Source organism: Pseudomonas sp. 05N433 (assembly GCF_056396925.1).
Genome location: NZ_JBFTML010000033.1, coordinates 1 through 57,612, shown reverse-complemented (window position 1 = coordinate 57,612; position 57,612 = coordinate 1). Strand labels below are relative to the sequence as shown.

Below are 57,612 nucleotides of genomic sequence, written 5' to 3'. Positions count from 1 at the left end.
GGAGCAAGCTCCCTCGCCACAGGGGATTGTGTTTGGCACGCTTAAATTTCCCCGCACAACAAACGTTCTAGCTTGGATAAAGCCTGCTTCATGGCTGACACAGGTAGGGCAATGACGATTTCTCGACGATGGTTCATGGCAGGCCTGGCGCTGACTGGCGCTGCCGTGCCTGCGGCTTATTATGGGCATCGCGAATGGACGAAGCCGGACCCGACGATTACCCCCGGCGAGGCGACGGTCGACCTCGCGGACACCGCGGGTCAGCAGTTGGCCAACTCGCTGCGAGGCATCTGGGATATCCGCTTCGAAGGTTCGCAAGCGGGCCTCGACGGTTTACCGCAGCACGGGCTGGAGCTGTTTCTCGACATCGCTCAGCGCGGCCGTGGCCTGCGTGGCTGCCTCGATACCGCGCAGCAGTTACGCAGCGCAGCCGAGCCGCGTTACCGGGTGATCGGCGACCTGGTGTCGCCTGACGCCAGCCAGCTGTACTGGCGCCTGATCGATCGGCAATCGGCCAACGGCGCGCCGGCTTATGAGCTGGCGGTCACGTTCGATGAGGTCTGGGCCGATTTCGGCAATGCCGGCAGTGGCACCCTCAGCGGGCGGATCCTGCGCCTGGATCGCCCGCTCGGTTTGCTGGAACTGGACAATCGTTTTGTCGCGCGCAAACGGCTGTTTCCCGAAGCCCGTGAGCGTGTGGGGTTGAATCCGCCGTTGCTGGCGTGGCTGATTTCCCCCGAGCACCGTTTGTTCCACCAGCTCTGGCACGCCTCGCGGGACAAATGGCACAAACTCTCCAAGGACCAACAGGACGCCTTGCGCGGCATCGGCTGGCAGCCGGGCCCGCGAGGCAATGAGCGCGATGCCCGGGGGCCGCGCAAAGACCGTAATGGTTCGGGAGTCGACTTTTTCTTCATGCACCGGCACATGCTCGGCACGGCGCGTTCGATGCAGGACCTGCCGTCCTGGTCGAGCTTCCCGATGCCGCAGCCGGAGCTTGAACGCGACCGTCAGGGCTTCGCCCGCTATTTCGACAATCACGATGGCACGGCGCTGCCGCCCACCTGGCTGGCCGCCGAAGACACCGAGTACACCCAGTGGGTCAGCGACATCAAGACTGCCGAGACCTACCACAGCAATTTTCAGGTATGGGAGTCCCGTTACCGCGACCCGCGTTACCTGTCGAAGCTGACCCTGGGGCAGTTCGGTTCGGAGGTGGAACTGGGGCTGCACGACTGGCTGCACATGCGCTGGGCCTCGGTGCCACGGGATCCCTCCAACGGTCAGCCGGTGCCTTTTGCCCGGGATCCGGCGGACTTTTCCGCGCGTTGGTATGCGCCGGAAAACGACTTCCTCGGTGACCCGTTTTCATCCCACGTGAACCCGGTGTTCTGGCATTTCCACGGCTGGATCGACGATCGCCTGGAAGACTGGTTCCGCGCCCACGAGCGTTTCCATCCGGGTGAGCTCAGTCGGCTTGAGGTCAATGGCGTGCCTTGGTTCGCCCCGGGGCGCTGGGTTGAAGTCGATGATCCGTGGCTCGGCCCGAGCACCCACGGTTGCAGCACTACGCCGGGATTGCAGGTCGGCAAGTCGGTGGAAATGGACCCGGAAACCATGAAGCTGGCGCTGCGCATTACCTTCGGTACGGATGAAAAGAAACTCGCGGATTTGTTCCGGCGAGTGCCGCAACGGCCGTGGTATGCGCGGAATCTGAAGGTCAAGCCGCTGAGTTCGTAAGCCAGGCACTTGTGGCAAGGGAGCAAGCTCCCTCGCCACACAGTTTTTGGTGACGGATAACCTCGATCAAAGCACCTGCCACCCCCCACCCAACGCCTTGTACAACGCAATGCTCGCCTGCAACCGCGACAACCGCAGTTGCACATTCGAGTCCTGCGCCGCATACAGCGTGCGCTGCGTTTCCAGCACCGTCAGCCAATCCTCGGCGCCAGCCTGATAGCGGCTTTGCGCAATGTTGAACGCGGCCTGGGCCTGGTTCAGTTCTTCGCGTTGCCACTGCCGCTGTTCATCCAGGCCGCGAATGCTGTTGAGGGCTTTTTCGACGTCGGCAAACGCATTGATGATCGCGCCTCGGTAGGCTTCCAGCAGTTCTTGTTGGCGGGCCGTGGCCTTGTCGCGCTCGGCACCGAGGCGGCCGTTGTTGAAGATCGGTGCGACCAGCCCGGCGGTGAGGTTGTAGAACGGGCTGCGCAGAATGTCGCTGGCCGTGTTGGCGCCCGAGCCGATGTCGGCGCTGAGGGTCACGGCGGGCAACATGGCTGCGCGTGCGACCGTGACGTTGGCCTGGGCGGCGGCCAGTTGCGCTTCGGCGCGGGCGATGTCCGGGCGGCGGCTGAGCAGTTCGCTGGGCAATCCGGCATCGATGGCAGGCCATTGCAGTTGATCGAAGGATTCGTGGCTGGGCGGAAGTTGCTGAACCGGTCGGCCCAGCAAGGCGGCGAGGTTGATCCGGGCGTCCTCGGCTTGCTGGCGAATCAGCGGCAGTTGCCGTTGTTGCGCCGCCACCAGGCTTTTTTGTTGGGCCAGTTCCAGCGCGGTGGTCGAGCCTGAGTTGAAACGGGTCTGCACCAGTTTCAAAACGTTCTGTGCATTGGCCAGGTTCAGCTCGGCAATGCGACTTTGTTCATCCAGCGACAAGGCTTGCGCGTAGCTGCTGGCCACGCCGCTGAGCAAGGTCAATTCAACCGTGGCCTGATCGAACTCGCTGGCGCGCAGCCCGAATTGCGCACTGTCCCGGGACGCACGTTTGCCGCCCCAGAAGTCGATTTCGTAACTGGCGCTGAGGTTGGCGTCAAAGTAGTCCACGGCCTTATTGCTGCTGTCGGCATCGAGTTGGCTGTAGCCGTTGCCGCGCAACAGTTTTTGGCGGTTGGCGTTCATGCCGGCCTTGATCTCCGGCAGCTGCGAGCCGCCGGCAATCACTGTGTCGGCCCGGGCCTGATGCACCCGAGCGATGGCGGCGGCGAGGTCATAACTGCCGACGCGGGCCTGTTCGATCAGGCGATCAAGCTGCGGGCTGCCGAACTGCGTCCACCATTGTCGACTCGTCCGGGAGGCACTTTCATCGTGTGGTGATTGCCAGGCCGGCGGTGGTTGAATGCCGCTGTCCGGGCGCGCAGCCGGGTGGCTGCAGGCGCCGAGTAACAGGCAAAGGGTCAACAGGCTCAGTTGCGGTTTCATAGATCGATCATTCACTGGTAAGGGCCGTGACCGGGTCGAGTCGGGCAGCTTTGCGGGCCGGCATGAAGCCGAAGACAACGCCGGTGATCAGTGCGCAGGCGAAGGCGCCGATGACGGCCGCCAGGGAAAAGGCCACCGCGACTTTGCTGAGCACCAATACGCCGCCGACGATCAGCGCCAGGGCGATGCCGGCGATCCCGCCGACCACCGAGAGCATCACGGCTTCAGTGAGGAACTGGCGCAATATGTCGCGCTGACGAGCGCCGGTGGCCATGCGGATACCGATCTCCCGGGTCCGTTCGCGCACGGTCATGAGCATGATGTTCATCACGCCGATGCCGCCCACCAGCAGCGAGATCGCCGCAATCGAACCGAGCATCAGCGACAGCGTATTTTGCGTGCGCGCCTCGGCCTGAATCATCGCGGCGTTGTTGGTCAGTTCGAAATCGTGTTTGCCGTCGTGCAGGCGCAGCATCAACTGCTCGATGGCCTTTTCGGTCTCTTTGACCTTGCGCGCGTCGGCCGCGGCAATGGCCACGTATTCGGGGTTGTGGGTGCCGAACAGCCGGACACTGGCGGCCGAGTAGGGCACGGCAATCCGATTGTCGCTGTCGGAATCGCCGGAACTGGCGCCTTTTTCCGCGAGCACGCCGACGACCTGAAAGGGCACGTTTTCGATCAGGATGTATTGGCCGATGGGGTTGGTGACGTCCTTGAGCAATTTGCTGCGCACCTTGTGGCCGATCACCGCGACCGCCGCGGCGTTGCGTTCATCGGCCTCGGTGAAGTAACTGCCCTCGACCACCGGCCAGTTGAAGATCGCCGGAAAGTTGGTGTCGTTGCCGCCGACGTAGCTCAGGTGGTCGAGGTTGCCGAAGCGCACCCCGGCTTCGGCGCCGTTGACCGGCATGATTCGCATGACTTGCGGCAGGCTGGCCAGCGCGGCGACGTCATCCAGGGTCACGATGCCGGGCGGCGTGCGTGGATTGGGAGCGGAGCCGCTGAGGTAAATGATGTTCGAGCCGAACGCGCCCATCTGCGCCATGACCTGACGCTTGCTGCCTTCGCCGACCGCCAGCATCACCACCACCGAGGCGACGCCGATGATGATCCCCAGCAGCGTCAGGGCGGTGCGGAAGCGGTTGATCCACATCACCCGCCAGGCCGCGTGTATCGCATCCACCAATTCGCCTTTCCAGGCACCGGTGGCCTCGCTGCCTTCGCTCAGCCGCTTGCGCAAATCCACCGCTTGCAGCGCACCGGGATTGGCCGAGGCCTGCACGGCGGGGTTGTCGCGGGCGCTGTCGCTGATGATCAGGCCGTCACGGATTTCGATCACGCGTTTGGCCCGGGCCGCCACGTCGCGGTCGTGGGTGATGAGGATCACCACATGGCCCTGGCTCGCCAGTTCGTCGAGCAGCGCCATGACCTCGGCGCCGCTGTGGCTGTCGAGGGCGCCGGTGGGTTCGTCGGCGAGGATGATGTGGCCGCCATTCATTAATGCGCGAGCGATGGACACCCGTTGCTGCTGGCCGCCGGAGAGCTGGTGCGGACGGTTGCCGGTGCGTGCTGCCAGGCCGAGACGGTCGAGCAGGGCGGCGGCACGGGCGTGGCGTTCGGCCGCTGGGGTGCCGGCGTAGATTGCCGGCATCTCGACGTTTTCCTGGGCCGAACCGGACGGAATCAGGTGATATCCCTGAAACACGAAACCGAATGCCTCGCGGCGCAGCCAGGCCAGCTCATCGCTGTCGAGTGCCGCGACATTTTCGCCGGCGAACCGATACTCGCCGGACGTTGGCCGGTCGAGGCAGCCGAGGATGTTCATCAGCGTCGATTTGCCGGAGCCGGAAGCGCCGACGATCGCCACGAACTCCCCGGCGTGGATCGACAGGTCGATGCCGCGCAACACATGAACTTCAGGCGCGTCGCCGCCACCGTAGGATTTACGAATGTCCTGCAGGTCGATCAGAGGCGTTTGCATTCAACCTCCACTGCCGTCGGCGGGGCCGATCAACAGGTGATCGCCTTCGGCCAGTCCGTCGAGGATCTGCACCTTCAAGCGATCGCTGATGCCGGTGCGCACGGTCCGTTGCTCGATGCTGCCGTTCTGGGCGACCACCCGAGCCGTTTGACTGTCGGTCTGCGGGCCGCCCTGCAAGGCGGCGACCGGCGCGGTAAGGACGTTTTTTGCCTGGTTGGAAACGAAGAACACTTGGGCGGTCATTTCCGCCATCAGCGCGTTGTCGGCGTTGTCGACGTCCAGCAGCACCGTGTACAGCACCACGCGGGCCGTCCCGCTTTTACTGGAACTGGCCGGACTGCCGCCGCCCTGGCTGGTCTGATCCAGCGGTTTGGGCGGTATCGGCAAAATCTGCCGCACCGTGCTGCTCCAGCGCCGGTTACCGCCGCTGAGCGTGGTGAACCAGGCGCTCATGCCGGGTTTGACGTGGCCGATGTCAGCCTCCGAGACCTCGGCCCAGACCGTCATCGGCGACAGTTTGGCGATGCGCAGGATCAGCGGCGTTTGTTGCTGGGCGTTGAGTGTCTGGCCTTCGCGGGCATCGAGGGCCACAACCGTTCCGCTCATCGGTGCGTAAATGCGCGTATAGCCGAGTTCGGCCTGATCGCTGCGCAGGTTGGCCTGAGCCTGGCGGATCTGCGCCTCGAACATGTCGATGCGCGCTTGCGTGGTGCGCAGTTCGGCCTGGGCCGTTTGCACATCTTCGTCCCGTGTCGCGCCGCCGGCGGCGAGGTGCTGTTGACGCTGATATTTCTGCCGGGCCAGGTCGTGTTGTGCCCGTTGCTCCTGCAGCTGCGCCTTGAGGTTGTCGATGGAAAAACGCCCGGCGTCGAGTTTGGCCTGTTGGGTGGAGGGATCGATTTCCACCAGCAACTGGCCTTCCTTGACCACGTCACCGACTTCCACATGGATCTTGTGGATCTGCCCGGAGGCCTGGGCGCCGACATCGACATACCGCCTCGGTTGCAGGGTTCCCAATGCCGTGACGCTGCTTTCAATGTCGCCGCGCGCGACCTGGACCGTGGCGAACCGGTCACGACCCGCAGGCAAAACCTGCCAGGCCGCGATGGCGATAACGGGGATCAGACAAAGAGCAACAAGCAGGGCGCGTCGGGTGTGACGGGGACGTTTCATGCAGGGTTCCGGCCAAAAGGATTCGGCCCGTCATTCAACTTGCGCGCAAAACCTGGCGACAGCTGAACGCTGTCGGAGGACCGACAGCCACGGGGAGCTGTCCTGTAGACGAGGGAAGGGGCGGGGAATTTAAGCGTTGAGGCTTTGAGTGACAGACAAAGTCAAAGGTATAGGACAGCACTATTTAGCAGGCAAATAGAAACAGCGCTTTAAATCTATATGAGAATTACTATAAATTACACACTCGAAATCGCCATCATCGTGCCACTGCCTACTTGGGCGGTGGCAGATCTGGCTCAAGGATAGAAACCGCACCCCCATGCGGCCGGGAGTCATGTTGGAAAACTACTATCGCGAGCTGGTGTGTTTCCTGAACGCCAAGCTAGGCAACCGCCAGGTGGCCGAAGATGTGGTGCATGACGCGTATCTGCGGGTACTGGAGCGTTCCAGCGACACGCCGATCGAACAACCCCGGGCGTTCCTTTATCGCACCGCGCTCAACCTGGTGATCGACGACCACCGACGCAATGCCTTGCGTCAGGTCGAGTCCCTGGACGTGCTCGACAGCGAAGAGCGCTACTTCATCCCTTCGCCTCACAACAGCCTCGATCACGGTCAGCGCCTGGACATGCTCCAGCGCGCACTGGCGGAGTTGCCACGGCTGTGTCGCGAGAGCTTTCTGCTGCGAAAGATCGAAGGCCTGTCACACCCGCAAATCGCCGAGCACCTGGGGATTTCCAAGGCGCTGGTGGAAAAACACATCGTCAATGCCATGAAGCATTGCCGGGTGCGTATGCGCCAGTGGGACGTCGCTTAAATCAGTCCTCGTTAAATTTTTTTTCATGGTCCTCGTTCCTATTCAACAGACGATCTGCTGCCGCCAAAGGCCGGTCAGGTCACCCAGGCTTTATCCCCGCAGCTGCGGGGTTTATCCAGAGGACACTGGAAATGACACAGGCAATTGCATCGCCCATCGTTCACGACCTGATCGGCGTTGGTTTCGGCCCTTCGAACCTGGCCCTGGCCATCGCCCTGCAAGAGCGCGGGCCGAGCCAGGGCGAGCTGGATGTGCTGTTTCTCGACAAGCAGGCGGACTACCGCTGGCACGGCAACACCCTGGTCACCCAGAGCGAACTGCAGATTTCTTTTCTCAAGGACCTGGTGACGCTGCGCAACCCGACCAGCCCGTATTCCTTCGTCAACTACCTCAAGCACCATGGTCGTCTGGTGGACTTCATCAACCTCGGCACCTTCTATCCGTGCCGCATGGAGTACAACGACTACCTGCGCTGGGTCGCCGGGCAATTCACCGGGCAGAGTCGCTACGGCGAGGAAGTGCTGACCATCGAGCCGGTGCTGCATAACCATCAGGTCGAGGCGTTGCGAGTGATCTCGCGTGATACCCAGGGTTTGCAGCATGTGCGTACCACCCGTTCGGTGGTGGTCAGCGCCGGCGGTACACCGCGCATTCCCGAAGCGTTCAAGGCACTGAAGGATGACGGTCGGGTGTTCCACCATTCCCAGTATCTGGAGCGCATGGCCAGGCAACCGTGCGTGAACAACCAACCGATGAACATCGCGATCATCGGCGGCGGGCAGAGCGCGGCGGAGGCCTTCATCGACCTCAACGACAGCTTCCCGTCGGTGCAGGTGGACATGATCCTGCGCGGCTCGGCCTTGAAACCGGCCGATGACAGCCCCTTCGTCAACGAAGTGTTCTCGCCGGAGTTCACCGACCTGGTGTTCCAGCAGGCCAGCAGTGAACGCGAGCGTCTGGTCAACGAGTACCACAACACCAACTATTCGGTGGTGGACATCGACCTGATCGAACGCATCTACGGGATCTTCTACCGGCAGAAAGTCTCGGGCGTTGCGCGCCATGCGTTCCGCACCCTGACTACCGTCGAAAAAGCCACCGCGACCGAGCGCGGTATCGAGCTGGCGATGCGCAACAACGCCACTGGCGAAGTCACGGTTCACCGCTACGACGCCGTGGTGCTGGCCACCGGTTACGAGCGGCAGATGCACCGCAAACTGTTGGCGCCGCTGGAACAATACCTGGGCGATTTCGAAGTCGATCGCAATTACAGGCTGATCACCGACGAGCGTTGCAAGGCCGGCATCTACATGCAGGGTTTCTGCCAGGCCAGCCACGGCTTGAGCGACACCTTGCTGTCGATCCTGCCGATCCGCGCCGATGAAATTGCCGGCTCGTTGTATGACCATGGCAAATCCCGTGGCCGATCGGTGAGGGACGTGTTGTTGGCGACTGCCAGCTGAGATTTTGTGGCGAGGGGGCTTGTCGGAACGCCGCACCGCCCCCTCGCCACAGGTTTGCGATCAACCTGAACCCTTCCTGAAGAACCCCGAGATTCCCCCTGCAACACCCCTGCGCAGCGTTTACTCTCTAGATATCGCGGCGTAAGCTTCACGCGTTTTCATCAATTAGCGGAGACCCACAGTGGGTACTTGTTCGAGTGACAGTTGTCGGCCGGTCTCGGTAACCGGCATTTTCCCGGCAAGATAACGCGCAGCCTTTTTGTGCCGTTGTCTCGCCGTAAAGCGAGCAGCGGCATCCCGATCGTGGCCGGTTTTGGCCCGACTCCCGACGTCCTCTCATCGACGCTGAACAGCGTGTGATGTTCGACCCCGTGTCGTCATCGCAGCGCCTCGACACGCCTGCTCGACGGTTTCCCGGCTGACCCTGGGGGGGCACTGCCATGAACCTGACCTGGCTGAAAGAATTCTTCGCCGGATTCCTGCGAAACCGTCACATCGCCCGGCACTTCCGTCGACTGGCGCTGCTGGAAAGCTTCACCGACACCACGGTCAGCCGTGAAGTCCCGCCGACGCTCGCGCAAACCCTGGTCGCCGCTGCCAACAGCGACACCGGCCAATTGCTGGATAACCTCGGCAGCCACACCGACGGCCTGAGTGAAGCCGAAGCCGATGCCCTGCGCGAGCAATATGGCCTCAATGAAGTCGAGCACGAGCAACCGCTGCCGTGGTGGACGCACCTGTGGCACTGCTACAAAAACCCGTTCAACCTGCTGCTGACCTTGCTGGCGGTGATCTCCTGGCTGACCGAAGACATGAAAGCCGCCATCGTGATTTTCTCGATGGTGGTGCTCTCGACCTTGCTGCGTTTCTGGCAGGAAACCAAATCCAACCAGGCCGCCGACGCGCTCAAGGCGATGGTCAGCAACACCGCCACGGTGATGCGTCGGGAGGTGGCGAACAACGGTGCGCAACGCCTCGAATTGCCGATCAAGCAACTGGTGCCGGGTGACCTGATCGTGCTCTCGGCCGGTGACATGATTCCTGCCGATTGCCGAGTGCTCAACGCCAAGGACCTGTTCGTCAGCCAGGCCGCGATGACCGGTGAATCGATGCCGGTGGAAAAATTCCCACGTCAGCAGGACAACCACACCCACAACCCGCTGGACCTCGACAACATCCTGTTCATGGGCACCAACGTGGTGTCCGGCACGGCCATGGCGCTGATTCTCACCACTGGCAACAACACCTATTTCGGCGCGCTGGCGCAGCGGGTCGGTGCCACCGATCGTGCGCCGACTTCGTTTCAGACCGGAGTCAACAAGGTCAGCTGGTTGCTGATCCGCTTCATGTTCGTCATGGCGCYGCTGGTGTTGTTCATCAACGGTTTCACCAAGGGTGACTGGACCGAAGCGTTGCTGTTCGCGCTGTCGATCGCCGTGGGCCTGACCCCGGAAATGCTGCCGATGATTGTCACCTCGACCCTGGCAAAAGGCGCGGTGTTCCTGTCGCGCAAAAAAGTCATCGTCAAACGCCTCGATGCGATCCAGAACTTCGGCGCCATGGACGTGCTCTGCACCGACAAGACCGGCACCCTGACCCAGGACAAAATCTTCCTCGCGCGCAACGTCGATGTCTGGGGCAACGATTCCGATGACGTGCTGGAAATGGCCTACCTCAACAGCTACTACCAGACCGGCCTGAAAAACCTGCTGGACGTGGCCGTGCTGGAACACGTGGAGATCCACCGTGAACTGAAAGTCGGCACGGCGTTTCGCAAGGTCGACGAGATTCCGTTCGACTTCACCCGTCGGCGCATGTCGGTGGTGGTGGCCGAGCGTGATCAGCCGCATCTGCTGATCTGCAAAGGCGCGGTGGAGGAAGTGCTGGCGGTGTGCACCCGGGTGCGCCATGGCGATGCCGACGAGGCGCTGAGCGATGAATTGCTGGCGCGGATTCGCCAAGTCACCGCCACCTTCAATGCCGAAGGCCTGCGGGTGGTGGCGGTGGCGGCGCGRCCAATGATCGAGGGGCGCGACACTTACAGCCTGGCCGATGAACAGGCGCTGACGCTGATCGGTTATGTGGCTTTCCTCGATCCACCGAAGGAAAGCACCGCGCCGGCGCTCAAGGCCCTGGCCGCGCACGGTGTGGCGGTGAAAGTGCTGACTGGCGACAACGAACTGGTGACCGCGAAAATCTGCCGTGAAGTCGGGCTGGAACAGCAAGGCCTGCTGATGGGCAACGACATCGAGCGCATGAGCGACGCCGAGCTGGCGGTGGCGGTCGAGACCACCAACGTCTTCGCCAAACTCACGCCGTCGCACAAGGAACGCATCGTCCGCCTGCTCAAGGGCAACGGTCACGTGGTCGGTTTCATGGGCGACGGCATCAACGATGCGCCAGCCCTGCGCACTGCTGACATCGGCATTTCGGTGGACAGCGCGGTGGACATCGCCAAGGAAGCGGCGGACATCATTCTTCTGGAAAAAAGCCTGATGGTGCTGGAGGAGGGCGTGCTGGAAGGGCGGCGGACCTTCGCCAACATGCTCAAGTACATCAAAATGACCGCCAGCTCGAACTTCGGAAACGTGTTCTCGGTGCTGGTGGCCAGTGCGTTCATTCCGTTCCTGCCCATGCTGCCGATGCACCTGCTGGTGCAGAACCTGCTCTATGACATTTCGCAGATCGCCATCCCGTTCGATAACGTCGATGAAGACATGCTGAAACAGCCCCAACGCTGGCAGCCAGCGGACGTCGGACGCTTCATGCTGTTTTTCGGCCCGATCAGTTCGATCTTCGACATCAGCACCTTTGCCTTGATGTGGTACGTGTTCGATGCCAACACCCCGGACCACCAGACCCTGTTCCAGTCCGGCTGGTTCGTGGTCGGGCTGCTGACCCAGACGCTGATCGTGCACATGATCCGCACGCCGAAGGTCCCGTTCCTGCAAAGCCGCGCCGCCACCCCGCTGCTGGTGATGACGGGCATTATCATGGCCGTGGGGATTTTCCTGCCGATGGGGCCGCTGGCGCATTACTTCAAACTGCAGGCGCTGCCGTCGCTGTATTTTGTGTTCCTGCCGGTGATTCTGCTGGCGTACATGGCACTGACCCAGGCGGTGAAAGGCTTCTACATTCGGCGGTTTGGCTGGCAGTAAGGCTGCCAAAAGTAGGAGCTGTCGCAAGCTGCGTCAGCTCCTACGAAGGCCGCGATCTTTTGATCTTTAAGTCGGACAGAACCCTCGATTTTTAGGAAAGGTCCTACAGAACGCTTCTCGGGTCTTCCGTAGCCTTGCCGCCTCACTCATCAGCCATCGACCTGAGGCCCGCGATGATCAACAAAGCCTTGCGCATCCTGATCGCCGACCAACAGCATTTTCACCGGATGAAAACCGAGCGGTTGTTCAACCAGCTCGGTTATTACCGAGTGGCGCCGGTGCAAAGTCTTGCCGACATGCTGAATCTGGTCGAGTACGGATGCGAGCCGTTCGACCTGGTGATCATCAATGCCTCTCTGGTGGCAGGGGCATTGGATCTGTCCGGGTTCTTGCGCGATAACCGCCAGGTTCACCACGCCTTGATCTACGAAGACCACGCGGCGCTGCCGGATTTAGCCGCCATTCGACGGCTGATGGAGCTCATCGATCCGCCTGCGTGTGAAGCTGCATCGCCACTGGATCAGGAGCGGAGTCGACAACGGATGGGTTGAGTCCAGGGTTACCGTTCGTCGGTACTATCATTTCTGATAGGTACATTTCTCCTGCTTTCCGTGCAAAAGTCATTGCGCAGCCGCTGCGTCTATCCCGGCGGTTACCGGCGGGCAATCGTTGAGTTTTTGCAAAGGAATTGCCATGAAGAAAGCGCTGATTGTGGACGATCATCCGGTGGTACGTGCCGCAGTCACACTTGTACTCGAGCGGGAAGGCTTCAAACTCATTTTTGAGGCGTCCAGTGTTGGCGAGGCCTTATCGATACTTCGTGAGCATGCAGTCGATCTGGTGATACTGGATCTGGTTATGCCCGGTGGCGATGGGCTGGAGCTGCTGGACCGGATCAGGGCCAATGGTTGGCTATGTCTGGTACTGGTTTTCACTTCCCTGGATCCGCTTTTTTTTCAAGAGCGTTGCATGCGCGCCCGGGCCATGGCTTATGTCGCCAAGACCCGCTCCTTGCAACAATTGCAAAAAGCCGTGCACGCCGTCATGGCCGGTTACACCTTTTTCGCGCGGTTGCCTGCGGGATCGCAGGACCCCCGGCAACGCAGCGAAAAAGAGATGATCGATAAACTTTCCAACCGCGAACTGACAATCCTGCGGTATTTGGCCCAGGGTATGAGTAACAAGGCCATCGCCGAGCTTACGCACCTGAGTCACAAAACCGTCAGCACCTACAAGACCCGCTTGATCGAAAAACTGGGCGTGAACGCTGCGGTACACCTGCGCGATTTCGCCAAGCGCAATCATCTGATCTGAATGAACCCGACCGTGCGCATCTTCCTGTGGGTGTTGATCCTATGTCTTGCATCGCAGGCCCTGGTCGCGGTAGCCGACGAGCCTAAGTCATTGCGCCTGCTGGGGCGCTCCACGGTGGATGGCTATGCCGTCCAGCTGGGCATGGATGACCGCAATTGGGTGGTCAGCAAACGGGTGTTGCGCGTCGGAGTAACGGGGCCGGACTACCCGCCCTTCGAATTGACGCGCAATCACGATGAGCTGGAGGGCATTACCGCCGATTACGTCGAGCTGCTTGCGCAACTGCTGCACGTCAACGTCGAGGTGCTGCGCTACGGCACACGCGAGTCGGCGATGGAGGCACTCAAACGCAAAGACCTGGATCTGCTGGGAACCTCCAACAGCTTCGAGGCCGCCGATCCCGAACTGAATCGAACCAGCGCCTATGCCGAAGATCAGCCGATGCTGGTCACCAGACTGGACGAGCGCATGCCCGAGGATCTGGCGGGTAAACGCATCGCCATGGTCGCCGACTATCTGCCGGAGCAGACCGTCAAAGCCTTCTATCCCAAGGCTGATCTGCAACGTTACCCATCGGCGCTCGATGCACTCGGAGCCGTGGCATACAGGCAGGCTGATGTGTATCTCGGGGACCTTATCAGTGCCAATTACCTGATCAACAACAACTACCACAATAACGTTCAGTTGATGGGGCCATCCGGCCTTGACGCCAACCCGTTCGGTTTCGCATTGGTGCGGGACAATACGCGCCTGAAAAACATCGTCGACCAGGCACTGGCGGCGATCCCGATGGAGCAACGCTCTGCCATCGAGCAACGATGGAGTGCCGGCCGCGCCAATCGACTGGGTCTGCAGCGGGTGAGTCTGAGCGCCAGTGAACAGCACTGGCGGGATCAGCATCCGACGGTGAGGGTCGGAGTGGTCGGGGACTTTGCGCCTTTGACTTTCTATGACGCCGAAAGGCGATTCAGCGGGTTGACCGCGCAATTGTTGACGCTGATCAGCCAGCGTAGCGGTTTGAACTTTGACGTGCAGCGGGGCCAATCCCTGGACGAGCAGATCCAGCGACTCAAGGCTGGCGAGATCGACATATTGCCGGCGCTCATCCCCACGACTGAAGGTGTGGCCGGGCTGCGTTTTACCAGCCCTTACGTCACCAATCCATACACGCTGGTCAGTGCAGTCACCCCCGGCAGCCCGAGAACGCTGGACGATCTGGCCGGCAAACGCCTGGCGATTTATCACAGTCATCCCATGCGCGCATTCATTCTTGCCAGGGCACCGCAGGTGCGGATGCTGGATGTGCAAAGCCCGGCCCAAGGCCTGGAAATGGTCATGAAGGGGGAAGCCGATGCCGCGCTCAGTTCGTTGTTCATGACCCGCTACCTGATTGCCCGGTATTACAGCGGGCGTCTGCGCATCAGCAGTACCGTGGGCGATGAACCGGCACGCATCGCTCTGGCGACCGGAAGTGATGCGCTGGAGCTGCACTCGATTCTGAACAAGGCATTGCTGAGCATCTCGCCCCAGGAGATGGACGATCTGGTGGCCCGCTGGAGCAATGACGTGGTGGTGGATGACAGCTATTGGTTGCGTCATCGCCAAGGCATTGTTCAAGCGTTTGCCGTGGCGGGAGCCTTGCTGTTGCTCGCCTTGGGCTGGATCGCCTGGCAGCGTCGGCAGATCCGCCAGCGCCAGCAATGGTTGCGGCAATTGCAGGACGCCAAGGCTGAGGCGGAGGATGCCAATGGCGCCAAAACCACTTTTCTGGCGACCATGAGTCACGAGCTACGCACACCGTTGTACGCCCTGATCGGCATGCTCGAACTGGCCTTGAAGCGTGCGGACGAGGGCGTCACCGACCGTAGCGCCATTGAGGTGGCGTCCAGTGCCGCACAACAATTGCTGGCGCTGATCGGCGACATCCTGGATATCGCGCGTATCGAGTCAGGGCATTTATCCCTGACCCCTGAGCGCGCCAATCTGCGGGGGCTGGTGGAGTCGGTGTGTCGGGTTTTCGAAGGCTTGGCACGGCAGAAAGCGCTGGCGTGGCGAATCGATCTGGACGAACACAGTGACTGTGATGTGTTGATCGATCCCACACGCTTCAAACAGGTGCTGTCCAATCTGCTGAGCAACGCCATCAAGTTCACCCATGAGGGTGAAGTGAGCCTGACGCTGCGAGTGGCGGCCGTCATGTCAGGACATCTGGCGGTCAGCGTGCAGATTGAAGACACCGGCATAGGCATCAGCACCGTCGACCGACAACGGTTGTTCAGCCCGTTCATCCAGGCCGATAACGGCCGACAGTCAGCCCGAAGCGGCTCTGGCCTGGGGTTAGTGATCAGCCGCACGCTGTGCGAAATGATGGGCGGGCGGTTGCAACTCGACAGCGTCCTTGGACAAGGCTCGCAGGTCGACATCAATCTTGAGCTGATCGCATTGCCGTCGTTGCCTTCCATTGAGGCCGTGGAGAGCGGATTGCAGGCGCCAACGCGGCCACTGACGATTCTGGTGGTTGACGATCACCCGCCTAATCGACTGTTGCTTTCACGGCAACTGAGCCACCTTGGGCATCATGTTCTGGAGGCCGAAGAGGGCGCACGGGCGCTTAAGCTGTGGCGTAAACATGAGTTCGATCTGGTGGTTACCGACTGCAATATGCCCAGGCTCAGCGGTTATGAACTGGCGGGTGCAATCCGCGATGAAGAGTGTGCCAAGGGATTGCCAGCTACATTGATTCTGGGCTGTACCGCCAATGCGCAGCCCGAGGAGAAGGCCCGATGCCTGGAGGCGGGCATGGACGACTGCCTGTTCAAACCGATCCTGCTGGCGGATCTGAACACTTGGTTGGCCTCCAGGTTTTTGAACCAGACGCCAGAACTTGTCGCAGAGCCCTCAACGCCGGAGATTGACCTCAGTGGCCTGGAGCAATACGTCGGTGCGGACCGCACGTTGATTGATCGTCTGGTGCGCGAACTGACGGTGACCAACCGGGTGGATCGGGATGATCTGCTCCAGGCGCACGCCAATGGCAATCACTGTGTGCTGCGCGACCTGGCGCACCGCATCAAGGGCGGTGCGCGCATGGTCCGGGCACAGCGCTTGGTTGAGCATTGCGAGCAACTGGAGCGTGTCATCGATGTGGGGGATTCAGTGCTGCTCGACGAAGCCGTCGATCAATTGCAGCGCACGATGTCATCGCTGGATGAACGCTTGAGCCTAGATTTAAGTCAGGGCTGAAACTCAATCCCACCGCGGCGCAATGCCGTTGGGGCTGGTCAGTCGCTGGCCGCGATCCAGGCCCGCGATCAGCGCCATGTCGGCGTCGCTCAGGGTCAGCGTGCAGGCGTGCAAATTGCTTTGCAGGTTGGTGCGTTTGGTGGAAGAGGGGATCACCGCGTACCCCAGTTGCATGGCCCAGGCCAGGGTGACTTGGGCCGGTGTCGCCTGCAGGCGATCGGCGATCTGCTGGATGAGCGGATCTTTCAGCACTTCGCCATAGGCCAGGGTCATATAAGAGGTGATCTGGATGCCCTGGCTTTGCGCAAATTCGACGACCTTGCGGTTTTGCAGGTACGGGTGCAGTTCGATCTGGTTGGTGGCGATGTTCTCGGCGCCGACCGCAGCAATGGCTTGCTTCATCAGGTCGACCGTGAAGTTGGACACGCCGATCCGACGGGTCAGGCCCAGTCGTTTGGCCTCGAGCAGCGCCCCCATGAACTCTTCGACCGGCACCTGATCTTCCGGTGACGGCCAGTGGATCAGGGTCAGGTCCAGATAGTCGGTTTGCAGCTTATCCAGGCTTTCTTTGAGGCTGTCGATCAACCGGTCTTTGGCAAAGTTGGCGACCCAGATTTTGCTGGTGATGAACAACTCTTCACGGGCAATGCCGCTGGCGGCGATGGCCTGGCCGACTTCGGCTTCGTTTTCGTAGATTTGCGCGGTGTCGATGACCCGGTAGCCCAGTTCAAGACCGGTGCTCACCGAATCGATGACCACTTGGCCTTGCAGGCGAAACGTACCAAGACCGAATGCGGGAATAGACATCAAAGACTCCAGGGGTTGCAGTGGGAATGGGCGGGAGTATCCCCGGCTGCACCCTTGAGAAAAACCGCTGGTTTGGCAAAGCACTGTTTACCGCAAGTCATGAATGGGTTGTTGGAAGATCAAAAAATCTTCCTCCATCGTTCTCCAGATAGAACGATGAGGCTGATTTTTGCAGTCTAGTGCGCCAAAGGTCATGGTTTTAAGCTTTATCCATCGCGTCACACAACAGATTCAGAGGCCAAGATGAAAAACATCATCGGTATCTACACCAGTCCACGACCTCATTGGGTCGGCGACGGTTTTCCGGTTCGCACGCTGTTTTCCTACGACAACCTGGGCAAACACATCAGCCCGTTCCTGCTGCTGGATCACGCAGGTCCCGCCGAATTCACTCCGACCACCGAGCGTCGTGGCGTGGGTCAGCATCCGCACCGCGGGTTCGAAACCGTGACGATCGTCTACAAGGGCGAGCTGGAACACCGTGACTCCACCGGCAGCGGCGGCAAGATCGGCCCCGGCGATGTGCAATGGATGACCGCAGCCTCGGGGATCATTCATGAGGAGTTTCACTCCGAAGGTTTCGCCAAAACCGGCGGCACCCTGGAAATGGTGCAGCTGTGGGTCAACTTGCCGGCCAGGGACAAGATGGCCGAGCCCGGTTACCAGACGATTCTCGACGGCGACATTGCGCGTATCCCGCTGAAAAACAATGCCGGCAGCCTGCGCTTGATCGCCGGTGAGTTCGACGGCCACAAAGGCCCGGCGCGGACCTTCACGCCGATCGACGTGTGGGATGTGCGCTTGAACGCCGGCAAGTTGCTGACCCTGGATCTGCATGAAGGACGCAACACCGCACTGGTGGTGCTGCGCGGTACGGTTCAGGTCAATGGTCAGGAACTGGTGCGTGACGGGCAGTTGGCGTTGTTCGAACGCAACGGTGATCAGCTCAGCCTCGAAGCCGACAACGATGCAGTCGTGCTGCTGCTCAGCGGCGAGCCGATCGACGAGCCCATCGTCGGCCACGGCCCGTTTGTAATGAACACCGAGCAGGAAATTCATCAGGCCTTCAGCGACTTCCAGTCGGGCCGGTTCGGCCGGATGAGCGGTTGAATACGACGCAGTAGTGGGTTGCTCTGCAACCTGGTATCTCCCACATTGGTTTTGTGGTGTTTTGCAGATCGCAGGCTTCGCCAGCTCCTACAATCTGTGAGATCTTCACGCCATTGGCCATTGTTGGAGTTGCTTGATGCTGTCACTGCTCACCAATCACCCGTTGCTTAGCGCGCTGATCCTGATCCTGATCGATCTGGTGTTGTGGCGTTTGATCACGGCCAGTAGCAGCAACTGGAAACTGGCCGCGCGGGTGGTGATTTTCGCGTTGTTCAGCGTGCTGCTGTTCAACGAAGGCTTGAACCCCATGGCGCCGGCGCCCTGGGCCGACAATGTGCCGTTGCACCTGGCGGCAACCGGTTTGCAGATTGGCTGGTGGCTATACGCAGCGCGCACCCTGACAGTATTGCTCGGCGCGGTGATGATGCAACGGGTCGGGCACACCGGGCGCTTGTTGCAGGACCTGCTCGGCGCGGTGATTTTCCTGATCGCGGTCATTGCTGCCCTGGCGTACGTGCTCGAATTGCCGGTCAAGGGCGTGCTGGCGACATCCGGCGCGTTGGCGATCGTCGTCGGCCTGGCCTTGCAAAGTACCCTCAGCGACGTGTTTTCCGGGATCGTCCTGAACACCACCAAACCCTATCAACTGGGTGACTGGATCTCCATCGATGGCACCGAAGGTCGGGTCACCGACATCGATTGGCGCGCCACACGCCTACAAACCTCCCAAGGCAGCATGGCGGTGATCCCCAACTCCCTGGCGGCCAAGGCCAAGATCATCAATTTCAGCCGGCCCAGCGATATTTTCGGCGTCTCGATCAGTTTGCAAGTGAGCCCCCACGCGCGTCCGCAAACGGTGATCGATGCCTTGGAGCGGGCTATGCAAGGGTGCCGCTTTCTGTTGGACAAACCGGCACCGTGCGTGGCGTTGAAAAGCTCCGGCAGCACCGGCGTGGAGTATGAAATCAGCGGCTTCGTGGTCTCCATGGATCAGAAACGCATGGTGCGCAATCTGCTGTTCGACCTGGCGTTCCGGCACTTGCAGGCATCCGGCGTCATCCTGTTGTCGAACGTCGAGCCCAACGCTCCTGCGGCCTTGTCACGGCAACGGGCGTTGCTGGACGGCTCGAACATCTTCTCGACCCTGCGTCAGGAAGAGAAAGAAACCTTCAGCCAGAACATGAAGCTGCAAACCTTCCGCGCCGGAGAAATGATTCTGCCGGCGGGGGAGGTCAGCGATCATCTGTTCATCATTGAATCCGGCGTCGTGTCGGTGGAGCTGAGCCGCGGCGGGGTCAAGATCGAAAGCGGGCGCATGGGGCCGGGAGAGGTGATCGGCGAGGGCGGGATTTTGTCCGATATGGCGATGCCGGCGGATTTTAAAGCCAAGACGACCTGCAGCTTGTACCGGATCGAAAGGGAATACCTCCAACCGTGCCTGGATGCGCGGCATGACATCGGTGAAGCGATGAAGACGTTGCTGGATTTCCGCTTGAACAAGGCTCAGGCGCTGATTCAGGAAACACCCAAGGTGGTGGAGAAAAAAGGGTTTTTGCAGTGGTTGCGCAATCGTAGTCACCAATAGGTTGGTTGCCTGTTCCGGCGCCTTCGCGAGCAGGCGTCGGCGTCGGCACTGTCACTGAAATTCTTCTGGTCTATTGGCATCCTCAACTTCCCAATAATTGGCTATTTGTTCAACCTCAGGTCCGCATTAACGTAGCGCCAACACCCATTGTGATTGGAGCTCGCCATGCAAACCCGTATCGATTTCTACACTGCCTCCCCAGACGCCTTCAAAGCCATGATGGCCCTGGAAACCGCTGTCTCGAAACTGCCCCTGGAAAAGTCGCTGATCGAACTGGTCAAGCTGCGCGCCTCGCAGATCAACGGCTGCGCCTTCTGCATCGACATGCACACTGCCGATGCCATGAAGGACGGGGAAACGCCACGCCGGCTGTTCGCCGTGACCGCCTGGCGCGAGGCACCGTTTTTCACCAATCGCGAGCGCGCCGCACTGGCCTGGACCGAGTCCATGACCCAAGTGAGCCTGACCCACGCGCCGGACGAAGACTATGCGCTGCTCAGCGCCGAGTTCAGCCCCAAGGAAATGGTCGACCTGACGGTGGCGATTTCCACCATCAACAGCTGGAACCGCCTGGCTGTGGGTTTCCGCAAGATGCCTCAGGAGTAACAATCAGGCTCAATGAGCATCGGCACTCGGCGCGGCTGGTGGTTGTACCTTGCGCATCAGGGGCACCATCGCCGTGGCGAGAATGAAGCAGACCATGATCATCAGGAACGCGTCGCCGTAGGTTTGCGTCTGCGCTTCGCGATACGTCAGCAGCCACAGCTGACGCAGGCTGGCGGTGACGCCGATGTCACCGCTCTGGCCGAGGGCGGCGAAGTTATGGCCGACCTGGGACAGCCACTGATTGAGTGCTTCGTTGGTGCTGTTGAGGTTCTCCGCCAACCGGGTGAAGTGCAGGTTGGTGCGGTCATTGAGGATGGTCGCGCACGCGGCGATCCCCATCGCGCCGCCAAGGTTACGCATCAGGTTAAATAACCCCGAAGCATGTTTGAGCCGCGACGGTGCCAACCCGCCAAGGGTCAGGGTCACCGCCGGCGGCACCGCCAGTTGTTGCGCGATCCCGCGCAAGGCTTGCGGCAGTATCAATTCCCTGGCGCCCCAGTCGTGGGTGATCGGGCTGAAGTCCCACATCGACAGGGCGAACAGCCCAAGGCCGGTCATCATGATCCAGCGCAGGTCGATGCGATTGGCCAGAAAGGCGTACAGCGGAATCGCCATAATCTGGAACACCCCGGTGGAAAACACTGCCAGGCCAATGTCCAGCGCGCTGTAGCCGCGTACCCGGCCGAGAAACAGCGGCGTCAGGTAAATCGTCGCGAACAGGCCGATCCCGGTGACGAACGAAAAGAAACAACCGAGGGCGAAGTTGCGGTCTTTCAAGGCGCGCAGATCGACGATCGGGTTGGCCACGTACAAGGTTCGACCGATGAAGGCCAATCCGGCCAGGCCGCTGATCCACGCAGTGGTCAGAATCGTGCTGTCGCTGAACCAGTTCCAGCGCGGGCCTTCTTCGAGGGTGTATTCCAGGCAACCGAGAAACACCGCCATGAACAGCATGCTCAGGTAGTCGGCGCCTTTGAGCAGCGACAATTCCGGCTGGTCGATTTTCACCAGCATCGGCACTGCCACCGCGACGAAAATCCCCGGCACCAGGTTGATGTAGAACAGCCAGTGCCAGGACGAAATGTCAGTGATCCAGCCACCGATGACCGGCCCCAGCGTCGGCGCCAGCGAGGCCACTGCGCCGATGGTTGCGGCGGCGATCACCCGTTGCTTGCCGGTGAAGAAAAAGAAGGCGGTGGTGAACACCAGCGGAATCATCGAGCCACCGAGAAACCCTTGCAGGGCGCGGAAGGCGATCATGCTCTGGATGTTCCAGGCCACACCGCAGAGCAGGCTGGCCAGGGTGAAGCCAATCGCCGAGGCGCAGAACAGCCAACGGGTCGAGAACACCCGGGACAACCAGCCCGACAGCGGAATCACGATGATTTCGGCGATCAGGTAACTGGTCTGCACCCAGGCGGTTTCGTCGGTGCCCGCCGAGAGCCCGCCGCCGATGTCACGCAGCGACGCCGAGACGATCTGGATATCCAGCAGCGCAATGAACATGCCGATGCACATCGTGGCGAAGGCGAACACCTTGGTCGCCGTCGCCATGTTGGCTGCGTTGAACGGTTGCGCGGGGGCGGCGAGGGCGCGGCTCATGGCGCGCTGGCCACGGTTGGGGTTTGCGCTTCAGGCTCGGCGCGGGTGTCCACTTCGGCAGTCACCGACAGGCCTGGACGCAGATGACCGAGTACGCCATCCGCCGGGTCGAGCAGGATCCGCACCGGCACCCGCTGGACGATTTTGGTGAAGTTACCGGTGGCGTTTTCCGGTGGCAGCACGCTGAACTGCGAACCGCTGGCCGRCGCGAGGCTGTCCAGATGCCCGTGGAACTCACGCCCCTTGAGCACGTCGGCATGCACGATCACACGTTGTCCCGGCGTCATCCGCGCTAGCTGATCTTCTTTAAAATTGGCATCGACCCACAACCCGCTGGCCGGCACCAACGACAACAGTTGCGAACCGGCCTGGGCATAAGCGCCGACCCGCGCCCGACGATTGCCGATCACGCCATCGACGGGGGCTTTCAACTCGGTGTAGCCGACGTTCAACTGCGCCAGATCACGCTCGGCCCGCGCCTGTATCAACGCCGCGCGGGCTTGTTGTTTCTGGGTTTCGATCACGTTCAACTGGCGTTGCGCGGCGAGCAATTCGGCCTGGGCCCGGGCACTCTGCGCCTGGGCCGTCTTGAAGGTAGCGTCGGCCCGTTGCGCGCTTTCCACCGAGACGGCATTGCTGCCCACCAGGCGTTTGTAGCGGGCATTGTCGTCCCGCGAGCGCGCGGTTTCGGCGCCTGCGGCATCGATACCGGCGCGGGCCTGGCCGATCACCGCGTGTTGCAGTTGTTCGGTGGCGTCGAGGTTGGCGAGCAATGCTTCTTCAGCGGCCACCGCGCCTTCAGCCTTGGCCAGGTTGGCGCGGTAGTCACGGGCGTCGATCCGGATCAGCACATCGCCGGCCTTGACCTTCTGGTTGTCGGTCACCAACACTTCTTCGATATAGCCGGCGACTTTCGGGCCGATCACCGTGACGTCGCCACCAATGTAGGCATCGTCGGTTTCTTCGATGAAGCGCCCGGCAGTCCACCAATGGTTCGCGTACAGCCCGATGAACACCAGGGCTGCGATGGCTGCCGTCAGCAGCACCAGCCGTTTCAGCAGGGGAGGCTTGGGTGGGTTCACTGCGACAGCAAGGTCGGGTTCAAGGCTGGGCATGCTGGTCATGGAGAAATACCTGTGGGAAACGAGGCGTTATTATGAGTGTAATATGACGCATGTAATATTTTGTGGCAACGGGTTTTGGCTACCGGTCGTCTGGTACTCCCAAGTGGAATCCATTGCCTCCGGTTAATAGGAAGCATTACTATTCGCACCTCATCCCTACAGCACGCCGCAATGACCCCCAAGCTGCCCCGCAGACCTGGCTTTTTCGAGCATTACGAAGAGTTGATCGGCACCTGGACCCGTCGTCTGAGAAATCGTCAGCAGGCCGAGGACCTGGCCCATGACACCTTCGTGCGGGTGCTCGAGTCCGATTCGGCGGCGGTGCAGCAACCTCGGGCGTATTTGCACCAGACCGCGCGCAACATAGCGGTGGACGGTTATCGGCGTGAGGATCGGCGGGGCGCCATGGAGTCGGAGGCGATCGATCACAGTGTGTCGTCGTCCGGCGACCCGGAGCATTTCATGCACGCGATCCAGTTGGCGGATTCCATCGAGCGGGCGCTCTCCGAGTTGCCGCTCAACTGCCGCAAGGTGTTCGTCTGGCAGAAGATCGAAGGCCTGACCCAGGCCGAAATCGCCGAGCGCCTGGGGCTGTCCAGGAACATGGTGGAAAAGTATATGATCCGCACCCTGCGGCATCTGCGTGATCGTCTGGACGGGGCACAGCCATGATGGATACTCGTGATTGTGCGTGCGGGCAAACAACGGTTCGCGACGACGCGGCGCGGTGGTTTGTGCGTTTGCAGGAACCTGCCGCCAGCGCCGAAGAGCAGCGCCGCTTCGAGAGCTGGCTGGACGAACACCCTCAGCATCGCAACGAATATCAGATACTCCAGAACCTGTGGGTGGCGGCCGATCGATTGCCGGCCAAGCGTCTGCACGCCTTGTGTGAAACCCCGGCGGTGCRCAGTAAACGTCGTCCGCTGGTGCGTTACGCGGTGGCCGCCAGCGTGTTGGCGGTGGCGCTCGGCCTGGGGCTGTTCAGCGGCTTGAACCCTCCGGCGACCTACACGGCTGAATATTCCACGGCCCTTGGCGAGCGTCGTCATGTGGCGTTGCCGGACGGTTCGGTGATTGATCTGAACAGCCGCAGCCGGGTGCAGGTGCGCTATGAAAAGGACCGTCGCGGCATCGAGTTGACGCAAGGCGAGGCGATGTTCAGCGTCGAGCACGACAGCAGTCGACCGTTCGTGGTCGAGGCGGGCAGCGGCAGGGTCACGGTCACCGGCACCCGGTTCGATGTGCGCCGCGACAGCGCCGAAACCCGGGTCGCGGTGGAGCAGGGCACGGTCAGGGTTCAAGGGGGTGGCGATGATTTCGTCAGCCTCACCGCCGGCTTCGGCACTCGCATCAATGCCCAGGGCAAGGTGGCCACCGCCTATATGGTCAACCCTGCGGAACTGACCGCATGGCGCAGCGGCAAACTGGTGTTCAACAACGCCAGCCTCAGCGAAGTGGCCGAAGAAGTGTCGCGTTATCGGGAGAAACCGCTGACAGTCGGCAGCGCCAACGTGGGCAACCTGCGCCTGACCAGCGTGTTCAAATCCGACAACACCGATGCGCTGCTCAAGGCCTTGCCGAGCATTCTGCGGGTGGCCATCCGCACCCTCGATGACGGCAGCCAGGAAATAATCTCCCGATAGATTCAGGTTTTTTTCGAGTTCTTCGTCTTCTTGTCCAACTGCAACTGGTTTGCATTAACAGACGCGCACTCTTGCGATCCACAGGACAACGTTCGACGTGAAGAAAACCACCGCTAAAAATAACAAATCATCCTGGCTGCCCCTCGCGCTCGCCCTGTCGGTCAGCTCGGCGCTGCCTCAGGCATTCGCCGCCGACGCCATTCATATTCAGGCTCAGCCACTGGGCCAGGCCTTGAGTCAGCTGGGCCAGCAAACCTCGTTGCAGGTTTTTTTCAGCCCGGAACTGGTGGCTGGCAAACAGGCACCGGCAGTCGATGGCAACCTCTCGCCGGAACAGGCCTTGCGCCAATTGCTGCAAGGCAGCGGTCTGCAATACCAGATCGATGAGGGTTCGGTCACGCTGATGCCGGCACCGACTTCCGCCTCAAATGGCCCGCTGGAACTGGGCGTGACCGACATCAAGGTGGTGGGTGACTGGCTCGGTGACGCCGATGCCGCCGTGGTGCAAAACCATCCCGGCGCGCGCACGGTTATTCGCCGTGAAGCGATGGTCGAGCAGGGCGCCATGAATGTCGGCGACGTATTGCGGCGTGTTCCCGGCGTGCAAGTGCAGGACGCCAACGGCACTGGCGGCAGCGACATCTCCCTGAACGTCGGTGTGCGCGGCCTGACTTCGCGCCTGTCGCCACGCTCCACCGTACTGATCGACGGTGTGCCGGCTGCCTTCGCCCCTTACGGCCAGCCACAGCTGTCGATGGYGCCGATTTCCTCCGGCAACCTCGACAGCATCGACGTGGTGCGCGGCGCCGGTTCCGTGCGTTACGGGCCGCAGAACGTCGGTGGCGTGATCAACTTCGTCACCCGCGCGATCCCGGAGAAAGCCACCGGTGAAATCGGCACCACCCTGGAAACCACCCAGCGCGGTGGCTGGAAACACATCGACACCGCGTTTCTCGGCGGCACCGCCGAAAACGGCATGGGCGTGGCGCTGTTGTATTCCGGGGTGAACGGCAACGGTTATCGCAAAAGCAACAACGGCAATGACATCGACGACGTGATCCTCAAGACTCACTGGGCGCCCACCGATCAGGACGATTTCAGCCTCAATTTCCATTACTACGACGCCAGCGCCGACATGCCCGGTGGCCTGACGCAGAAGCAGTACGACGCCGATCCGTTCCAGTCCGACCGCGACCACGACAATTTCAGCGGCCGCCGCAAGGACGTGTCGTTCAAATGGGCGCGGCAGATCGACGACCGGACCCAAGCCGAAGTGCTGACCTACTATTCCGACAGCTTCCGTGGCAGCACCATCGCCGCGCGTGACCAGAAAACCCTCAACTCCTACCCGCGCACGTACTACACCTTCGGCATCGAACCGCGGGTGTCCCATGTGTTCGACCTGGGCCCGACCACGCAGGAAGCCAGCGTCGGTTATCGCTACCTGAAAGAAGGCATGCACGAAGAGTCGAGCCGTCTGGCGCTGGTGAACAATCAGCCGGTGGTCAGCAAAACGTCCGATGGCCATGTGTTCCAGGACCGCACCGGTGGCACCGAGGCCCACGCCGTTTACATCGATGACAAGATCGACGTCGGCAACTGGACCGTGACCCCCGGCATCCGTTTTGAAAGCATCAGCACCGAATGGCACGACAGGCCGGTGCTCGACACCGCCGGCAAACCGGTGCAGGAAAAACGCCGCAGCATCGACAGCAACGAGCCGCTGCCGGCCCTGAGCGTGATGTATCACCTGTCCGAGGCCTGGAAGCTGTTCGCCAACTACGAAACCTCGTTCGGCAGCCTGCAATATTTCCAGCTCGGCCAGGGTGGCTCGGGTGACAACACCGCCAATGGCTTGAGCCCGGAAAAAGCCAAGACCTACGAGCTCGGTACGCGCTACAACGATGACGTGTGGGGCGGGGAAGTGACGCTGTTCTACATCGACTTCGATGACGAACTGCAATACATCAGCAACGACGTGGGCTGGACCAACCTCGGCGCGACCAAGCACCAGGGCCTTGAAGCGTCGGTGCATTACGACCTGTCGGCGCTCAACCCGATGCTCGATGGCCTGACCGCCAACGCCGGTTTCACCTACACCCGCGCCACGTATGAAGGCGAGATCCCGGGCTTCAAGGGCCGTGATCTGCCGTTCTACTCGCGTCAGGTGGCCACCGCCGGGCTGCGTTACGACATCAACCGCTGGACCTACAACCTCGATGCCTTTGCCCAGTCCAGGCAGCGTTCACCGGGGACCGGAGTGAATGCCGATGGCAGCTTCAGCGGCAACTACATCACCGAAGGTTCCGCAGACGGGCAGTACGGTGACATTCCGGGTTACGTGACCTGGAACGTGCGCGGTGGTTATGACTTCGGTTCGCAGTTGTCGAACCTGAAAGTCGGCGCCGGGGTGAAAAACATCTTCGACAAGCAGTATTTCACCCGTTCCAGCGACAACAACTCGGGGATGTACGTCGGCGCGCCACGCACGTTCTTTGTGCAGGCCAGCGTCGGATTCTGATGAGTGACTGGTCGGCAATTCCGGGTTGCCGATCAGCTTCYGATAGGTGTCGACACAGGCTTACGGGGCGGCGTCTGGCAGTCGGAAGTCGATGACAGGCGAAGGATTGCCTGCCATGTCCACGGTCTTGAGGCAGATTTTTTTCTCGCCGTCGCTCGTGTCCACTTCAAAATCCAGCAGTGGTGGCCTGACCTGCTTGTATCCCTCAGCTTGTTGGCAATCAATCGTGGCCGATGTACCGATCTTGTATTGATGCCCTGCTACATCCAGATCGGGCGTGACCTGAGAAGGCGCTACAGAATAGACGCCCTCTCCTCTATTCGTGATGTTGAATACTGGCGCCATTTGAGCGGGTTCTGCCAATACCCACCGCCAAAAAATCCTGGCGTTTCGCGCATCCCATTTTCCGGGTGGTCCCGCCTGATGGTTTTGCCCCATCACGCACAAGAAATACAGCCCTGGTCCTTGGCGCAGTTCATAGCGTAACTCGCTCTCGCCGCCTGAGTCAGTGGTACGCACCTCACTGTAATCCCTGATATCTGCACAATTTTCGGCAGTGCGCGTGTACTTGAAGCGAAAGAAGGGTTGGTTGCTCGAAAAACGATGCTCCCACAACAACGGCAGGTAGTTCCCTTGTTCATCTCGGGGCTGTTTGAGGAAGTGATCGCCATACTTCGAGCCGAATTCCGACACGGGCCCCAGTACACAGGGCTCGCGGTCCCCAACGAAGCGCCCCCCTCTAAAACAGGTATCCAGGCCATTGGCGGGCGTCGCGTAATTGGTGTCTTGCGCTTTATTGGGCATGCCTTCGATGACTTCGCAAGGTGCGCTGATACTGCATCGCGATCGCCCGCTGTCGCGCGTGGTGGTGCCAATCACCGCGACGATTTCGTTGGTGTAGCGATTCAGGAGTGGAGAGCCAGAGATTCCATTGATGACCCCCAGGCATCGATTGCTGATTTGATCCACCCAAACCCACCCGGCTTCGAGAATTCCTGCGCGGTGTTCCTGCGGACATGCCGAAYGCTGGATAAAATCATCGACAGCGGCGCCAACCACCAGCGTATCGGTGCCTTCGGTCAGGGCATGGCTCGCAACTTTCAAGGGCTGGATGCCATCGTTCATCACTTGGCCGAGGGTGCGATCGAGTACCAGCAGCGCAATGTCCTGGCCACGCAGGGTGCTCCAGGCGATTCTGGTGATGGGATAGTTTTTTTGTTGTGGCGTCGTGTCCCGGAAAAAATTGAAGGTAGCCTGTCCGGACGCAGGCTCGTTCACGATAAATCGACCGACATTACCTTTTGCACAATGACCTGAGGTGAGCACATACGCTGGGCCGCTGCGATCATCGTTTGCTCCACGGGTATCGATCAGGCTGCCGCTGCAGATCCGGCCTTCATCAACCTTGACCCTGGCGATGGACTGCCAATGGTTGTATCGCCCGTCGGCATTGGACAAGAGACGTGCCGGTGCGAAATTTTCAATACCTTCGCCCCAGTCATGTTGGGCAAGCGGCGATTTGCTGCAACCGTTCGCGCCCATCAGTAGCAACAAAACCAGCAGAACCTTGAGGTTGAACGTGTTCATGAGGAGCTCACCCGCCTGGGATATTCAACTCATGGTCGATGCGCAGCCAAAACGTGTCTACTGTCAGAACTGATAGTAAAGCGGCGAAAAATACGACCTCCTGTCGTTTTTCGTGCTGCTGAGCGTTAGACCTTTAGCACTTTCCCTCCAATCGCCACCGCCACCAGCAGCACCGCCATTAGTCCGAACGCGAAGCTCAGGCTGCTGCCATGAGCCACAAAACCGATCACCGCCGGTCCCGCCAGAATCCCGGCATAACCCAGGGTCGTGATGGCCGGCACCGCGATGCTTTGCGGCATCACCGTCTGCTTGCCCACGGCGGTGTACAGCACTGGCACGATGTTCGAACAACCGGCACCGAGCAGCGCATAACCGAGCAGCGCGGCTTGCCATCCCGGTGCGAAGGTCGCCAGAAACAATCCTGCCGCAGCCATCAGTCCGCCGAACAGAATCACCCGCGTGGCGCCCAGGTGCCGGACAATCGCGTCACCGGTCAATCGCCCGGCGGTCATGGTCAGCGCAAATGCCGCATAACCCAGCCCGGCATACGCGGTGTCGATCCCGCGTTCCTGCGCCAGGAACACCGCGCTCCAGTCGAGTGCCGCGCCTTCAGCCAGGAACACGATGAAGCACATCCCGCCGATAAACAGCACGATGCCATGGGGCACGGCAAATGCCGGGCCGGAGCTTTCACTGCCGTAAGGCAACAGGTGCGGCGCGGCTTTAAGCAATGCCAGCACCAGCACCACGATCACCACGCACATCGCCCCCAGCGGCGAAAAACCCAGACCGAGCAGGCCGCTGACACCCGCCGCGCCGACGATCCCGCCGAGGCTGAACAGCCCATGAAAACCCGACATCATGGTCTTGCCGCTGGCCCGCTCGACGATCACCGCTTGCAGGTTCACCGTCGAATCCACCGTGCCCAGGCCGGCGCCGAACATGAACAATGCCGCGATCAACGCCGGAATCGAGGATACCGTCGCCAACAGTGGCAGCGCCGCGCAGATCAACAAGGTGCCGCCGCTCAACACCCGACGGCAGCCGAAACGCGTCGCCAGAATCCCGGCCATGGGCATCGCCAGAATCGAACCCACCCCCAGACACAACAGCAACAGCCCGAGGGTGCCTTCATCCAGCCCGGCCCGCGCCTTGGCGTAAGGCACCAGCGGCGCCCAGGCCGCGATGCCGAAACCGGCGATGAAGAAGGCGATGCGCGTGGACATCTGTTCCAGACGTCCGGGGACGAAGGTGGCTTGGGTGTTGAGGTTGGTCATATCGATCCTTGGCAAAAAACGTCGCGTCCCAAAGGACAGTGAACAACCGCAAAGGGTTCGATCACCACGTTCAGGCGGGGGCAGCAGTCACGCAGAGTGACATCCTTGCACAGCCAGCCGTTGTTTCGCGATATTGTCGACGCATCAATTGTTCATAGGGGGGGCGCCATGACGCGGATGTACGATGCTCGAGGCAATATCTACGCGGTGGTGGCGCCTGACGCCCTGCGCGATAGCGGTATCGAGCTGCCTGAACAGGCCAGCCAGGCGGCGCAAACCCGTGAGGCCTGGGCGTTGTCGGCCATCGAGGCATTCTGCGGCTGGGCTCCCGGGACACAACCGCCCGGCAGCAAGGCGCATCGTTGCGATGGCTTGCTGGTGGGGCCGTTTCAATCTTCGCCGCCGTTTGACCTGCTGATCGTCAACACCGACGGCAGCCTGGCCGAGCGCAGTGGCAATGGCCTGACGATTTTTTCCCAGGCCCTGAGTGAACAAGGGCTGATGCCGAGGGAGGAGGCTTGCCTGCTCAGGGTTCATCACGACAAGCGCGATGCGCTCTCGCCAGTGGCGACTTCGGTGAACCCCGCCGAAATCGATGGCGTGCAAGGGTTCTGGCTGGACTTGGGGCAGCCTTCGTTCGGGCCTGAAGCGGTGGGTGCGCAAGGGGTCGAAGCCGTCGTGTTGGACGGGCGTGATGTCAGTCACGTGCGGCCATTGTCGACGCTCGACCCAGCCTGGAACCGCAGCCAGTTCGTGCGCATCGGTAACCCCCATTGTGTGACGTTAGTGACAGGCGCCGATGCGTTGCCGAGCAACGCACAAATGCGCGAGCCGGAGTTGTCTGGAGGGTTGACCCGCATCGCTTACGCCACGCCGACCGGGGCGGGGCAGCCGTGTGCGGCCGGGGTGAACCTGCAATGGGCGATGCTTGAATCCGAAGGGCGAATCGTTGCGCGGGTGTTCGAGCGTGGCGAAGGGCCGACCGCGTCGTCGGGTACCAGCGCCAGTGCGGTGGCGTGCGCGGCGTGGCGAGTGGGTTGGGTGGCGGCGGGGGAAGTGCAAGTGGTCATGCCCGGCGGCACGGCGCCGATTCTGCTGGAAGAACGGGAGGGCGAATTGAGTCGGGTCAGGTTGTTTGGGACGGCGCGGTTGATGGGGTGATTTTGAGACCGTCATCGCGAGCCTGCTCGCGATGACGCCCGAACGGTCAGCGAAGATTCAGAGCCGATCCGCCCACTCAACCACCGGCATCTGTCGCTTCATCAACACCTTGCCCCCGCGAATCGAATACAGCGGCAGACCCTGGCTGCGGATCACCTCGTAATCGCTGTCCGCCGACAGAATCAGCAGATTCGCCGGCCGGCCCCGTTCCAGACCATAGCGATCGCCCAGGTTCATCGCCTTGGCACTGTTGTCCGTGACCAGGTCCAGCGCACTCTGCAAATTGCGATAACCGAGCATGTGGCAGATGTGCAAACCGGCCTCGAGCACCCGCAGGATGTTGCCATTGCCCAGCGGATACCACGGGTCGACGATCGAGTCCTGACCGAAACACACGTTCATCCCCGCTTCGAGCAACTCATTCACGCGAGTCACGCCACGGCGTTTCGGGAAGTTGTCGAAGCGGCCTTGCAGGTGAATGCTTTCGGTGGGGCAAGAAACAAAACTGATCCCCGAGTGCCCGAGCAAGCGAAACAGTTTCGCGCAGTAAGCGTTGTCGTAGGAGCCCATCGCCGTGGTGTGGCTGGCGGTGACGCGCGAACCCATGTCGCGGCTGCGGGCCTCTTCGGCCAGCACTTCAAGGAAGCGTGAGTGCGGGTCGTCGGTTTCGTCGCAATGCACGTCCACCAGACAGCCCGTGCGTTCGGCCAGGTCCATCAGGAACTTCACCGAGCTTACGCCCTGGTCCCGGGTGTATTCGAAATGCGGAATGCCGCCGACCACATCGGCGCCCAGGCGGATCGCTTCTTCCATCAGCTCGCGCCCGTTGCGGTACGACTCGATGCCTTCCTGGGGGAACGCGACGATTTGCAAGTCGATAAGGTGGTGGCTTTCCTCGCGGACTTCGAGCATCGCCTTGAGCGCGATCAGTTCCGGGTCGGTGACATCGACGTGGGTGCGCACGTGCTGAATGCCGTGGGCGGCGAGGGTCTGGATGGTTTTTTTGGCGCGGGTCTTGGTGTCTTCCTGAGTGATGGTGGCCTTGCGCTCGCCCCAGCACTCGATACCTTCGAACAGCGTACCGCTCATGTTCCAGCGCGGTTCGCCGGCAGTCAGGGTGGCATCGAGGTGAATGTGCGGTTCGACGAAGGGCGGCACCACCAGATTACCGCCGGCGTCCAGGTCATCCGGCCCCAGTGACGGGGCTTCGGTTTGCCGGGCGATGCTGTGAATCAGGCCGTTTTCCAGGTGCAAYTCATGCAGGCCTTCTTGGTTGCGCAGGCGGGCGTTGATGATATGCATCAGGCGAGTCCTTTTAGAGATCTTGTAGTGGTGCTTCGGCGGTACGGGCACCCAGTACGCCGGTCAATAACACATACGTTAGCGCGGCAGTGGCAATCCCTACCAGCGGCGCGATCCACGGCGAGCTGAATGCTGCGACGGTGCCGACCGCATAAGCGCTCAGGCCAGGCCAGTTGAACGCCGGCAACCGGGCATCGGCCAGGCGTGGATATTGCCCACGGTAACGGAAGAAAAAGTCCGCCATGATCACCCCGCCAATCGGCGGAATCACCGTGCCCAGCAGAATCAGGTAAGGCACCAGCATGTCGTACATGCCCAGCAGCGCCAGCAGCGTGCCGATCACCGCGCCGGCCAGGGTCACGGTTTTGCGCCGGCCGGTGCGCAACAGATTGCAGCCGGCGACGGCGAAGTTGTAGATCGTGTTGTCCTGGGTGCTCCAGATGTTGAGCAGCAACATCGCCATCGCGGCCATGGCGAAGCCTTGCAGCAACAGCACTTCGACTACGTCCGGTTGCTGATAGACGATCGCGCCATAGGCACCGATCAACACCATCAGGCCGTTGCCGATGAAAAAGCCGATCAGGCTCGCCAGCACCGCGACTCGCGCCGAACGGGAGAAACGTGTCCAGTTGGTCGCCTGGGTCGCGCCACTGACGAAGGTGCCGAACACCAGGGTAATCGCGGTCGACCAGTCCAGTGTTGCCGTCGGCACCACGGCGAGCAAACCCTCGAGCCCGCCGACCTTCACCGTCGCGACCCACATCGACAGCGTCAGCAGCAACATCATGGCGGGTACGGCGATGTACGACAGAATCTCCAGCCCGCGATAGCCGATGTACGCCGTGGCGCAAAAGCCCAGGCCGAACAGCACCATCAGCCCCAGAACGGTGCTTTCGCTCAGTTCGAAATATTTGCCGAGTACGACGGCTGCGGTCGCGGTGCCCCAGGCGTACCAGCCGATCTGGGTGAAGCCGAGGATCAGGTCGCTGAGCTTGCTGCCCACTTCGCCGAAGCAGAAACGGCCCATCAGTACCGAATTGAGGCCGCTTTTGAAGGCGATGTAGCCAAGCCCGGCTGCGTAGATTCCCAACAGCAGATTGCCGGCGATGATCACCGCCAGCATCTCGCTGAAACTGAACGCCACCCCCAGCTTGCCGCCGGCAAACATGGTCGCCGTGAAGAAGGTAAAACCCAGCAGCACCATGGCTGTGGAGGCGAGCCCCTTGCGGGCATGCATCGGGACTTCGCTTAAAGGGTAATCGTTGCCCGGATCGTTCTGCGTCATGTGGCATTCCTTGCTGGATGGAGGACGCGAGGGTGTTGCAGTGCTCGTGCCAATGGCGCGAGGGTGTTGTTCTTTATAGCCGAGCCGGCGGATTTAGCCTGAAGAGGGGCACGAAAGCAGTGCGGCAGTGGTTCAAATTGGAACGCAGCAATCAGGTAGTCACAACGTCCTGTGGCGAGGGGGCTTGCCCCCGTTTGAGTGCGTAGCGCTCACAAGATCTTTGGTATCTCAGAGATTTTGGGGCCGCTTCGCGACCCAACGGGGCGATGCGGCGTTCCGACAAGCCCCCTCGCCACAGGGTCTCCGTCGCTCAGGCGTTCTGTGCCAACGGCAAAAACCGCAATATCGCCGCCATGATCGCCTCCGGTGCATCCTCCTGCACCAGATGCCCGGCATTCGCAACGGGATGAAACTGCGACCCCGCAATCATCTGATGCAACGCCCGCCCGCGTTCAATGGGAATCCATTGATCGTTTTCCCCCCAGAGAATCTGCACCGGGCAGCGAATCGTCGGGTACAGCGCTTCGACCTCGCGGGTATAACGCTCATCCATCTGCGCGATCTGCCGATAGAACGCCGCTTGCCCCGAATCACCCAGCCAGGGCTGCACGTAAGGCGCCAGCTCCTGATCGGAAATCTCGCGCTTGATCGCGCCACGAATATAGGTCGGCACAATCGCCCGTTGAATGTAATCAGGCAGCCCGCTGAACGCCGCTTCATGCTGACGCACATGCTGCACGAACGGCGAACCCCAGGGCGACAGCGCCACCGGGTCAATCAGCGTCAGGCTGCGGTAATCCTTGCCATCGAGCAGATGCGCGCGCAACACAGTGGCGCCGCCGAAATCGTGGGCTACCACGTCTGGCCGTTCCAGGCCCCAGTGCTCCAGCAATTGCGCCAACAGTTGGTTCTGTACGCCCAGCGACACATCGCCGTCCGGCTGTGCGGACTGCCCGTAACCCAGCAAATCGAAGTAATACACCCGGTGCGTGGTGATGAAGTGCGGCGCGATCCTGTGCCACACATGAGAAGAGAAGGGCGTGCCATGCACGAACACCAGCGGCGGACCGTCGCCACGTACGGCGTAGCGAACGGAGTGCCCGTTGAAACGATAGGTCTGAGCCAGCGGCCAGTCAGTCATGGGTGCGTCCTCTTGGCGTGTGCGAGCCCAAAAGCATAGGCATAAAAAAACAGCCATTGAAGGCTGTTTTTCATATCACTGACGAAACGCATTCTCCTTATGGGATTTACGTTTACTCACCGCGATAGATGCAACCGCTGGTGCAGGTCTCGTGGATGCGGATCGCGCTGAGTTCCGGCAACAATGGCTTCAACTCATTCCAGATCCACTTGGCCAGCACTTCGCTGGTCGGGTTTTCCAGGCCGGGAATGTCGTTCAGGTAATTGTGATCGAGGCGCTCGTAGAGCGGCTTGAAGATCTCTTTGATTTCAGAGAAATCGCGGATCCAGCCGGTGTGCGGATCGAGGTCGCCGCTCAGGTGAATCGCCACTTTGAACGAATGACCATGAAGGCGGCCGCACTTGTGGCCGTCCGGTACGTGGGGCAGGCGATGGGCGGATTCGAAGGTAAATTCTTTGAAGATTTCCACAGTGATGTTCAGCTCTTTCAGGTGGCGATCGCCGCGGCGATGTGGGCAGGTGGCGAGTTTACCAGAGCTCCGGGCAAAACACTGACTAAAGGGTCAGCAAGCGCTCGCCGAGGCGACCGTTGGCGGCCAGTTCAAGGAATTCATCGCCCAGGCGACGGCTTTCATCCATCGTTGCGCGCCAATACTTCTGTCGGCTCGGGGCATCGCCCATGAAGCGCTTGAAGTCGTTGCGGTCCGGCAGCTTGCCGTAGGGCAGGCGTGCCAGGTATTCCTTCGACGGGGCCAGCAGCAGAACATCCTGCAAGCGCTCAGGGCAGGCGCGGCGCCATGGCAGCGTCTTGTCGAACCAGCCGGGGATCACCCGGTCGGTGAAGTGCGGATACAGCACGATGTCGTTGCCGCTGTAGGGCAGGTCGAGGTGATAGTCCAGCAGACCACCATCGCGGAACGTCCCCGCGCCGGCCCCCGGCAAGTCGCGTACGCCTTGCATGACCATCGGGATCGAACCCGAGGCCAGCAGGGCCTGGCGCAGGTTGCCGGCATTCAGTGAGATGAAGCGCGACGGGAAGTCGTTCAGCGCGTTGACCGGTGGTGCCAGGCGCGGGTCGTGGATGATCAGCCGCTCGAAATGCCGCGACAACCGTGCGCGACCGCGCAGGTTGTCGGCGATCACTGACGACAGGCCCAGCCCCAACCGGCCGCGATGATCGTCCGCCAACAGGCCGTGGCTTTTGACCACCATGATGTTCAGGCGGTAGTGGGCGTTATCCAGAATCGCGGCATCGCGGCCGTCGAGCAAGTCATCGAGCATGCGTCGGGAGCTCTGGCTGATCTGCGCCATGGTCACGCCTTTGGCGAAGTTCTGCTCGGTGTACAGATGACCGAGGCGGCGGATGCCTTCGGCGGCATCCGGCAGGCAGGCGCTGGCGAACCGCCAGGAACCCACCGAGGCGCCGATCAGCGAACGCTCCCGGGGCGCCGCCGGCAGCCATTCGCCAAACAGCGCCAGGTCCAGACCCTGAATCCCCAGCGCTTTCGGGCCACCGGCGGCGCCCGGCAACGTGCCCACATCGGCAGCGTTCAAGCCGTTGGCACGGATGCGCGCCAGAGCACGCGGGCCGGCCTTGAGGGTCAGGGAAGGGAACTTGATGTGGATAGCGGTCATACCGGTCTCGATGTCTGGCAAGCAGGGATTATAAGCACCTCTTGGGCTGCGATTGTCCCCGATCAATGCAGGAGCTGCCGAAGGCTGCGATGCTTTGATTTTTGGCTGCGTCATGCACGCAAAAAATCCAAATCAAAAGATCGTCCGATCGCGGCCCGAGCCTTCGGCAGCTCCGGGTTATGCGTAAGCTATTCCCAATGATGGCAATTCAGTTTCAGTTAAGTTCGAATCGCTAAGGTCGCGCCGTCGGCAACACATAAGAAAATACGGAGCCACCCCATGAAAATCCTGACTGCCCTGTTCACCGCGTCCCTCATCTGCCTGACCGCCAGCCTCGCTCATGCCCGCGACCTGGGCCCCGACGAAACCCTGAGACTGCACGACGCTGGTACCATTGTGTCTTTCGAGAAGCTCAAYGCCACCGCTCTGGCCAAACACCCCGGCTCGACCATCACCGGCACCGAGCTTGCAGAAGAGTACGGCAAGTACAAATACCAGATGGAACTGCGCGACCCGCAAGGCATTGAGTGGGATATGGAATTGGATGCGGTCAGCGGGCAGGTTCTCAGGGATCATCAGGATACGTAATGAAGGTGCTTTCATTTTCAAGCATGGCGCTGGTGCTTCTGGCTTTTTGCTCGGTGGCCGTGGCCCGCGACCTGGATCAGGACGAAGCCCTGCGCCTGCGCCAACAGGGCGTGATCCTGCCGCTGGAGCAGCTCTTGCAGCAAGCGCTGGACCGCTATCCCGGGGCCAAGTTGCTGGAAGCCGAGCTTGAAGAAAAACACGACGTCTATGTTTATGAAGTCGAGCTGCTGACCGCCGAAGGCGTGGTGCGCGAGCTGGACGTCGATGCCACCACCGGCCACGTGCTTAAAGACAAGGAAGATTGATCGATGCGTTTGCTCCTGGTGGAAGACCACGTGCCGCTGGCCGACGAATTGATGGCCGGCCTCAATCGGCAAGGCTACGCCGTGGACTGGCTGGCCGACGGCCGCGATGCGGTGTACCAGGGCAGCAGCGAGCCTTATGACCTGATCATCCTCGACCTCGGCCTGCCGGGTTTGCCGGGGCTTGAGGTGCTGGCGCAGTGGCGGGCCGGTGGCCTGGCCACGCCGGTGCTGATTCTCACCGCACGCGGTTCCTGGGCCGAGCGGATCGAAGGCCTCAAGGCCGGCGCCGACGATTACCTGAGCAAACCCTTCCACCCGGAAGAACTGCACCTGCGCATTCAGGCCTTGTTGCGCCGCTCYCACGGCCAGGCCAATCAGCCGACACTCAAGGCCGCCGGGCTGCACCTGGATGAAGGTCGCCAGTGCGTGACCCGCGACGGCGCCGACATCCAGCTCACCGCCGCCGAATTTCGCCTGCTGCGCTATTTCATGCTGCACCCCGAACAGATCCTTTCCAAAAGCCACCTCGCCGAACACCTCTATGACGGTGAAACCGAGCGCGACTCCAACGTGCTAGAAGTCCACGTCAATCACCTGCGCCGCAAGCTCGGCCGCAGCGTGATCGAAACCCGTCGCGGTCAGGGTTACCTGTTCGGCGGGCAAGCCCAGTGAGGTCGATCCAGCGTCGCTTGAGCCTGGGCCTGATCAGCGTGATGGTGATCGTCGGCCTGGTGCTGGCGCAAACCAGCCTGTGGCTGTTCGAAATGGGTTTGCAGCGCTACCTCGAAGCCGGGTTGCGCAACGACAGTGAAAACCTGCTGGTGGCGCTGGTGCGTGGCCCGCAGGGGTTGCAGCTGGATGAGCGCCATCTGTCGCCGGCCTATCAGCGCCCGTTTTCCGGGCACTATTTTCGTATCGACTTTGCCGACAGCCATTGGCGCTCCCGCTCGTTATGGGATCAGGACCTGCCGCGGCTCGAACACCCGGGCCTGAACAGCAACCTGCAACTGGGGCCGGAAGGGCAGCAGTTGCTGGTGCTGCGTTCGGACTACCGGCGGCTGGGCCAGGCGATTTCCATCAGCGTCGCTCAGGACTACACGCCGGTGCGCGAGAGTTTCTGTCGCATGCAACAAGTCGGTCTCGGGTTGGGGCTGGCGGGGCTGTTGCTGATTTTGCTGTTGCAACGGATCACCGTGCGCCGCGCCTTGCGCCCGCTGGAAAAGGCCCGCGAGCAAATCGCCCAGTTGCAGCAGGGCCAGCGTTCGCAACTCGACGAAGCCGTGCCGGTGGAGCTGGAACCGCTGGTGGCGCAGATCAACCATTTGCTGGCCCATACCGAAGATAGCCTCAAGCGCTCGCGCAATGCCTTGGGCAACTTGGGGCATGCGTTGAAAACCCCGTTGGCAGTGTTGTTGAGCCTGGCTTCCAGCGAGAAGCTCGATGCGCACCCGCAGCTGCGCAAGGTGATTCAAGCGCAACTGGAGCAGGTCCAGCAGCGACTCAATCGCGAACTCAACCGCGCCCGGTTGTCCGGCGATGCGCTGCCGGGTGCGTTGTTTGATTGCGATGCCGAGCTGCCGGGGTTGCTGGCCACGCTGAACATGATTCACGGTGAACACCTCGACCTGAGCTACCGCGCACCGGCCGGTTTGCAACTGCCGTGGGATCGCGAAGATCTGCTGGAGTTGCTGGGCAACCTGCTGGACAACGCCTGCAAATGGGCGGATGCCGAGGTTCGGTTAAGCGTGGTTGAAACGGCTGAAAGTTTTCAGTTGAGCGTGGAAGACGATGGGCCGGGGATTCCCGAAGACCAGCGTGACCAGGTGTTCAGCCGCGGTACACGGCTTGATGAACAGACCGATGGGCATGGATTGGGATTGGGCATCGTGCGCGACATCGTCGACACGTGGGGCGGGGTGTTGAGGCTGGAGGAAAGCGAGTGGGGCGGCTTGAAAGTGATGATCGAACTGCCCAAACGCTGACACAGAGCGGAAGCCAACCCATAACCCTGTGGGAGCGCAATCCGTTACATATCGGCAATAGCCGTTCGCTTTGACAAGGGGACGATGCTGCGGCACAGTGCGCGCCCTCTAATAAAACCCTCTCTTCAATCCGCTGGCGGCGCTTGTGCGCACTGCCGGACGGACTCTTTCCGCTTGCCTTGAGGTAACGATGATTAATGCAGTAATTGCCGCGGTCGGCATCATGCTGATACTCAGCCTGTCCCGCGTGCATGTGGTAATCGCGCTGATTGTGGGTGCGCTGGTCGGTGGTTTGACCGGTGGCCTGGGGATCGATGCGACCCTCAAAGCCTTCAACAGCGGCCTCGGCGGCGGGGCGACAGTGGCGTTGTCCTACGCCTTGCTCGGCGCGTTCGCCGTGGCCATCGCCAAGTCCGGCCTGGCCCACGCCCTGGCGGACAAAGCCCTGGCCATGGTCGATCGCCAGCACACCAACGGCGGCGGCAATGTCAAATGGCTGCTGATCGGCCTGCTCTGGGTGGTGGCCATCGCCTCGCAGAACATTTTGCCGATTCATATCGCGTTTATCCCGTTGCTGGTGCCGCCTCTTTTATATGTGCTGACCAAACTGCAACTGGACCGGCGGTTGATCGCCTGCGTGATGACCTTCGGGCTGATCACGCCGTACATGTTCCTGCCGGTGGGCTTCGGCAACATCTTCCTCAATGAAATCCTGTTGGCCAACGTCGCCCGTAGCGGGGTGGACATCAGCGGCATCAACGTCACCCATGCCATGGGCATTCCGGCGCTGGGCATGGTGTTTGGCCTCGCGGCAGCCTTCATCAGCTACCGCAAGAAGCGCGTTTACGACCTGGAAAAGATCGAGCAAGTCGAACAGGTCGCGGTGCAGTACAACCCCTTGAGCCTGATGGTCGCCGGTCTGGCGATTATCGTGGCGTTCATTATTCAGCTGTTGCTGGACTCGATGATTATCGGGGCGCTGGTGGGCTTCCTGATCTTTTCGGCGTCGGGCATCGTCAAGTGGCGTGAAACCGACGACCTGTTCACCGAAGGCATGAAGATGATGGCGATGATCGGCTTCATCATGATCGCCGCATCCGGTTTTGCTGAAGTGATGAAAGCCACCGGTCATGTGCAGACACTGGTGGAGTCCTCGGCCTCGTGGATCGACCACAGCAAAGGCATCGGGGCGCTGTTGATGCTGCTGGTGGGCCTGTTGGTGACCATGGGCATCGGCTCGTCGTTTTCCACCGTACCGATTCTGGCGGCGATTTTCGTGCCGTTGTGCGTGCAACTGGGCTTCAGCCCGATCGCCATCGTGTGCATCGTCGGCACTGCCGGCGCGCTGGGCGATGCCGGTTCACCGGCGTCGGACTCGACCCTGGGCCCGACCTCCGGTCTGAACATCGACGGCCAGCATCACCACATCTGGGACACCGTGGTCCCGACCTTCCTGCACTACAACCTGCCGTTGCTGGCGTTCGGTTGGGTGGCGGCGATGGTTCTGTAACCACTCTACCTTGTAGGACCGCGTTCAACTTTTGATCTGGCGTGCCGTTATAGCCTTTAACCACGCCAATAAAATCAAAAGAGTGAACGTCATGCGCATGAGCCTGAAGGCCAAAGTCCTGTCCCTTGCCGTCCTCCCGGTGTTGCTCTTTGCGCTGGTCATCAGCCTGACCACGCTGTTCATTCTGCAGGAACAGGCCCGCAAGGAAGTCGAGGAAACCCGTCAGCGCCTGCTCAGCGATGCCAAGGCAACCCTGCAAAGCTACGTTGCCGTGGCCATGACCGCGATCAAACCGCTCTACGACGCGGCCGCTCCCGGCGATGACGCGGCGCGGGCGCAGGTGATCAAGTTGCTGTCGAGCATCACCTACGGCAAGGACGGCTACTTCTTCGGCTACGACTCCAACACCGTGCGCCTGTTCAAGGCCAACAGCCCCGAAGGCGTGGGCCAGAGCTTCAAGGACAACCGCGACCCGAACGGCATCTACGTTAACCGCGACCTGGTGAAAGTCGCCAAGGACGGGACCCACTACCTGCAATACAGCTCGCCACTGCCTGGTAATACCCAAGTGCAGGTACCCAAGCTCGGCTACACCGAATACCTGTCGAAGTGGGACATGGCGGTCGGCACCTCGGTCAACCTCGACGGCATAGAAGCGCAAGTGGCGCTGGTCGAGATCAAGGTCCAGGAACGCATGCAAGGCGTGGTGCTGAGCATTGTCGGGATTGCCGTGTTGGTGCTGCTGGTGATCGCCGCGGCCGGGATGCTGCTGGCCAATACCATTCTGCGTCCGCTGAACCTGATGAAAGCCAACCTCGACGACATCGCGGCGGGCGAGGGCGACCTGACCCGGCGCCTGACCATCACCAGCCAGGATGAACTCGGCGAACTGGCCGGCTCGTTCAACCGTTTCGTCGACAAGATCCACGGCCTGGTGCGGCAGATCACCGAAATGACCTCGCAACTGACCGGGCTGGTGAATCAGGTTTCCGATCAGGCCCAACGCTCGGATCAGGCCATGGAGCGCCAGCGTCACGAGACCGATCAGGTGGCCACGGCGATCAACCAAATGTCGGCGGCGGCCCAGGAAGTGGCCAAGAGCGCGCAAAACGCCGCGGTCGCTGCCCAGCAGACCGACGAAGAAGGCCAGGCCGCCAAGCGCGTGGTGGCCGGCAGCATCGTGAAGATTCATGCACTGGTGAACGACATTCGCAGCAGCGGCGTGTCCCTCGACAGCCTGCAGAAAGACGTGTCGTCGATTGTCAGCGTGCTCGGGGTGATCCGTTCGATTGCCGAGCAGACCAACCTGCTGGCGCTCAACGCCGCCATTGAAGCGGCCCGCGCCGGTGAGGCCGGACGTGGTTTTGCGGTGGTTGCCGACGAAGTGCGGGCGCTGGCCAGTCGCACGCAAATCAGCACCCAGGAAATCCAGGGCATGATCGACCGCTTGCAGGCCGGCACCCAATCGGCGGTCGAGTCCATGCGCCGCTCCAGCGAGGCCGGCGACGGCACATCGGCCCAGGCCAACGAGGCCGGGGCGTCGCTGGACGCCATGGCTCAGTTGATTGGCACCATCAACTCGATGAACGCGCAGATTGCCAGCGCCGCCGAAGAGCAAACCGCCGTGGCCGAAGAGATCAACCGCAGCGTGCACCAGATCGCCGTGGCGGTAGACAGCGTCGCCGACGAGACCCAGCGCGGTGCGCAAACCTCGCGCAGCCTGGCCGATCTCGGTCAGCGCCTGGGGCAATTGGTCGGGCAATTCCGTATTTGATTGATGTCGCTGAGAGCGTTTTGCGATCTGCAGCAGCTGCCGAGCCCGCGAGGCTGCTGCTACGGGGGAGCCACATCGCGACTACCCTCAATAGTAAGCAAACTCCGTCCAGGCATCTGTTTGAACCGGTTTCCGCAACGGGCGGTCATTTGCTTCAGGTGCCGCGCACCCGCGGCACCCGGACGACCCTAACCATGGAGTCAGACTCATGAACGACGGTACCTGCGACTGCCCGAAATGCTCCTGCAAACTGGGCGATCACCCCATCGTGCGTCACGGCAAGCACTATTGCTGCGAAGGCTGCGCCAAACATCACGAACACGGCGAAGAATGTTCCACCAAAGGCTGCAAGTGCGCTAAGCACTGACCGCTCATCCAAAAAAAGTGGAGCCGCTGCGGCTCCACTTTCAGTTCGAATATTCACCCTCCCGTTCAACGTTCAACTCGTCGGCCGCCAGGTCACGTTCTCGACGCCGAATTTTTCCGCCACAGGTTTGCTGGTCTTTTGCACCCGCTCACGGCCAAAACGAGGGATCCGGCCTACGCCGGCATCGCAACTGGCCCAGTGCCAGGCTTCTGCGTTGTCCATTTTGTCCTGGCGGATGATGAAAGACTTAGGCTTGCCATGAAGTGTGTATTCAATGACGAAAAGCTTTGCGTTGTTCATAAAGCCTGTATTCCTCCCTGTTGTTATAGAAGGATCGTGAGGCGCGCGAAAAATTCCGTCGGATTGTCAGTCGGTTACAGCGACTGGCGACACGTCGCACGCCTCGCTACCATGGAGCCTTTCCGTCCCCTAATGATCCTAGCCTATGGCCAAGGCCGCCCCCCCTGATTTAAGCGATACCGATGTGCCCGTGCAACCGCTGGCACGTACTTACCCACGTGGGTTGTATATCGAGCCTCACGAACATGCGTGGGGCCAGTTGCTGTACGCGATGAGCGGCGTGATGTGGGTCGAGACGCCCAATGAAGCACTGGTGGTGCCGCCGCAACGGGCGGTCTGGCTGCCGCCGGGTGTGCCGCACGGGATTCGCGTGGTCTCTGACTTGCAGATGCGCAACATCTACCTGCGGCCGTCATTGGCGGCGACACTGGACGACAGTGTGCAAGTGATTGAAGTCGGCGGCTTGCTGCGCGAACTGATCGTCGGGTTGGTGGAGCAGGGCGACGACGGTGCCCCGGATTACTACGACGCGCTGGTCGGCCTGGCCTTGCTGGAGMTCAAGCGCGCCCGGCGCTCATTGCTGAAAATACCGCTACCGGACGATTCCGACCGGCGGCTGATGAACCTGTGCCAGGCGGTCATGGCCTCACCGTCGCTGGACATTCCCTTCGAGCAGCACGCCGAAAATGCCGGTGCCAGCGTGCGTACCCTGGCGCGGTTGTTCAAGGACGGTTTGGGCATGGGCTTCGCCGAATGGCGGCGGCAGGTGCAACTGGCGACCGCGGCGGCCGAATTGATTCAGGGCGTACCGGTCAGCGCGATAGCCCGGGAACTGGGTTATTCGCCGAGCAGCTTCAGCGACATGTTCCGCCGGGAACTGGGCGTCGCGCCTTCGCAGTTTTGCGTGAGCCAGCAACGGGGCGGCGCTGCGTAAAAAGCGCTTTGGCCGACATTCAGAAGTACTTGGCCGACGTCCGTGGCGACCTCTCTCTAGACTCTGCGCATACCCCCTTATGCCACGGAGTCTGTCATGAACTACCTTATCTCGTTGGGTATCGGTCTGGGCGTCGGCCTGCTCTATGGCGCGCTGGATTTTCGTTCCCCCGCACCGCCGGCCATCGCGCTGGTGGGCCTGCTGGGCATGCTTGCCGGTGAGCAGTTGTGGCCCTTGGGTCGGCAACTGGTGGCGGGCTGGATCTCCTGAAACCTCTTATCCATTTGGTGGAAATGCCCATGAAAGCACTGCAATTCGACAAAACCGGCGACCTCTCGGCCCTGCGCTACGTTGAGGTGCCCACCCCCGTTCCCGGCGCTGACGAAGTGCTGGTCCAGATCAAGGCGGCGGGCCTCAATCCCAGCGATGTGAAAAACGTACTGGGGCGCTTTCCCTACACCACATTGCCGCGGATTCCCGGGCGTGATTTCGCCGGTATCGTCGTCGAAGGCCCGCAGGCGCTGATCGGCCAGGAAGTCTGGGGCACCGGCCGGGAGTTGGGCTTCTTTGCCGACGGTTCCCACGCGCAATTCGTCAAACTGCCGGCCAATGGCGTGGCGCTGAAGCCGACGCATCTGAGCTTTGCCCAGGCTGCCAGCCTCGGTGTGCCGTACACCACGGCGTGGGATGCGTTGGAACGCAGTCTTGTCACGACCGGAACGCGGTTGTTGGTGATCGGCGGCGGGGCGGTGGGCAGCGCAGCATTGGCGCTGGCCAAAGTCCGGGGCGCCCAAGTGCTGGCGGCGGCGCGGCGGCCGGAGCAGGTCAAGGATTTGCAGGCTCAGGGTTATCAGACGCTGCAACTGGATAAGCCCGAAGAGCTGGGCGCACAGGTCAACGCCGTGTATGCCGGCGGTGCCGACGTGATCTTCGACACCACCGGTTTCTGGCTACCGGCCTCGGTCCCGGCGCTGGCCGCGTTCGGTCGCATCGCAATCATCGCCGCGCCGGCGGATGGGCATGTGCAATTGCCGGCCCTGGCGCTGTATCGCAAGGGCGGTTCGGTGGTGGGGATCAATTCGTTGCTGTACGGGGTTCAGGCGTGTGCGGCGATGCTCGAACAGTTCGGAAGCTTTTTCGATCAGGGCCTGTTGCCGTTGCCGGAAGGGCTAGTTGAATCGCCGTTGGCCGAGGGGCTGGAACGGTATGCCGAGGTGAATCAGGGCAGTGGCGACAAGGTGATTTTGTTGCCTTGAAATGGATGCAACTGGAAATACACCCCGGATCAAATGTGGGAGCGGGCAAGCCCGTTCCCACATAGGGACGTATGAATCAGGCCTCAGGCACGCCTTTCTCCCAAGCCGACCAATTCTTTAAGATCTCCTGCACCAACGGATTCCCCGTGCGGTACAGGTTCTCCAGTGCCGGCACAAACCCGCCCTGATCGGCGTATTTGAGCAGGTTATCCACCTCGCTCTGGCCCGGCGCGGGCCGGTCGAAGTCGGAACCGGCGCGTACCACCGCCAAACGGCGGACATCCACCAGACCTTCGCGACTGGCCCGCAGCAGTGCCTCGTAGGTGGAGTTGTCTTCCTGCTGAGTGGTGCAGTAGACACCTTCGTTGTTGGTCAGCAATTTTGTCCAGACTTCCGCCCGCTCACTCAAGCGCGTCCCGGAAAACCAGGTATTGCCCGCCAGCGTGTCGCACTGGGTCACCACCGGCGGCTGATTGGCCGGGGCCGACGGATACTTCAAGCGCCACGCCGCCGACTCCTTGCTCTCGCTCAGCTCGACCTTGTGGCTCAGGGCGAAGGCCTTGGCCTGCAGCTTTGGGTTGAGTTCGAAGACTTCGGTCTTGTAATCCAGCGGCGGTTTTTCGTTCGGGCCTTTGGTGTTAATGCCCAGGTAACCGGTCGGCCAGTCTTTCGGCGCGTCCCGGGAATCCAGTTCCCACTGGGTGCCAAACTCCACCAGGTAGTGCGCCCACGCGGTGGTGCCGAGGGTCCCGTGTTTTGGGTTGATGCCGGCAATCCCGGCGATCAGGAAGTAACTTTTGCGCAGGTCGAATTTCGGCGACAGCGCCAGGGCCAGGGTCGAGGCCGCCGCATTGGTCTGGCCCATGCCGGTGACCATCAGGCACACCTGTTCGGTGTTGCAGCGAATGTTCGGGTACTCGGCGGACAGGCCCGGTACTCGCACTTCCTGCTTGAGTTCCAGGCGATCGATCCAGTTCTGCGCTTCGGGAGCGAACATGGTGATCAGCATCACTTTCGGCTGGATCGGCGCTTCTACCGCCCAGGCAGAGGAAGAGAGCAGGGTGCTTGCCGCAAAACCGACAGACAGGGAAAGACGCGTCATTGCTTTCATAAAACCTCCTGATTCAAATGAGCCTTAAAACTGATAGCCGACACCGGCGTAGTAACCCCAGCCGTTGGAACGGGCGCGGAAGTCGCCGTCGCCGAAATTCAACTCACTGCCGTCCTCCCAGTTGCCGCCGTTGTGGAAGTAGCGGCCGACCAGGGTGAAACGCAAGTGGGTGAAGGCGTAGAGCAACACGTTGGTGGCCACGGTGGCATTGGCGGTGCGGGCCGGGTTGTCCTTGTGCAGGTCGGAGCCGAAGTCGAAGTTGGTGAAACCGATGTAGGTCAACGAAGCGCCGTTGCTGAAACTGCTGATGGGCACGATGTATTTGAGCTGGGCGCGGTAGCCGTCCCACGAATACTCGTTGCTGGCGCCGTAGTTTTCCCACTGGTAGCGACCGTAGAAGTTGGCCGACAGATTGACCCGCGAATGGGTGTCGATGTCGGTGCCGAGGCCGCTGTACAGCGTGTTGGCGCGGTTGGCACTGTTGCTGCCGTGGTCGTAGATCCAGTCGAACGCCACGTACCATTCCTTGAACGGCCCGACGGCCAGACTGCGGCCGGCGAGGTAGTCGATGGAAATCCGTGGTTCGTGCTCCATGAACACTGGCGAGCCGTGGTCCCATACGCCTTTGTCATGGCTGTTGCCGATGTCGAAGATCTTCGGAATGTCGATGTAGCCGTACAACTCGAACGGCCCCTTGCGGCCGAAGTACTCGTATTCCAAGTAGATGTCGTCGGCCGGTTGCGGGCCGAAACTGATGTCCTTGCTGCCGATGACGGTCAGGTCCTGATTGAACCAGTCCGACAGGTACGCGCCTTTTTTTGGTGGGTTGGCTTCAGGGCTGAGGGCTTCGCCCTGGGCGGATTCTTCGGTGGTGGTCGGTTGGGCCAACGCGGAGCTGCTGAGTAGTCCTGTAACGCTGGCCAACAGCAAGGAAACAGCAAACGTGCGCGAGCAAGTCACGCGACTGGAGGTGCAATGCATTAAAAGTCCCTTTTCGTGCGTATCGAAGCCCCGATGGTGCGGGCTTGTGCGGTTTAAGTGGCGAACAGGCCGGTATCGGCGACTCGCAAACGTTTGCACAAGCTATACCAATTTTCGCAATGCGCTGAAAAGCCGGAGGAATTGGCGGTTTTACTGTCCTTTTGGTCAAGGATTTCGAGGGGCGGGGGAAAGGCGGGGAGCTGAATGCACCAAAGTGAGTTTCGCTGCACAAAGATCGTTCTTACGCGGCTTCTGCCAAATGGGGTTGCTGTAGAATCCTCGCCATTGACTTCACAAGGTGCATCCCATGAGCGAGCCGAYACGTCTGACCCAATACAGCCACGGCGCAGGTTGCGGCTGCAAGATTTCGCCCCAGGTGCTGGAGGTGATTCTGGCCGGCAGCGGGGCGCAGAACCTGGACCCGAAACTCTGGGTTGGCAACGCCTCGCGCGATGACGCGGCGGTGTATGCCATCGATGAAGAGCGCGGCGTGGTGTCGACCACTGACTTCTTTATGCCGATCGTCGACGATCCGTTCGATTTCGGCCGTATCGCCGCCACCAACGCCATCAGCGACATTTACGCCATGGGCGGCGATCCGTTGATGGCGATTGCGATCCTCGGCTGGCCGGTCAATGTGCTGGCGCCGGAGATTGCCCGGGAAGTGATTCGCGGCGGGCGGTCGGTCTGCGATGAAGCGGGAATCCCCCTGGCCGGCGGCCATTCCATCGACGCACCTGAGCCGATCTTCGGCCTGGCCGTGACCGGACTGGTGGAAAAGCGCCACATGAAGCGCAACGACACCGCCACCGCCGGATGCCGGCTCTATCTCACCAAACCCTTGGGCATCGGCATCCTCACCACCGCCGAGAAAAAGGGCAAGTTGCGCAATGCCGACATCGGCCTGGCCCGCGACTGGATGTGCACCCTGAACAAACCCGGAAGCCGTTTTGGCAAGCTCGATGGCGTGACCGCAATGACTGACGTCACCGGTTTCGGCCTGCTCGGGCATCTGGTGGAAATGGCCGACGGCAGCAACGTGACCGCCCGCATCGGCTATGACCGTGTGCCGCGCCTGCCGGGCGTCGAGTATTACCTCGATCAGGGCTGCGTGCCCGGCGGCACACTGCGCAATTTCGACAGCTACGCCAGCAAGGTCGGTCGGCTCCAGGAGTTGCACAAACGCGTGCTCTGCGACCCGCAGACCAGCGGCGGTTTGCTGATTGCAGTCACGCCCGAATGCGACGCAGCGTTCCTGGCGGTGGCGGCCGAACTTGGGCTGGCCCTTCAGCCGATCGGCGAACTGGTTGAGCGACAGACCCACGCGGTTGAGGTGGTTTGATGTCCAGAGACTTCACCGATTACCGCGACATCTTCCTCAACGACCGGCCGATGATGGATGTGCGCGCGCCGATCGAATTCCTCAAGGGCTCATTCCCCGGTGTGGTCAACCTGCCGCTGATGAATGACCATGAGCGGCAACGGGTCGGCACTTGCTACAAGCAACACGGTCAGCAAGCGGCCATCACGCTGGGGCATCAATTGGTGACCGGCGCGAYCAAGGCCGAGCGTATCCAGGCCTGGGCCGATTTTGCCCGGGCGCATCCGGATGGCTATTTGTATTGTTTTCGCGGTGGGCTGCGTTCGCAGATCACCCAGCAGTGGCTCAAGGACGAAGCGGGCATCGACTATCCGCGGGTCGGTGGCGGCTACAAGGCCATGCGCACCTTCTTGCTCGACACGCTCGACCAGGCCGTTGCCCAGTGCGATTTCGTTTTGCTGGGCGGCATGACCGGCACCGGCAAGACCGAGGTGCTCACGCAATTGAGCAACGCGCTGGACCTTGAAGGTCATGCCCATCATCGCGGCTCCAGCTTCGGCAAACGCGCCACCGGCCAACCCTCCAACATCGACTTTGAAAACCGCCTGGCCGTGGACGTGCTGAAAAAGTGTGCCAGCGGTATCGAGCAGTTTGTGCTCGAAGACGAGAGCCGCGCGATCGGCAGTTGTGCGCTGCCGTTGCCGCTGTATCAGGGCATGCAGCAGTTTCCGATGGTCTGGCTGGAAGACAGCCTGGAAGGGCGCGTCGAGCGGATCCTGCGCGATTACGTGGTGGATTTATGCGCCGAGTTCACCGAGGTGTATGGCGATGAAGGCTTCGCGCTGTTTTCCGAGCGGATGTTGGCGAGCCTGAACAATGTCCAGAAACGCCTGGGCGGCGAACGTCATCGGCGGATGCTGACCTTGATGGAGGATGCGCTGGCGGAACAGGCCAATAGCGGCGCGGTGGATTTGCACCGGGGCTGGATCGAAGGGTTGCTGCGTGAGTATTACGACCCGATGTATGTGTTTCAGCGGGAGAAGAAGGGGGCGCGGATCGAGTTTGTCGGGGATCGGGGGGCGGTTCTCGAATATTTGCGGGAGCGGGGCAAGCAGCGGGGGTGATGTTGTTTTTACTGGCCCCTTCGCGAGCCTGCTCGCGATGGGGCCTGGCAGGTGCCCGACCGCTTACGTCGGACAAGTCTCCGGGCCGTTATTGAGCCCTTGCTTATAGAGGTGGCTCTGCAGGCTGGCCTTGCCGTTGTGCCAGGTCAGCGTGAGCACGTACAGCGAGTCATAGTCGCTGGATGCCCAGTCATCGGTGATGCGCTGTTCTGAGCCGACGGCTTCCCCGGCGACCTTGTTGATCAGCTCGGGCAGGTAGCCATGAGACCAGGCGGTATAGATGATCGAGTTGTGATACTTGTCGCGAAGCAGTTCATCGGCCAGGTCGCTGGTGTCGTTGGCCGAAAATTCGATGTTCACCGGCAAGCCGAGCTTGATCGCGCTGGGGCTGATGGTCATCAGGGGGCGAATGTAACTGTAGGAATTATCCAGTTCGCCTTCCTCTACATTGCGCGTCGGGTTGGCGGCAAACACGTAGTTGGCCTTGCCGAATTTTTCCGGCAGCAAGGTGGCTAGGTCGATGGCGCGGTTCAGTCCCTGACAATTGAGCTGACCCAGGCCGCCGGCCGGTTTTTCCGCGTGACGCAAAAACACCAGCGTCTGTGTACCGTCCACCGGTTGGGCGCGGCTTACACTGGACTCCAGTGACAAAAACAACGCGCTGGCCGCCAACAGAGCGGGCAGGAAGATATAAGCGCGATGTTTGAAGCGGTTGGTGAGTTTCAAAGGATTCATCATCGAATAGGTAATCTTCAGCGCATTTGGTTAAGGCCGACAAACCTTGACACCTCAAGTGCCTAGCATAGGGTGTTTGCCATGTCGTTGACCCGGTCCATTTCTAACAGGGCAATGCTCAGAGTCCGCTGAAGCCCTTTTGGTTCGATTCGAGCTTCGATCCGGGCCAGGTGCCTGGCACTTTAGCGGCAACCTTGAACGGATTGGGGGGAAGGTTATCGACAGGATGTTTCGGATTGATGGGCACAGTACACATGTTAGCCCCGTCCCCCTTATGATCTTCACTCCGACTTTCCCGTGGAAGCTCCCGATGACCGATTTGTCTGCATTCCCCATCACTCGAAAATGGCCGGCCCAGTACCCGGAGTGGATCCAGCTCTATTCCTTGCCAACGCCCAATGGCGTCAAGGTTTCGATCATGCTCGAAGAGATCGGGTTGCCCTACGAGCCGCATCGTGTGGGCTTCGACACCCAGGATCAGCTGTCCCCTGAGTTTCTGTCGCTGAACCCCAACAACAAGATTCCGGCGATCCTCGACCCCCACGGCCCGGGCGACCAACCGCTGGCGCTGTTCGAGTCCGGGGCGATTCTGATTTACCTCGCCGACAAGAGCGGGCAACTGCTGGCCCAGGAGTCGGCAGCGCGTTACGAGACCCTTCAGTGGCTGATGTTTCAGATGGGCGRTATCGGGCCGATGTTCGGCCAGCTCGGCTTTTTCAACAAATTCGCCGGCAAGGACTACGAAGACAAGCGTCCCCGTGATCGTTACGTCGACGAAAGCAAGCGCTTGCTCAAGGTCCTCGATGGCCGTCTGCAAGGGCGCGACTGGATCATGGGCGAGCGCTACACCATTGCCGACATCGCGACTTTTCCGTGGGTGCGTAACCTGATCGGCTTCTACGAGGCCGGTGATCTGGTCGGCATCCAGAATTTCCCCAATGTCACTCGCGTGCTGGAGCGTTTCCTGGCAAGGCCGGCGGTGATTCGTGGGCTGGAAATCCCCAAGCAATCCCTTTGAATCCCTCATCACCAAGGCAGGCAATGAGCTCATTCGATTTCAAGCAAGTAGATGTCTTCAGCCACGTCGTGCTCAAGGGCAACGCGCTGGCGGTGGTGTTCGGCGCAGACAAGCTCAGCGATGAACGCATGGCGGCGTTCGCGAACTGGACCAACCTCAGCGAAACCACTTTCGTGCTCGAACCTCGAGACCCCCGGGCCGACTATCGGGTACGCATCTTCACCACCCTGCAAGAGTTGCCGTTCGCCGGTCATCCGACGCTGGGCACCTGCCATGCCTGGCTCGAGGCCGGTGGGGTGCCCAAAGGCGAGGAGATCATTCAGGAATGCGGTGCCGGGTTGGTGCGAGTGCGTCGGCAGGGGGCGGAGCTGGCGTTTCTCGCGCCACCGTTGCTCAGGTCCGGCCCGGTGGACGCCGGGCTGGTCGAGCGTGTACGGCTGGGCCTCGGATTGGCGCCGGGAGCGATTGTGCGCACGCAATGGGTCGACAACGGTGCCGGTTGGCTGGCGGTGATGGTCGAGGACCGCCAGCAGATTCTGGACTTGCAGCCGGATCATGCACAGATGCTCGGCCTCGCCGTCGGTGTCATCGCGCCATGGCACCCCGAGCGCGATGGTGCTGAGGCGCAGTTCGAAGTGCGTGCATTCATCTCCGGCGACGGCATGCCGGAAGACCCGGCCACCGGCAGCCTGAACGCCGGAATCGCTCAATGGTTGCTCAGCGAAGGGCTGGCCCCGGCATCTTATGTCGTCAGTCAGGGCCTGACCATGGGCCGCGCCGGGCGGATTCGGGTGGAGCAGGTGGGAGATGAGATTTGGATTGGTGGTGCTGTCGTGACGTGTATTACCGGAACGCTGACGATCTAACCTGTGAGAGCAGGCGGTATTCGATGCGGGCGATTGTTGCCGCCGCGGTAACGTTGTCTTGAGCGATCGAGGTTTGTGTCCCGCACCTTGCAGGGCATAAGCTTTGCGCCCTACGAATTTCGTCTCTTCAGGAAGGTCCATGTCCAGTCAGTTCCCCGAAGCACGTCCACGCCGTCTGCGCCGCAATGCGAGCCTGCGCAGCCTGTTCCAGGAAACCGAGTTCAGCTTGAATGACCTGGTGCTGCCGATTTTCGTCGAGGAAGAGATCGACGATTTCGTGCCGATCAAGAGCATGCCCGGGGTGATGCGCATTCCCGAGTCGAAACTGGCCGGCGAGATCGAGCGTTACGCCCGGGCCGGGATCAAGTCGGTGATGACCTTCGGCGTGTCTCATCATCTGGACAGCAACGGCAGCGACACCTGGAACGATAACGGCCTGGTGTCGCGCATGTCGCGCATCGCCAAAAACGCCGTGCCGGAAATGATCGTGATGTCCGACACCTGTTTTTGTGAGTACACCGACCACGGCCATTGCGGCGTGTTGCACCAGCACGAAGTCGATAACGACCAGACCCTGATCAACCTCGGCAAACAAGCCGTGGCCGCCGCCCGGGCCGGCGCCGATGTGATCGCGCCGTCGGCGGCGATGGACGGGCAGGTCCAGGCGATTCGCCGGGCGCTCGATGCAGCGGGTTTCAGCCAGACCGCGATCATGGCCTATTCGACCAAATTCGCCTCGGCGCTTTATGGCCCGTTCCGCGAAGCCGGCGGCAGTGCGCTCAAGGGTGACCGCAAAAGCTATCAGATGAACCCGATGAACCGTCGTGAAGCGGTGCGTGAGTCGTTGCTGGACGAACAGGAAGGCGCCGACGCGCTGATGGTCAAGCCGGCCGGCGCGTACCTGGACATCATCCGCGACATCCGCGAAGCCTCGCGTCTGCCGTTGTCGGCGTATCAGGTGAGCGGTGAATACGCGATGATCAAATTCGCCGCCCAGGCTGGGGCGATCGATGAAGATCGCGTCGTGCGTGAGAGTCTGGGGGCGATCAAAAGGGCGGGGGCGGATTTGATCTTCACCTACTTCGCAATGGACCTGGCCCTGGCCGGGATCTAACAAATCAAAAGATCTTCAGGTGATATAAGGCCGTATCCCATGATCGCGGAAATACCGTTCGATCACCTTCGGATCGGCGCTGTAATCGGCGATCGCCACATAGGTATCGGGGCGCAGCAGGTAAAACCCGTTGCGCGCCAGTCCCACGGTTTCAAACACCGGTCGCCAGTCGAACACCTGCAACGGCAGGTGATGCGCGCTGCACCAGGCGATCATCTCGTCGCTGGTTTCGCCATACACATGCACCTGCCAGGTCAGGTATTTCAGCGATTCGAAGTTGTCCCCTTCATCGTCGTGGGCCCAGGGCAGGCGATCACCGCCGTGAATATGGCCGGTAACGCCCTCACTCAACGGCATGCCGCGATAGTTGAGGGTGGTCTGTGACACCGTGCGAAACAGGAACTCCCGGACGGCCTCGAACGAGATCATTTTCGGGATCAAAAAGGGCGCCACGCGCATGCGCATTACGTCGGCAATTGGCCCATCGGCCGTGACAAAATTGAACACCCGATCAGTGGTGGCCACCAGGCGCTGGGCAAAGGCGATGCGTTCGGTTTCATAACTGTCGAGCAGTTTGGCCGTGGCGCTGCCGCTTAACACCGCCGCGAGCTTCCAGGCCAGATTGATCGCGTCGCCAATCCCGGTGTTCATGCCCTGGCCACCCGCCGGGCTGTGGACATGGGCGGCGTCACCCAACAGAAACGCGCGTCCGGTACGAAAGTGATCCGCTACCCGGTGATGCACGCGGTAGGTCGAGAACCAGTTCACCTGATCGATCTGCACCTTTAAATTCTCGATGGCCCGCCTGCTGACGTCTGCAAACTGGAGGGTTTCGGCGCGCTCGGCGCGTTCGTCGCGAACCGTGCCGATCAGTCGGGCGCGACCTTCGCTGGACAAAGGAAAAATGGCGAGAAAGTCGGCTTCGTCGAGGTCCACATGCAATTCACCGTTGAACGTCGGGCCGCGGGCCTGCACATCCGCCACGTAGAAAATCTGTTGGTAGGTGCCCCCCGGAAAATCGGTGTCCAGGGATTTGCGCACGATCGAGCGGGCGCCGTCGCAGCCAGCGAGGTAGCAGGCCTGGCAGGTTTGCTGCTGGCCATCGGGCAAGCGCAGCGTTGCGGTGATGCCATCGCCAGTTTCCTCGAAACTGTGCAATTCGGTGTTGCGCTCCACCGTAATGCCAAAGGTCTCCAGGCGTTCGATCAGCAGTTGTTCATGCTCGTCTTGCGGATAGATTTCCAGGAACGCATAGGGCGTCAACCCCTCGCCGATGGCGCTCAGCGGCAGGTGTGCGACCGGTTCGCCCTTGACCCAGAAATTCGCGGCGCACACTTTATGGCCGTTCTGCACCACGGCGTCGCTGAGGTCGAGCTGGCGATACAGCTCCAGCGTTCGGGCCTGTACTGCCAACGCGCGTGAGGTAGTACCGGGGGCCGAGGTCTTGTCGATAATCCGCACCCCAATCCCCAGCTTGCTCAGCCACAGCGCCAGGACCAGCCCGGTCGGGCCGGCGCCGATGATCAGCACGTCGCTACGGTTCATGAGCCTGTCCTCCTCGGTGTGTGGATCAAGTATGGTTCAACCGGGACGCGCTCGCAGGCTCGACAGCGGCTACGGAACAGGGAGAGGGCGGGATAGTCATAGCCTGCGCCATGCCATTGATCGTATGGTTAACCCGGCTCAACGGATTTGATGGAGCACCATGCAAGCCAATCGATTGATCATGAGCGTGGCCGCGCTGTTGGTACTGGCCGGTTGCGGCACTCAGCGCCCTCAGGAACCGCCGGCCCGCAAGCCTGCCGAGGTCAAGGCCGAGATCGTCAGCCTGCTGCCGGCCAAAACGGTCGACCGTCAGGGCTGGGCCACGGACATCTACGCAGCATTTGCCGCGCAAAAGATTTCGCCGACCACGCAAAACCTGTGTTCGGTACTCGCGGTCGCTGAGCAAGAGTCGACGTTTCAGGCTGACCCGCTGGTGCCAGGCCTGGGCAAGATCGCCCGGGATGAAATCGACCGCCGCGCCGATAAGGCCCACATCCCCGGCTTGCTGGTCAGCGGTGCCTTGCAGGTGCGTTCACCCAACGGCAAAAGCTACAGCGACCGGCTGAATGCCGTGCGCAGCGAGAAAGAGCTCAGCGAGATTTTCGATGACTTCATCGGCATGGTGCCCATGGGCCGGACCTTGTTCGGCGGCTTCAACCCGGTGCACACCGGCGGGCCGATGCAGGTCAGCATCGACTTTGCCGAGCAGCATGTGCGGGATTATCCCTACCCGGTGAACGGCTCGATTCGTCACGAAGTGTTCACCCGTCGCGGTGGCCTGTATTTCGGTATCGCCCACTTGCTCGGCTATCCGGTGAGCTATAAGCAGCCGCTGTATCGCTTCGCCGATTTCAACGCCGGTTGGTACGCCAGCCGCAATGCGGCGTTTCAGAACGCGGTCAGTCGTGCGACGGGTATCCCGCTGGCGCTGGATGGCGACCTGGTGCGCTACGACTCGATTATGCCCGGCGCCACGGAACTGGCGGTGCGCACCCTTGGCAAGCAATTGGACATGCGCAACCCGACCATTCGGGATCAACTGGAGGAGGGCAAAAGTCTTCAGTTCGAGGACACCACGCTCTATCAACGCGTCTTCGCTTTGGCCGAACAGGCCGAAGGCCGGCCATTACCCCGGGCGGTGTTGCCGGGGATCGTGCTGCAAAGCCCGAAAATCACCCGAAAACTCACCACGGCGTGGTTTGCCAAGCGGGTCGACGAGCGCTATCAGCGCTGTATGAAGCGCGCGGGAGGGTAACCGGGCAAGCTCGCTCCCACATGGTTCGTGCGCAGTCTTTGGCATCTGCTACAAAGAGAGAGTCGCAGAGGAGATTTAGTCATGTACCAGCTCTATGGGCATCAGAATTCGGGGGCGGCCGCCATCGAAGCCGCGCTGGAACTGTGCGAGGTTCCTTATCGCTTCATCGACGTTTCATCGTCCTCGCAGGCGCTGCATGCGCTGGAGAAGCTCAACCCGCTGAAGCAGGTTCCCACTCTGCAACTGCCTGATGGCGGCGTTCTTACCGAGAGTGCGGCCATCCTGATTCACCTGGGCCTTACGTTTCCGGAGTCGAATCTGTTGCCGGAAAATCCGATCAAGCGCGATCAGGTGATTCATGGCCTGGTGTATATCGTCAGCAATTGTTACACCGCCATCGGCATCATCGATTACCCCGAACGCTGGCTGGCCGAGGCGGACGAGTCGTCCCGGCAAAACCTCATGGCCGGTGCCCGCCAACGCCTGCATTGGCATTGGGAGGTGTTTGCCGATCAGTTCGCCGGCAAGTTGTACCTGGACGATGGAAAACCGGGCGCGCTGGATATTCTGGCAGCGGTGGTAACGCGGTGGGCGGGCACCCGGGAACACTTGCGCATTGCGCGGCCGGGGTTCTTCGCCTGGCTCGAACGCTTCGACCGCCACCCTGCATTGGCGCCGGTCTTCTCTCGGCATTGGCCATAGGAACACCGCCAAACACATGTTGTGGGGGAGGGGCGGGATTATCTGTGGCGAGGGAGCTTTTGTGGCGAGGGGGCAAGCCCCCTCGCCAC

49 protein-coding genes and 1 pseudogene are annotated in these 57,612 nt (G+C 61.1%); 32 read left to right on the top strand and 18 right to left on the bottom strand.

All coding sequences use genetic code 11. The features are described 5' to 3' along the window. Nucleotides 1–111: 111 nt before the first annotated feature. Nucleotides 112–1,740, top strand: coding sequence for a pyoverdine maturation tyrosinase PvdP (pvdP, locus tag AC1DIS_RS18325; RefSeq protein WP_477743762.1), 1,629 nt, complete (start codon nucleotides 112–114; stop codon nucleotides 1,738–1,740). Between the two features lie 66 nt (nucleotides 1,741–1,806). On the opposite strand, the gene AC1DIS_RS18320 is transcribed toward pvdP, so the two are convergent. Genes AC1DIS_RS18320 through AC1DIS_RS18310 form a run of 3 tightly spaced genes read right to left on the bottom strand, consistent with a single transcriptional unit; the run spans nucleotide 1,807 to nucleotide 6,355 of the window. Continuing rightward, nucleotides 1,807–3,201 (bottom strand): efflux transporter outer membrane subunit, encoded by a 1,395-nt coding sequence (locus tag AC1DIS_RS18320; RefSeq protein WP_477743761.1) that lies wholly within the window; start codon nucleotides 3,199–3,201, stop codon nucleotides 1,807–1,809. Between the two features lie 7 nt (nucleotides 3,202–3,208). Continuing rightward, on the bottom strand, nucleotides 3,209–5,182 hold the full coding sequence (locus tag AC1DIS_RS18315; RefSeq protein WP_477743760.1) for a MacB family efflux pump subunit: 1,974 nt from the start codon (nucleotides 5,180–5,182) through the stop codon (nucleotides 3,209–3,211). Then, nucleotides 5,183–6,355, bottom strand: coding sequence for an efflux RND transporter periplasmic adaptor subunit (locus AC1DIS_RS18310; RefSeq protein WP_477743759.1), 1,173 nt, complete (start codon nucleotides 6,353–6,355; stop codon nucleotides 5,183–5,185). A 334-nt stretch (nucleotides 6,356–6,689) separates the two neighbouring features. Here AC1DIS_RS18310 and AC1DIS_RS18305 point away from each other — a divergent pair, with 334 nt between their 5' ends. The 6 genes from AC1DIS_RS18305 (at nucleotide 6,690) to AC1DIS_RS18280 (ending at nucleotide 16,350) form a co-directional block, all read left to right on the top strand. Next, a complete protein-coding gene (locus AC1DIS_RS18305) occupies nucleotides 6,690–7,172 on the top strand; it encodes a sigma-70 family RNA polymerase sigma factor (protein WP_019579945.1) in 483 nt (160 codons plus the stop codon). A gap of 131 nt (nucleotides 7,173–7,303) precedes the next feature. Further along, nucleotides 7,304–8,635 carry a lysine N(6)-hydroxylase/L-ornithine N(5)-oxygenase family protein gene (locus AC1DIS_RS18300; RefSeq protein WP_477743758.1) on the top strand — a complete coding sequence of 444 codons (1,332 nt, stop codon included), beginning with the start codon at nucleotides 7,304–7,306 and terminating at the stop codon, nucleotides 8,633–8,635. 440 nt (nucleotides 8,636–9,075) lie between these two features. Beyond that, the gene (gene mgtA / locus AC1DIS_RS18295) at nucleotides 9,076–11,793 is read left to right on the top strand and encodes a magnesium-translocating P-type ATPase (RefSeq protein ID WP_477781010.1); all 2,718 of its coding nucleotides are present in this window, start codon (nucleotides 9,076–9,078) and stop codon (nucleotides 11,791–11,793) included. Between the two features lie 173 nt (nucleotides 11,794–11,966). Continuing rightward, complete coding sequence (locus tag AC1DIS_RS18290) at nucleotides 11,967–12,344, top strand: response regulator (RefSeq protein ID WP_477743756.1); 378 nt, start codon at nucleotides 11,967–11,969, stop codon at nucleotides 12,342–12,344. Nucleotides 12,345–12,486: 142 nt separating this feature from the next. After that, nucleotides 12,487–13,107, top strand: coding sequence for a response regulator transcription factor (locus tag AC1DIS_RS18285; RefSeq protein WP_064619022.1), 621 nt, complete (start codon nucleotides 12,487–12,489; stop codon nucleotides 13,105–13,107). Then, on the top strand, nucleotides 13,108–16,350 hold the full coding sequence (locus AC1DIS_RS18280) for a transporter substrate-binding domain-containing protein (RefSeq protein WP_477743755.1): 3,243 nt from the start codon (nucleotides 13,108–13,110) through the stop codon (nucleotides 16,348–16,350). Nucleotides 16,351–16,353: 3 nt separating this feature from the next. Here AC1DIS_RS18280 and dkgB read toward each other — a convergent pair whose 3' ends face one another. Further along, on the bottom strand, nucleotides 16,354–17,157 hold the full coding sequence (dkgB, locus tag AC1DIS_RS18275; RefSeq protein WP_064619017.1) for a 2,5-didehydrogluconate reductase DkgB: 804 nt from the start codon (nucleotides 17,155–17,157) through the stop codon (nucleotides 16,354–16,356). Between the two features lie 243 nt (nucleotides 17,158–17,400). Between dkgB and AC1DIS_RS18270 the strand changes: the two genes are divergently transcribed. From AC1DIS_RS18270 to AC1DIS_RS18260, 3 genes are all read left to right on the top strand, one after another. Beyond that, nucleotides 17,401–18,267: a pirin family protein gene (locus tag AC1DIS_RS18270; protein WP_018925360.1), complete on the top strand. Its 867-nt coding sequence runs from the start codon at nucleotides 17,401–17,403 to the stop codon at nucleotides 18,265–18,267. Between the two features lie 136 nt (nucleotides 18,268–18,403). Continuing rightward, nucleotides 18,404–19,852 (top strand): mechanosensitive ion channel domain-containing protein, encoded by a 1,449-nt coding sequence (locus AC1DIS_RS18265; RefSeq protein ID WP_477743754.1) that lies wholly within the window; start codon nucleotides 18,404–18,406, stop codon nucleotides 19,850–19,852. 165 nt (nucleotides 19,853–20,017) lie between these two features. After that, nucleotides 20,018–20,458, top strand: coding sequence for a carboxymuconolactone decarboxylase family protein (locus tag AC1DIS_RS18260; RefSeq protein ID WP_018925362.1), 441 nt, complete (start codon nucleotides 20,018–20,020; stop codon nucleotides 20,456–20,458). A 9-nt stretch (nucleotides 20,459–20,467) separates the two neighbouring features. Here the strand turns inward: AC1DIS_RS18260 and AC1DIS_RS18255 are convergent, their stop codons facing one another. Both AC1DIS_RS18255 and AC1DIS_RS18250 read right to left on the bottom strand, forming a co-directional pair. Then, entirely contained in the window at nucleotides 20,468–22,060 is a 1,593-nt protein-coding gene (locus AC1DIS_RS18255; protein ID WP_258612415.1) for a DHA2 family efflux MFS transporter permease subunit, read from the bottom strand. Then, nucleotides 22,057–23,184, bottom strand: coding sequence for an HlyD family secretion protein (locus AC1DIS_RS18250; protein ID WP_477781009.1), 1,128 nt, complete (start codon nucleotides 23,182–23,184; stop codon nucleotides 22,057–22,059). Before AC1DIS_RS18250 ends, AC1DIS_RS18255 begins: the two co-directional genes overlap by 4 nt. 171 nt (nucleotides 23,185–23,355) lie before the next feature. Here AC1DIS_RS18250 and AC1DIS_RS18245 point away from each other — a divergent pair, with 171 nt between their 5' ends. From AC1DIS_RS18245 to AC1DIS_RS18235, 3 genes are all read left to right on the top strand, one after another. Next, on the top strand, nucleotides 23,356–23,856 hold the full coding sequence (locus tag AC1DIS_RS18245; RefSeq protein ID WP_111454130.1) for a sigma-70 family RNA polymerase sigma factor: 501 nt from the start codon (nucleotides 23,356–23,358) through the stop codon (nucleotides 23,854–23,856). Next, on the top strand, nucleotides 23,853–24,827 hold the full coding sequence (locus AC1DIS_RS18240; RefSeq protein WP_477781008.1) for a FecR family protein: 975 nt from the start codon (nucleotides 23,853–23,855) through the stop codon (nucleotides 24,825–24,827). Before AC1DIS_RS18245 ends, AC1DIS_RS18240 begins: the two co-directional genes overlap by 4 nt. Nucleotides 24,828–24,924: 97 nt before the next feature. Next, the gene (locus AC1DIS_RS18235; protein WP_477781007.1) at nucleotides 24,925–27,348 is read left to right on the top strand and encodes a TonB-dependent siderophore receptor; all 2,424 of its coding nucleotides are present in this window, start codon (nucleotides 24,925–24,927) and stop codon (nucleotides 27,346–27,348) included. Nucleotides 27,349–27,408: 60 nt separating this feature from the next. Here the strand turns inward: AC1DIS_RS18235 and AC1DIS_RS18230 are convergent, their stop codons facing one another. After that, nucleotides 27,409–28,935 carry a trypsin-like serine peptidase gene (locus AC1DIS_RS18230; RefSeq protein ID WP_477781006.1) on the bottom strand — a complete coding sequence of 509 codons (1,527 nt, stop codon included), beginning with the start codon at nucleotides 28,933–28,935 and terminating at the stop codon, nucleotides 27,409–27,411. A 125-nt stretch (nucleotides 28,936–29,060) separates the two neighbouring features. Then, nucleotides 29,061–30,212, bottom strand: coding sequence for an MFS transporter (locus tag AC1DIS_RS18225; protein ID WP_111454126.1), 1,152 nt, complete (start codon nucleotides 30,210–30,212; stop codon nucleotides 29,061–29,063). A 168-nt stretch (nucleotides 30,213–30,380) separates the two neighbouring features. On the opposite strand from AC1DIS_RS18225, the gene AC1DIS_RS18220 reads away from it, so the two are divergent. Further along, nucleotides 30,381–31,373, top strand: a complete 993-nt coding sequence (locus AC1DIS_RS18220; RefSeq protein WP_477743749.1) for a diaminopimelate epimerase — start codon at nucleotides 30,381–30,383, stop codon at nucleotides 31,371–31,373. Nucleotides 31,374–31,430: 57 nt separating this feature from the next. Here the strand turns inward: AC1DIS_RS18220 and codA are convergent, their stop codons facing one another. From codA to AC1DIS_RS18195, 5 genes are all read right to left on the bottom strand, one after another. Then, a complete protein-coding gene (codA, locus tag AC1DIS_RS18215; RefSeq protein ID WP_018925368.1) occupies nucleotides 31,431–32,675 on the bottom strand; it encodes a cytosine deaminase in 1,245 nt (414 codons plus the stop codon). Nucleotides 32,676–32,688: 13 nt separating this feature from the next. Beyond that, a complete protein-coding gene (gene codB / locus AC1DIS_RS18210) occupies nucleotides 32,689–33,960 on the bottom strand; it encodes a cytosine permease (protein ID WP_477743748.1) in 1,272 nt (423 codons plus the stop codon). A gap of 310 nt (nucleotides 33,961–34,270) precedes the next feature. Next, a complete protein-coding gene (locus tag AC1DIS_RS18205) occupies nucleotides 34,271–35,101 on the bottom strand; it encodes an alpha/beta fold hydrolase (protein WP_477743747.1) in 831 nt (276 codons plus the stop codon). Between the two features lie 112 nt (nucleotides 35,102–35,213). Continuing rightward, nucleotides 35,214–35,570: a 6-carboxytetrahydropterin synthase QueD gene (gene queD, locus AC1DIS_RS18200; RefSeq protein WP_007933061.1), complete on the bottom strand. Its 357-nt coding sequence runs from the start codon at nucleotides 35,568–35,570 to the stop codon at nucleotides 35,214–35,216. 85 nt (nucleotides 35,571–35,655) lie between these two features. Next, nucleotides 35,656–36,735, bottom strand: coding sequence for a patatin-like phospholipase family protein (locus tag AC1DIS_RS18195; RefSeq protein ID WP_477743746.1), 1,080 nt, complete (start codon nucleotides 36,733–36,735; stop codon nucleotides 35,656–35,658). 279 nt (nucleotides 36,736–37,014) lie between these two features. Here AC1DIS_RS18195 and AC1DIS_RS18190 point away from each other — a divergent pair, with 279 nt between their 5' ends. From AC1DIS_RS18190 to AC1DIS_RS18155, 8 genes and pseudogenes are all read left to right on the top strand, one after another. After that, nucleotides 37,015–37,323 (top strand): PepSY domain-containing protein, encoded by a 309-nt coding sequence (locus AC1DIS_RS18190; RefSeq protein WP_018925372.1) that lies wholly within the window; start codon nucleotides 37,015–37,017, stop codon nucleotides 37,321–37,323. Further along, on the top strand, nucleotides 37,323–37,628 hold the full coding sequence (locus AC1DIS_RS18185) for a PepSY domain-containing protein (protein ID WP_018925373.1): 306 nt from the start codon (nucleotides 37,323–37,325) through the stop codon (nucleotides 37,626–37,628). Before AC1DIS_RS18190 ends, AC1DIS_RS18185 begins: the two co-directional genes overlap by 1 nt. Nucleotides 37,629–37,631: 3 nt before the next feature. Further along, nucleotides 37,632–38,300, top strand: a complete 669-nt coding sequence (locus AC1DIS_RS18180) for a response regulator transcription factor (RefSeq protein ID WP_018925374.1) — start codon at nucleotides 37,632–37,634, stop codon at nucleotides 38,298–38,300. After that, complete coding sequence (locus AC1DIS_RS18175) at nucleotides 38,297–39,610, top strand: sensor histidine kinase (protein ID WP_018925375.1); 1,314 nt, start codon at nucleotides 38,297–38,299, stop codon at nucleotides 39,608–39,610. Before AC1DIS_RS18180 ends, AC1DIS_RS18175 begins: the two co-directional genes overlap by 4 nt. 193 nt (nucleotides 39,611–39,803) lie before the next feature. Continuing rightward, on the top strand, nucleotides 39,804–41,120 hold the full coding sequence (locus AC1DIS_RS18170) for a Na+/H+ antiporter family protein (protein WP_173861189.1): 1,317 nt from the start codon (nucleotides 39,804–39,806) through the stop codon (nucleotides 41,118–41,120). Between the two features lie 91 nt (nucleotides 41,121–41,211). Beyond that, nucleotides 41,212–42,036, top strand: a pseudogene (locus tag AC1DIS_RS18165) (cache domain-containing protein); the annotation flags it as partial. Nucleotides 42,037–42,072: 36 nt separating this feature from the next. After that, nucleotides 42,073–42,894 (top strand): methyl-accepting chemotaxis protein, encoded by an 822-nt coding sequence (locus AC1DIS_RS18160; RefSeq protein ID WP_370695268.1) that lies wholly within the window; start codon nucleotides 42,073–42,075, stop codon nucleotides 42,892–42,894. 208 nt (nucleotides 42,895–43,102) lie between these two features. Next, on the top strand, nucleotides 43,103–43,261 hold the full coding sequence (locus AC1DIS_RS18155) for a metallothionein (protein WP_086945083.1): 159 nt from the start codon (nucleotides 43,103–43,105) through the stop codon (nucleotides 43,259–43,261). A gap of 72 nt (nucleotides 43,262–43,333) precedes the next feature. Here AC1DIS_RS18155 and AC1DIS_RS18150 read toward each other — a convergent pair whose 3' ends face one another. Next, a complete protein-coding gene (locus AC1DIS_RS18150) occupies nucleotides 43,334–43,561 on the bottom strand; it encodes a DUF6555 family protein (protein ID WP_086945082.1) in 228 nt (75 codons plus the stop codon). A 145-nt stretch (nucleotides 43,562–43,706) separates the two neighbouring features. Between AC1DIS_RS18150 and AC1DIS_RS18145 the strand changes: the two genes are divergently transcribed. The 3 genes from AC1DIS_RS18145 to AC1DIS_RS18135 all read left to right on the top strand — a co-directional run bounded on the left by AC1DIS_RS18145 (nucleotide 43,707) and on the right by AC1DIS_RS18135 (nucleotide 45,751). Beyond that, nucleotides 43,707–44,495, top strand: a complete 789-nt coding sequence (locus tag AC1DIS_RS18145; protein ID WP_477781005.1) for an AraC family transcriptional regulator — start codon at nucleotides 43,707–43,709, stop codon at nucleotides 44,493–44,495. A 96-nt stretch (nucleotides 44,496–44,591) separates the two neighbouring features. Beyond that, on the top strand, nucleotides 44,592–44,765 hold the full coding sequence (locus tag AC1DIS_RS18140) for a DUF1427 family protein (protein ID WP_007933035.1): 174 nt from the start codon (nucleotides 44,592–44,594) through the stop codon (nucleotides 44,763–44,765). Nucleotides 44,766–44,794: 29 nt separating this feature from the next. Beyond that, nucleotides 44,795–45,751, top strand: coding sequence for a quinone oxidoreductase family protein (locus AC1DIS_RS18135; RefSeq protein ID WP_477743745.1), 957 nt, complete (start codon nucleotides 44,795–44,797; stop codon nucleotides 45,749–45,751). A 76-nt stretch (nucleotides 45,752–45,827) separates the two neighbouring features. Here the strand turns inward: AC1DIS_RS18135 and AC1DIS_RS18130 are convergent, their stop codons facing one another. Both AC1DIS_RS18130 and AC1DIS_RS18125 read right to left on the bottom strand, forming a co-directional pair. Next, entirely contained in the window at nucleotides 45,828–46,862 is a 1,035-nt protein-coding gene (locus AC1DIS_RS18130) for a purine-nucleoside phosphorylase (RefSeq protein ID WP_477743744.1), read from the bottom strand. Nucleotides 46,863–46,886: 24 nt separating this feature from the next. Further along, nucleotides 46,887–47,843, bottom strand: coding sequence for a nucleoside-specific channel-forming protein Tsx (locus AC1DIS_RS18125; RefSeq protein WP_138867957.1), 957 nt, complete (start codon nucleotides 47,841–47,843; stop codon nucleotides 46,887–46,889). A gap of 307 nt (nucleotides 47,844–48,150) precedes the next feature. Here AC1DIS_RS18125 and selD point away from each other — a divergent pair, with 307 nt between their 5' ends. Both selD and mnmH read left to right on the top strand, forming a co-directional pair. Further along, nucleotides 48,151–49,185, top strand: a complete 1,035-nt coding sequence (gene selD, locus AC1DIS_RS18120; protein WP_477781004.1) for a selenide, water dikinase SelD — start codon at nucleotides 48,151–48,153, stop codon at nucleotides 49,183–49,185. After that, nucleotides 49,185–50,288, top strand: a complete 1,104-nt coding sequence (gene mnmH / locus AC1DIS_RS18115) for a tRNA 2-selenouridine(34) synthase MnmH (protein WP_477781003.1) — start codon at nucleotides 49,185–49,187, stop codon at nucleotides 50,286–50,288. Before selD ends, mnmH begins: the two co-directional genes overlap by 1 nt. 63 nt (nucleotides 50,289–50,351) lie before the next feature. Here the strand turns inward: mnmH and AC1DIS_RS18110 are convergent, their stop codons facing one another. Beyond that, nucleotides 50,352–51,026, bottom strand: coding sequence for a histidine phosphatase family protein (locus tag AC1DIS_RS18110; protein WP_086945078.1), 675 nt, complete (start codon nucleotides 51,024–51,026; stop codon nucleotides 50,352–50,354). 307 nt (nucleotides 51,027–51,333) lie between these two features. Here AC1DIS_RS18110 and AC1DIS_RS18105 point away from each other — a divergent pair, with 307 nt between their 5' ends. The 3 genes from AC1DIS_RS18105 to hemB all read left to right on the top strand — a co-directional run bounded on the left by AC1DIS_RS18105 (nucleotide 51,334) and on the right by hemB (nucleotide 54,021). Next, the gene (locus AC1DIS_RS18105) at nucleotides 51,334–52,041 is read left to right on the top strand and encodes a glutathione binding-like protein (protein WP_477781002.1); all 708 of its coding nucleotides are present in this window, start codon (nucleotides 51,334–51,336) and stop codon (nucleotides 52,039–52,041) included. Between the two features lie 23 nt (nucleotides 52,042–52,064). Then, on the top strand, nucleotides 52,065–52,907 hold the full coding sequence (locus AC1DIS_RS18100) for a PhzF family phenazine biosynthesis protein (protein WP_477743741.1): 843 nt from the start codon (nucleotides 52,065–52,067) through the stop codon (nucleotides 52,905–52,907). A gap of 139 nt (nucleotides 52,908–53,046) precedes the next feature. Continuing rightward, nucleotides 53,047–54,021: a porphobilinogen synthase gene (hemB, locus tag AC1DIS_RS18095; protein ID WP_018925389.1), complete on the top strand. Its 975-nt coding sequence runs from the start codon at nucleotides 53,047–53,049 to the stop codon at nucleotides 54,019–54,021. A 15-nt stretch (nucleotides 54,022–54,036) separates the two neighbouring features. On the opposite strand, the gene AC1DIS_RS18090 is transcribed toward hemB, so the two are convergent. Then, on the bottom strand, nucleotides 54,037–55,566 hold the full coding sequence (locus tag AC1DIS_RS18090) for an FAD-dependent monooxygenase (RefSeq protein WP_064618947.1): 1,530 nt from the start codon (nucleotides 55,564–55,566) through the stop codon (nucleotides 54,037–54,039). Nucleotides 55,567–55,726: 160 nt separating this feature from the next. Here AC1DIS_RS18090 and AC1DIS_RS18085 point away from each other — a divergent pair, with 160 nt between their 5' ends. Both AC1DIS_RS18085 and AC1DIS_RS18080 read left to right on the top strand, forming a co-directional pair. Next, a complete protein-coding gene (locus AC1DIS_RS18085; protein ID WP_477743740.1) occupies nucleotides 55,727–56,821 on the top strand; it encodes a DUF1615 domain-containing protein in 1,095 nt (364 codons plus the stop codon). An 81-nt stretch (nucleotides 56,822–56,902) separates the two neighbouring features. Continuing rightward, a complete protein-coding gene (locus tag AC1DIS_RS18080; RefSeq protein WP_477745526.1) occupies nucleotides 56,903–57,523 on the top strand; it encodes a glutathione S-transferase in 621 nt (206 codons plus the stop codon). Nucleotides 57,524–57,612: the final 89 nt, after the last annotated feature.

Coding starts and splice junctions, on each gene's coding strand:
- AC1DIS_RS18150 (WP_086945082.1), bottom strand. CDS start 43,561: ATGAACAACGCAAAGCTTTTCGTCATTGAATACACACTTCATGGCAAG.
- AC1DIS_RS18195 (WP_477743746.1), bottom strand. CDS start 36,735: ATGACCGCTATCCACATCAAGTTCCCTTCCCTGACCCTCAAGGCCGGC.
- AC1DIS_RS18270 (WP_018925360.1), top strand. CDS start 17,401: ATGAAAAACATCATCGGTATCTACACCAGTCCACGACCTCATTGGGTC.
- AC1DIS_RS18310 (WP_477743759.1), bottom strand. CDS start 6,355: ATGAAACGTCCCCGTCACACCCGACGCGCCCTGCTTGTTGCTCTTTGT.
- AC1DIS_RS18130 (WP_477743744.1), bottom strand. CDS start 46,862: ATGAAAGCAATGACGCGTCTTTCCCTGTCTGTCGGTTTTGCGGCAAGC.
- AC1DIS_RS18245 (WP_111454130.1), top strand. CDS start 23,356: ATGACCCCCAAGCTGCCCCGCAGACCTGGCTTTTTCGAGCATTACGAA.
- AC1DIS_RS18185 (WP_018925373.1), top strand. CDS start 37,323: ATGAAGGTGCTTTCATTTTCAAGCATGGCGCTGGTGCTTCTGGCTTTT.
- AC1DIS_RS18305 (WP_019579945.1), top strand. CDS start 6,690: ATGTTGGAAAACTACTATCGCGAGCTGGTGTGTTTCCTGAACGCCAAG.
- AC1DIS_RS18255 (WP_258612415.1), bottom strand. CDS start 22,060: ATGAGCCGCGCCCTCGCCGCCCCCGCGCAACCGTTCAACGCAGCCAAC.
- AC1DIS_RS18080 (WP_477745526.1), top strand. CDS start 56,903: ATGTACCAGCTCTATGGGCATCAGAATTCGGGGGCGGCCGCCATCGAA.
- AC1DIS_RS18155 (WP_086945083.1), top strand. CDS start 43,103: ATGAACGACGGTACCTGCGACTGCCCGAAATGCTCCTGCAAACTGGGC.
- AC1DIS_RS18140 (WP_007933035.1), top strand. CDS start 44,592: ATGAACTACCTTATCTCGTTGGGTATCGGTCTGGGCGTCGGCCTGCTC.
- AC1DIS_RS18125 (WP_138867957.1), bottom strand. CDS start 47,843: ATGCATTGCACCTCCAGTCGCGTGACTTGCTCGCGCACGTTTGCTGTT.
- AC1DIS_RS18090 (WP_064618947.1), bottom strand. CDS start 55,566: ATGAACCGTAGCGACGTGCTGATCATCGGCGCCGGCCCGACCGGGCTG.
- AC1DIS_RS18225 (WP_111454126.1), bottom strand. CDS start 30,212: ATGACCAACCTCAACACCCAAGCCACCTTCGTCCCCGGACGTCTGGAA.
- AC1DIS_RS18220 (WP_477743749.1), top strand. CDS start 30,381: ATGACGCGGATGTACGATGCTCGAGGCAATATCTACGCGGTGGTGGCG.
- AC1DIS_RS18110 (WP_086945078.1), bottom strand. CDS start 51,026: ATGATGAATCCTTTGAAACTCACCAACCGCTTCAAACATCGCGCTTAT.
- AC1DIS_RS18160 (WP_370695268.1), top strand. CDS start 42,073: ATGACCTCGCAACTGACCGGGCTGGTGAATCAGGTTTCCGATCAGGCC.
- AC1DIS_RS18100 (WP_477743741.1), top strand. CDS start 52,065: ATGAGCTCATTCGATTTCAAGCAAGTAGATGTCTTCAGCCACGTCGTG.
- AC1DIS_RS18320 (WP_477743761.1), bottom strand. CDS start 3,201: ATGAAACCGCAACTGAGCCTGTTGACCCTTTGCCTGTTACTCGGCGCC.
- AC1DIS_RS18260 (WP_018925362.1), top strand. CDS start 20,018: ATGCAAACCCGTATCGATTTCTACACTGCCTCCCCAGACGCCTTCAAA.
- hemB (WP_018925389.1), top strand. CDS start 53,047: ATGTCCAGTCAGTTCCCCGAAGCACGTCCACGCCGTCTGCGCCGCAAT.
- codB (WP_477743748.1), bottom strand. CDS start 33,960: ATGACGCAGAACGATCCGGGCAACGATTACCCTTTAAGCGAAGTCCCG.
- AC1DIS_RS18085 (WP_477743740.1), top strand. CDS start 55,727: ATGCAAGCCAATCGATTGATCATGAGCGTGGCCGCGCTGTTGGTACTG.
- AC1DIS_RS18315 (WP_477743760.1), bottom strand. CDS start 5,182: ATGCAAACGCCTCTGATCGACCTGCAGGACATTCGTAAATCCTACGGT.
- dkgB (WP_064619017.1), bottom strand. CDS start 17,157: ATGTCTATTCCCGCATTCGGTCTTGGTACGTTTCGCCTGCAAGGCCAA.
- AC1DIS_RS18290 (WP_477743756.1), top strand. CDS start 11,967: ATGATCAACAAAGCCTTGCGCATCCTGATCGCCGACCAACAGCATTTT.
- AC1DIS_RS18265 (WP_477743754.1), top strand. CDS start 18,404: ATGCTGTCACTGCTCACCAATCACCCGTTGCTTAGCGCGCTGATCCTG.
- pvdP (WP_477743762.1), top strand. CDS start 112: ATGACGATTTCTCGACGATGGTTCATGGCAGGCCTGGCGCTGACTGGC.
- AC1DIS_RS18300 (WP_477743758.1), top strand. CDS start 7,304: ATGACACAGGCAATTGCATCGCCCATCGTTCACGACCTGATCGGCGTT.
- AC1DIS_RS18135 (WP_477743745.1), top strand. CDS start 44,795: ATGAAAGCACTGCAATTCGACAAAACCGGCGACCTCTCGGCCCTGCGC.
- AC1DIS_RS18205 (WP_477743747.1), bottom strand. CDS start 35,101: ATGACTGACTGGCCGCTGGCTCAGACCTATCGTTTCAACGGGCACTCC.
- AC1DIS_RS18285 (WP_064619022.1), top strand. CDS start 12,487: ATGAAGAAAGCGCTGATTGTGGACGATCATCCGGTGGTACGTGCCGCA.
- AC1DIS_RS18280 (WP_477743755.1), top strand. CDS start 13,108: ATGAACCCGACCGTGCGCATCTTCCTGTGGGTGTTGATCCTATGTCTT.